General features: G+C 65.1%; 49 protein-coding genes, 1 tRNA gene and 1 pseudogene (2 of these 51 only partly in view). 31 read left to right on the top strand and 20 right to left on the bottom strand.

Annotated features, from left to right (window positions below; all coding sequences use genetic code 11):
* From ACVIGB_RS25165 to ACVIGB_RS25140, 6 genes are all read left to right on the top strand, one after another.
* On the top strand, positions 1–350 hold the 3' end of the coding sequence (locus ACVIGB_RS25165; protein WP_456720617.1) for a metal ABC transporter substrate-binding protein. 523 nt of this gene lie to the left of the window's left edge; 350 of the gene's 873 nt are visible here — the last part of the coding sequence; its start codon lies beyond the left edge, outside the window; its stop codon occupies positions 348–350.
* A 53-nt stretch (positions 351–403) separates the two neighbouring features.
* Positions 404–1441 carry a CobW family GTP-binding protein gene (locus tag ACVIGB_RS25160; RefSeq protein WP_456720618.1) on the top strand — a complete coding sequence of 346 codons (1038 nt, stop codon included), beginning with the start codon at positions 404–406 and terminating at the stop codon, positions 1439–1441.
* The gene (locus ACVIGB_RS25155) at positions 1441–2460 is read left to right on the top strand and encodes a WD40 repeat domain-containing protein (protein WP_456720619.1); all 1020 of its coding nucleotides are present in this window, start codon (positions 1441–1443) and stop codon (positions 2458–2460) included. Before ACVIGB_RS25160 ends, ACVIGB_RS25155 begins: the two co-directional genes overlap by 1 nt.
* A 44-nt stretch (positions 2461–2504) precedes the next feature.
* Entirely contained in the window at positions 2505–3221 is a 717-nt protein-coding gene (locus tag ACVIGB_RS25150; protein WP_176529087.1) for an MgtC/SapB family protein, read from the top strand.
* 80 nt (positions 3222–3301) lie between these two features.
* Positions 3302–3631 carry a hypothetical protein gene (locus ACVIGB_RS25145; protein WP_456720620.1) on the top strand — a complete coding sequence of 110 codons (330 nt, stop codon included), beginning with the start codon at positions 3302–3304 and terminating at the stop codon, positions 3629–3631.
* 119 nt (positions 3632–3750) lie between these two features.
* Positions 3751–4491: an acetoacetate decarboxylase gene (locus ACVIGB_RS25140; RefSeq protein WP_171948001.1), complete on the top strand. Its 741-nt coding sequence runs from the start codon at positions 3751–3753 to the stop codon at positions 4489–4491.
* Between the two features lie 209 nt (positions 4492–4700).
* On the opposite strand, the gene ACVIGB_RS25135 is transcribed toward ACVIGB_RS25140, so the two are convergent.
* The 6 genes from ACVIGB_RS25135 to ACVIGB_RS25110 form a co-directional block, all read right to left on the bottom strand.
* Positions 4701–6143, bottom strand: coding sequence for a homospermidine synthase (locus tag ACVIGB_RS25135; protein ID WP_456720621.1), 1443 nt, complete (start codon positions 6141–6143; stop codon positions 4701–4703).
* A gap of 40 nt (positions 6144–6183) precedes the next feature.
* Entirely contained in the window at positions 6184–6573 is a 390-nt protein-coding gene (locus ACVIGB_RS25130; RefSeq protein WP_092123747.1) for a RidA family protein, read from the bottom strand.
* 104 nt (positions 6574–6677) lie between these two features.
* A complete protein-coding gene (locus ACVIGB_RS25125; RefSeq protein WP_456720622.1) occupies positions 6678–6845 on the bottom strand; it encodes a hypothetical protein in 168 nt (55 codons plus the stop codon).
* A gap of 10 nt (positions 6846–6855) precedes the next feature.
* Positions 6856–7461 carry a GNAT family N-acetyltransferase gene (locus tag ACVIGB_RS25120; protein WP_456720623.1) on the bottom strand — a complete coding sequence of 202 codons (606 nt, stop codon included), beginning with the start codon at positions 7459–7461 and terminating at the stop codon, positions 6856–6858.
* Positions 7462–7590: 129 nt separating this feature from the next.
* Entirely contained in the window at positions 7591–8733 is a 1143-nt protein-coding gene (locus tag ACVIGB_RS25115) for a type III PLP-dependent enzyme (RefSeq protein ID WP_092123751.1), read from the bottom strand.
* A 663-nt stretch (positions 8734–9396) separates the two neighbouring features.
* A complete protein-coding gene (locus tag ACVIGB_RS25110) occupies positions 9397–9657 on the bottom strand; it encodes a hypothetical protein (RefSeq protein WP_376711762.1) in 261 nt (86 codons plus the stop codon).
* A 130-nt stretch (positions 9658–9787) separates the two neighbouring features.
* Here ACVIGB_RS25110 and ACVIGB_RS25105 point away from each other — a divergent pair, with 130 nt between their 5' ends.
* The 3 genes from ACVIGB_RS25105 to ACVIGB_RS25095 are packed head-to-tail and all read left to right on the top strand — an operon-like array spanning position 9788 to position 13628.
* Positions 9788–11863, top strand: a complete 2076-nt coding sequence (locus ACVIGB_RS25105; protein WP_456720624.1) for a M3 family metallopeptidase — start codon at positions 9788–9790, stop codon at positions 11861–11863.
* Between the two features lie 11 nt (positions 11864–11874).
* On the top strand, positions 11875–12510 hold the full coding sequence (locus ACVIGB_RS25100; RefSeq protein ID WP_456725081.1) for a DUF1007 family protein: 636 nt from the start codon (positions 11875–11877) through the stop codon (positions 12508–12510).
* Positions 12507–13628, top strand: a complete 1122-nt coding sequence (locus ACVIGB_RS25095; protein ID WP_456720625.1) for a nickel/cobalt transporter — start codon at positions 12507–12509, stop codon at positions 13626–13628. The genes ACVIGB_RS25100 and ACVIGB_RS25095 overlap by 4 nt, the downstream gene beginning before the upstream one ends.
* Before the next feature lie 177 nt (positions 13629–13805).
* On the opposite strand, the gene ACVIGB_RS25090 is transcribed toward ACVIGB_RS25095, so the two are convergent.
* Complete coding sequence (locus tag ACVIGB_RS25090) at positions 13806–14204, bottom strand: MAPEG family protein (RefSeq protein ID WP_456720626.1); 399 nt, start codon at positions 14202–14204, stop codon at positions 13806–13808.
* A 115-nt stretch (positions 14205–14319) separates the two neighbouring features.
* Between ACVIGB_RS25090 and hemH the strand changes: the two genes are divergently transcribed.
* From hemH to ACVIGB_RS25075, 3 genes are all read left to right on the top strand, one after another.
* On the top strand, positions 14320–15357 hold the full coding sequence (hemH, locus tag ACVIGB_RS25085; protein WP_456720627.1) for a ferrochelatase: 1038 nt from the start codon (positions 14320–14322) through the stop codon (positions 15355–15357).
* Between the two features lie 239 nt (positions 15358–15596).
* Positions 15597–16598 (top strand): SPFH domain-containing protein, encoded by a 1002-nt coding sequence (locus tag ACVIGB_RS25080; RefSeq protein ID WP_420968769.1) that lies wholly within the window; start codon positions 15597–15599, stop codon positions 16596–16598.
* A gap of 41 nt (positions 16599–16639) precedes the next feature.
* On the top strand, positions 16640–17086 hold the full coding sequence (locus ACVIGB_RS25075) for an NfeD family protein (protein ID WP_456720628.1): 447 nt from the start codon (positions 16640–16642) through the stop codon (positions 17084–17086).
* A 212-nt stretch (positions 17087–17298) separates the two neighbouring features.
* On the opposite strand, the gene ACVIGB_RS25070 is transcribed toward ACVIGB_RS25075, so the two are convergent.
* On the bottom strand, positions 17299–17634 hold the full coding sequence (locus ACVIGB_RS25070; RefSeq protein ID WP_092123764.1) for a winged helix-turn-helix transcriptional regulator: 336 nt from the start codon (positions 17632–17634) through the stop codon (positions 17299–17301).
* Between the two features lie 89 nt (positions 17635–17723).
* On the opposite strand from ACVIGB_RS25070, the gene ACVIGB_RS25065 reads away from it, so the two are divergent.
* Complete coding sequence (locus ACVIGB_RS25065; RefSeq protein WP_456720629.1) at positions 17724–18263, top strand: carboxymuconolactone decarboxylase family protein; 540 nt, start codon at positions 17724–17726, stop codon at positions 18261–18263.
* Positions 18264–18365: 102 nt separating this feature from the next.
* Here ACVIGB_RS25065 and ACVIGB_RS25060 read toward each other — a convergent pair whose 3' ends face one another.
* Positions 18366–19376 carry a KpsF/GutQ family sugar-phosphate isomerase gene (locus tag ACVIGB_RS25060; protein ID WP_456720630.1) on the bottom strand — a complete coding sequence of 337 codons (1011 nt, stop codon included), beginning with the start codon at positions 19374–19376 and terminating at the stop codon, positions 18366–18368.
* A gap of 147 nt (positions 19377–19523) precedes the next feature.
* On the opposite strand from ACVIGB_RS25060, the gene ACVIGB_RS25055 reads away from it, so the two are divergent.
* Both ACVIGB_RS25055 and ACVIGB_RS25050 read left to right on the top strand, forming a co-directional pair.
* Entirely contained in the window at positions 19524–21314 is a 1791-nt protein-coding gene (locus tag ACVIGB_RS25055; RefSeq protein WP_456720631.1) for an outer membrane beta-barrel protein, read from the top strand.
* Between the two features lie 114 nt (positions 21315–21428).
* Positions 21429–21839, top strand: coding sequence for a hypothetical protein (locus ACVIGB_RS25050; protein WP_456720632.1), 411 nt, complete (start codon positions 21429–21431; stop codon positions 21837–21839).
* A gap of 430 nt (positions 21840–22269) precedes the next feature.
* Here the strand turns inward: ACVIGB_RS25050 and ACVIGB_RS25045 are convergent, their stop codons facing one another.
* Positions 22270–23727: a glutamate synthase subunit beta gene (locus tag ACVIGB_RS25045; RefSeq protein WP_456720633.1), complete on the bottom strand. Its 1458-nt coding sequence runs from the start codon at positions 23725–23727 to the stop codon at positions 22270–22272.
* Between the two features lie 138 nt (positions 23728–23865).
* Positions 23866–28629 carry a glutamate synthase large subunit gene (gene gltB, locus ACVIGB_RS25040; RefSeq protein ID WP_456749227.1) on the bottom strand — a complete coding sequence of 1588 codons (4764 nt, stop codon included), beginning with the start codon at positions 28627–28629 and terminating at the stop codon, positions 23866–23868.
* Positions 28630–29099: 470 nt separating this feature from the next.
* Between gltB and ACVIGB_RS25035 the strand changes: the two genes are divergently transcribed.
* Positions 29100–29903 (top strand): hypothetical protein, encoded by an 804-nt coding sequence (locus ACVIGB_RS25035; RefSeq protein WP_092123780.1) that lies wholly within the window; start codon positions 29100–29102, stop codon positions 29901–29903.
* A 211-nt stretch (positions 29904–30114) separates the two neighbouring features.
* On the opposite strand, the gene ACVIGB_RS25030 is transcribed toward ACVIGB_RS25035, so the two are convergent.
* The gene (locus ACVIGB_RS25030; protein ID WP_171948005.1) at positions 30115–30591 is read right to left on the bottom strand and encodes an Hsp20 family protein; all 477 of its coding nucleotides are present in this window, start codon (positions 30589–30591) and stop codon (positions 30115–30117) included.
* A gap of 220 nt (positions 30592–30811) precedes the next feature.
* Between ACVIGB_RS25030 and ACVIGB_RS25025 the strand changes: the two genes are divergently transcribed.
* Positions 30812–31759 (top strand): alpha/beta fold hydrolase, encoded by a 948-nt coding sequence (locus ACVIGB_RS25025; RefSeq protein WP_456720634.1) that lies wholly within the window; start codon positions 30812–30814, stop codon positions 31757–31759.
* Between the two features lie 63 nt (positions 31760–31822).
* Here ACVIGB_RS25025 and ACVIGB_RS25020 read toward each other — a convergent pair whose 3' ends face one another.
* Positions 31823–32482 (bottom strand): hypothetical protein, encoded by a 660-nt coding sequence (locus ACVIGB_RS25020; protein WP_456720635.1) that lies wholly within the window; start codon positions 32480–32482, stop codon positions 31823–31825.
* 60 nt (positions 32483–32542) lie between these two features.
* Positions 32543–34342, bottom strand: coding sequence for an adenylate/guanylate cyclase domain-containing protein (locus ACVIGB_RS25015; protein ID WP_171948006.1), 1800 nt, complete (start codon positions 34340–34342; stop codon positions 32543–32545).
* Positions 34343–34582: 240 nt separating this feature from the next.
* Between ACVIGB_RS25015 and ACVIGB_RS25010 the strand changes: the two genes are divergently transcribed.
* Positions 34583–35218: a LysE family translocator gene (locus ACVIGB_RS25010; RefSeq protein WP_456720636.1), complete on the top strand. Its 636-nt coding sequence runs from the start codon at positions 34583–34585 to the stop codon at positions 35216–35218.
* Positions 35219–35277: 59 nt separating this feature from the next.
* On the opposite strand, the gene ACVIGB_RS25005 is transcribed toward ACVIGB_RS25010, so the two are convergent.
* Positions 35278–36030, bottom strand: a complete 753-nt coding sequence (locus ACVIGB_RS25005; protein WP_212313876.1) for a sulfite exporter TauE/SafE family protein — start codon at positions 36028–36030, stop codon at positions 35278–35280.
* A 91-nt stretch (positions 36031–36121) separates the two neighbouring features.
* On the opposite strand from ACVIGB_RS25005, the gene ACVIGB_RS25000 reads away from it, so the two are divergent.
* Positions 36122–37015 (top strand): LysR family transcriptional regulator, encoded by an 894-nt coding sequence (locus ACVIGB_RS25000; protein WP_176529113.1) that lies wholly within the window; start codon positions 36122–36124, stop codon positions 37013–37015.
* Between the two features lie 19 nt (positions 37016–37034).
* A complete protein-coding gene (locus ACVIGB_RS24995) occupies positions 37035–37682 on the top strand; it encodes a glutathione S-transferase family protein (RefSeq protein WP_456720637.1) in 648 nt (215 codons plus the stop codon).
* A gap of 2 nt (positions 37683–37684) precedes the next feature.
* On the opposite strand, the gene ACVIGB_RS24990 is transcribed toward ACVIGB_RS24995, so the two are convergent.
* The 3 genes from ACVIGB_RS24990 to ACVIGB_RS24980 form a co-directional block, all read right to left on the bottom strand.
* On the bottom strand, positions 37685–38653 hold the full coding sequence (locus ACVIGB_RS24990) for a tripartite tricarboxylate transporter substrate binding protein (protein ID WP_456720638.1): 969 nt from the start codon (positions 38651–38653) through the stop codon (positions 37685–37687).
* An 86-nt stretch (positions 38654–38739) separates the two neighbouring features.
* Positions 38740–39519, bottom strand: coding sequence for a histidinol-phosphatase (gene hisN, locus ACVIGB_RS24985; protein WP_420968790.1), 780 nt, complete (start codon positions 39517–39519; stop codon positions 38740–38742).
* A gap of 568 nt (positions 39520–40087) precedes the next feature.
* Positions 40088–40975 (bottom strand): N-formylglutamate amidohydrolase, encoded by an 888-nt coding sequence (locus ACVIGB_RS24980; protein WP_092126695.1) that lies wholly within the window; start codon positions 40973–40975, stop codon positions 40088–40090.
* 305 nt (positions 40976–41280) lie between these two features.
* On the opposite strand from ACVIGB_RS24980, the gene cpdR reads away from it, so the two are divergent.
* Positions 41281–41640 (top strand): cell cycle two-component system response regulator CpdR, encoded by a 360-nt coding sequence (gene cpdR / locus ACVIGB_RS24975; protein ID WP_092123795.1) that lies wholly within the window; start codon positions 41281–41283, stop codon positions 41638–41640.
* Positions 41641–41719: 79 nt separating this feature from the next.
* A tRNA-Val gene (locus ACVIGB_RS24970) sits at positions 41720–41794 on the top strand.
* A gap of 390 nt (positions 41795–42184) precedes the next feature.
* Here the strand turns inward: ACVIGB_RS24970 and ACVIGB_RS24965 are convergent.
* The gene (locus ACVIGB_RS24965; RefSeq protein WP_143046826.1) at positions 42185–43021 is read right to left on the bottom strand and encodes a hypothetical protein; all 837 of its coding nucleotides are present in this window, start codon (positions 43019–43021) and stop codon (positions 42185–42187) included.
* On the bottom strand, positions 43018–44592 hold the full coding sequence (locus ACVIGB_RS24960; RefSeq protein WP_456720639.1) for a putative bifunctional diguanylate cyclase/phosphodiesterase: 1575 nt from the start codon (positions 44590–44592) through the stop codon (positions 43018–43020). Before ACVIGB_RS24960 ends, ACVIGB_RS24965 begins: the two co-directional genes overlap by 4 nt.
* 408 nt (positions 44593–45000) lie before the next feature.
* Here ACVIGB_RS24960 and ACVIGB_RS24955 point away from each other — a divergent pair, with 408 nt between their 5' ends.
* The 9 genes and pseudogenes from ACVIGB_RS24955 to ACVIGB_RS24915 form a co-directional block, all read left to right on the top strand.
* Positions 45001–45435, top strand: a complete 435-nt coding sequence (locus tag ACVIGB_RS24955; protein WP_456720640.1) for a hypothetical protein — start codon at positions 45001–45003, stop codon at positions 45433–45435.
* A gap of 758 nt (positions 45436–46193) precedes the next feature.
* A complete protein-coding gene (locus ACVIGB_RS24950) occupies positions 46194–47246 on the top strand; it encodes a helix-turn-helix domain-containing protein (RefSeq protein ID WP_456720641.1) in 1053 nt (350 codons plus the stop codon).
* A 248-nt stretch (positions 47247–47494) separates the two neighbouring features.
* Positions 47495–49366, top strand: a pseudogene (locus ACVIGB_RS24945) (YadA family autotransporter adhesin); the annotation flags it as partial.
* A 232-nt stretch (positions 49367–49598) separates the two neighbouring features.
* The gene (locus ACVIGB_RS24940) at positions 49599–52775 is read left to right on the top strand and encodes a YadA-like family protein (protein ID WP_456749226.1); all 3177 of its coding nucleotides are present in this window, start codon (positions 49599–49601) and stop codon (positions 52773–52775) included.
* Positions 52772–53350, top strand: a complete 579-nt coding sequence (locus tag ACVIGB_RS24935; protein ID WP_456720643.1) for an invasion associated locus B family protein — start codon at positions 52772–52774, stop codon at positions 53348–53350. Before ACVIGB_RS24940 ends, ACVIGB_RS24935 begins: the two co-directional genes overlap by 4 nt.
* A gap of 115 nt (positions 53351–53465) precedes the next feature.
* The gene (locus ACVIGB_RS24930; RefSeq protein WP_456720644.1) at positions 53466–54215 is read left to right on the top strand and encodes a hypothetical protein; all 750 of its coding nucleotides are present in this window, start codon (positions 53466–53468) and stop codon (positions 54213–54215) included.
* A 278-nt stretch (positions 54216–54493) separates the two neighbouring features.
* Positions 54494–55366 carry a helix-turn-helix domain-containing protein gene (locus ACVIGB_RS24925; protein WP_456720645.1) on the top strand — a complete coding sequence of 291 codons (873 nt, stop codon included), beginning with the start codon at positions 54494–54496 and terminating at the stop codon, positions 55364–55366.
* Positions 55367–55486: 120 nt separating this feature from the next.
* On the top strand, positions 55487–56683 hold the full coding sequence (locus ACVIGB_RS24920) for a CaiB/BaiF CoA transferase family protein (protein ID WP_456720646.1): 1197 nt from the start codon (positions 55487–55489) through the stop codon (positions 56681–56683).
* Positions 56684–56747: 64 nt separating this feature from the next.
* Positions 56748–57077 carry the 5' end (the start) of an SDR family NAD(P)-dependent oxidoreductase gene (locus ACVIGB_RS24915; protein WP_456720647.1) on the top strand. 414 nt of this gene lie beyond the right edge of the window, so 330 of the gene's 744 nt are visible here — the first part of the coding sequence; its start codon is at positions 56748–56750; its stop codon lies beyond the right edge, outside the window.

Below are 57077 nucleotides of genomic sequence, written 5' to 3'. Positions count from 1 at the left end.
TACCGGACGCGCGGCGCAAGGTGATCTCGACCCACGACGCCTTCGGCTATTTCGCCGACGCCTACGGAATTACGTTTTTCTCGCCGCTCAGCGTCTCGACCGATTCCGAGCCCAGCGCACGCGATATCGCCGCCATCATCGCCCAGATCAAGGTCGCGAAAATTCCGGCAGTTTTTCTCGAAAATATCAGCGATCCGCGCCTGATCGAGCGGATCGCGGCCGAGACCGGCGCCAGGGTCGGCGGGACCCTGTATTCGGACAGTTTGACGGGCGAAAAGGGCCAAGCACCCACTTACATTGATATGGTCAGGCACAATATAAAGGCCCTGACCAGCGCGCTCGCCAACTAGGGCAGGGGCCCCCTTGCCGGGATTGAGCGCGGCCCAAGTTCCTCGGAGTTGTTATGGCTGAAGCTTCGCAAAAAATTCCAGTGACCGTGCTGACGGGCTATCTCGGCGCCGGCAAGACCACGCTGTTGAACCGCATCCTGTCGGAAAACCACGGCAAGAAATACGCCGTCATCGTCAACGAATTCGGCGAGATCGGCATCGACAACGACCTCATCATCGGCGCCGATGAGGAAGTCTTCGAGATGAACAATGGCTGCGTCTGCTGCACGGTGCGCGGCGACCTCGTCCGCATCATGGATGGGTTGATGAAGCGCAAGGGCAAGTTCGACGCCATCATCGTCGAGACCACGGGCCTTGCCGATCCGGCGCCGGTCGCGCAGACCTTCTTCGTCGACGAGGACGTGCAGAAGAACGCCCGGCTCGACGCCGTCGTGACTGTCGCCGACGCCAAATGGCTGAGCGATCGCCTCAAGGACGCGCCGGAAGCCAAGAACCAGATCGCGTTCGCCGACGTCATCGTGCTGAACAAGACCGACCTGGTCTCGAAGGCTGAGCTCGCCGAGGTCGAAGCCCGCATCCGCGGCATCAATCCGTACGCAAAACTGCATCGCACCGAGCGTTGCCAGGTCGGGATCGCCGACGTGCTGGAGCGCGGCGCGTTCGACCTCGACCGCATCCTGGAGATCGAGCCCGATTTCCTCGAGGCCGGCGACGGTCACGATCATCACCACGGTCATGACCATGATCACCATCACCACGATCACGGCCATGGGCTGAAGCACTATCACGACGAGGACATGCAATCGCTGTCGCTGCGTTCGGAGAAGCCGCTCGATCCGACCAAGTTCATGCCCTGGCTGCAGAACCTCGTCGCCACCGAGGGGCAGAAGATCCTGCGCTCGAAGGGTATCCTCGCCTTCACCGGCGATGACGACCGCTACGTGTTCCAGGGTGTCCACATGATGCTGGAGGGCGACCACCAGCGGAAGTGGAAGGACGGCGAGAAGCGCGAAAGCCGCGTCGTGTTCATCGGTCGCGAATTGCCCGAGCAGGCGATCCGCGACGGCTTCGAGCAGTGCATCACCACGTGATGAAAGAGTTCGACCCGGGCGAGGCCCCATCTTCCATCGTTTCGATCACCGACCGCGTCAAGCCGCTTCCGCTCGGCGCGGCGGTCGGTTCGGTGCACTTCCTCGGCGACCGCGCGTTCTTCGTCGGCGCCGAGGAGAGCGTCGCGATCGCGACCGCCGACGGCGAGATCACGCGGACAGAGACGCATTTCGGCGCCATCCTGTGCGCGGCCTCCGACGGCAAGCGGCTTGTCACCGGCGGTGACGACGGCAAGCTGATCGCAATCGACGCCAAGGGCGAGACCTCGACCATTGCGACCGACGCCAAGCGGCGCTGGATCGACAACGTCGCGCTGCACAGCGACGGCACGGTGGCGTGGTCGGCGGGCAAGACCGCGTTCGTGCGCAATCCCAAGGGCGAAGAGAAAACCTTCGAAGTGCCGTCGACCGTCGGCGGACTGGCGTTCGCGCCGAAGGGCCTGCGGCTTGCGATCGCGCATTACAACGGCGTGACCTTGTGGTTTCCCAACATGGCGGCCAATCCGGAATTCCTGGAATGGGCCGGCTCGCACCTCGCGGTCTCTTTCAGCCCGGACAACAAGTTTCTTGTCACGGCGATGCACGAGGCCGCGATGCATGGCTGGCGGCTTGCCGACAACCGGCACATGCGGATGAGCGGCTATCCCGGCCGCGTGCGCTCGATGTCGTGGAGCGCCGGCGGCAAGGGGCTCGCGACTTCGGGCGCCGATACCGTGATCGTCTGGCCGTTCACCAGCAAGGACGGCCCGATGGGCAAGGAGCCGGCGATGCTGGCGCCGATGCCGGCGCGGGTCGCGGTGGTCGCCTGCCATCCGAAGAACGACATCATGGCGGTCGGCTATGCCGACGGTACCGTGCTGATGGTCCGGCTCGAGGACGGCGCCGAGATCCTGGTGCGCCGGAACGCCGGTACCGCGGTGTCGGCGCTGGGGTGGAATGCCAAGGGCACGCTGCTCGCCTACGGCACGGAAGATGGTGACGCGGGCATCCTGGAAATGTAAGAGATCGCTGCATCGTTCTCGGGCGAGGAAGAATCGGCAGCGTTATGCGATTTCTCACCACATTCCAGCTCGCCGACTTCATCGACACGCTGGTCAGCCTGACGTCAGCTTTTGTGCTCGGTACCCTGATCGGCGCCGAGCGGCAGTACCGGCAGCGCACCGCGGGGCTGCGCACCAATGTGCTGGTCGCGGTCGGCGCGGCCGCCTTCGTCGACCTCGCGATGCATCTGGCCGGCGCCGACGGCGCGGTGCGGGTGATCGCCTATGTGGTGTCGGGGATCGGCTTCCTCGGCGCCGGCGTCATCATGAAGCAGGGCATGGACGTGCGCGGCCTCAACACCGCGGCGACGCTGTGGGCCTCGGCCGCGGTTGGCTCCTGCGCCGGCGCCGACCTGGTGGCGCAGGCGGCGGCGTTGACGGTGTTCGTGATCGCCGGCAACACGCTGCTGCGCCCGCTGGTCAACGCCATCAACCGCATCCCGCTGAACGAGAAGGCCTCGGAGGCGACCTACTACTTCAAGCTCGCGGTGACTCCGGAGGCATTGCCCGACATGCGCGACCGCCTGGTCGAGAAGCTCGAGGCCGCGAACTATCCGGTCGCCGATGTCAACGTGGTCGAGGCCGGCGACGACTTCCTGGAGATCGTGGCGACGTTGGTCTCGACCGCGGTCGACCCTAACGAGCTGAATGCCGTGGTGGTCGACCTGCAGCATCAGCCCGGCGTGCGGCACGTGACCTGGGAAATCAGCACCACGGATTGAGGCGAGGTTCCCGCAGGCTCTGCTCAGGAACCATGCGGTGGCCGGATCGTTGACCTTGCTGACAATCGCGGGTGAACGAGATGGCTGCGGATCGGACCAGGCTGCGGAACGACGTGCTGATCGCCTCCGCGCTGGTGGTGGCAGGCGTTGCGATCGCGGTGCTGTCGCTGCACGCGATCAACGCAGCCCCGCGAGAGATGGCGCAGGCGACCCAGCCGCTGCAGGCAACGCCGTCACCCGAGCCGGAGAAGACAGCGCCACCCGCTGAATCAAAACCCGGCGGCGAGCGGCCCACCACGCCGGCGCCGGAGCCGGCGCGTCCCGAGGCTGAGGCGCAGAAGGCCGGCGCCAGGCCGGCGCTGCCGCCGGCGCCTGCCGAGAAGATCGCCCCACCGATCGAGAAGAAATAACTGCGGTCGGCCGACGCATTGTGACGCGCATTTGACTGATGCTGCCGATTATACGGTCTCGCTTCCGCCGCCCGCGCCCGCCATAATCTGTCGTCTTGCAACGACAGATGGGGCCTTTCATGAAGATCGAGGACGTCCGGCGCACCGCCTATTCGATGCCGCTCACCAACCCGTCGTTTCCGCCGGGGCCGTACCGGTTCTTCGACCGCGAATATTTCATCATCACCTACAAGACCGACCCGGAAGCACTCGCGGCCGTGGTGCCGGAGCCGCTCGAGGTTGCCGAGCCTGTCGTGAAGTATGAATTCATCCGCATGCCCGACTCGACCGGCTTCGGCGACTACACCGAGACCGGACAGGTGATCCCGGTCCGCTTCAAGGGTGAGCTCGGGGCCTATACCCACGCGATGTATCTCGACGACGAGGCTCCGATCGCCGGCGGCCGCGAGCTGTGGGGATTTCCGAAGAAGCTGGCGCGGCCCAAGATCGCGGTCGAGAGCGACGTGCTGGTCGGCTCGCTGCATTATGGCTCGGTGCTCTGCGCCTCCGCCACGATGGGCTACAAGTACCACAAGGTCGATCACGACACGGTCTTGAACGCGATGAAGGCGCCGAACTTCATCCTGAAGATCATTCCGCATGTCGACGGCACGCCGCGGATCTGCGAGCTGGTGCGCTTCCATCTCGACGACATCACCTTGAAGGAGGCCTGGACAGGGCCCTCCGCGCTCGGTCTGTTTCCGCACGCGCTGTGCGACGTCGCCCGCCTGCCGGTCCGCGAGGTGGTCTCGGCGCTGCACTACAAGGCGGACCTGACGCTCGGCCTCGGCTCGGTCGCGTTCGACTACATGGCGAAGTGAGCCGCTGTCATTCCGGGGCGCGCCAACGGGTCGCACGAACGCGCGCCCGATGACAGGCTCCGCGCGAGCCCGGAATCCATCGAGCTACCTGCTCCGTTGCGAAATGGATTCCCGGCCTGGCCCTTCGGGCCATCCCGGAATGACGAGAGCCAGCCCATCTCGCCGGCTACTGTGCATGGGGTTGTTTTCGAGATTTGCCGGAAGGCCTCTCAGCGCACCAGGACGTTCTTGAACTGCCAGGGATCGCTGGTGTCGATATCTTCCGGGAACAGTCCCGGACGATCCGTCAGCGGGGTCCAGTCGGTGTAGAAACCCTTCACCGGGCCAAGATACGGCAGCTGGATTTCCAGCAGACGATCGAAGTCCATCTCGTCGGCCTCGACGATGCCCTCGTTCGGGTTCTCCAGCGCCCACACCATGCCGCCGAGCACGGCGGAGGTCACCTGCAGGCCGGTCGCGTTCTGGTAGGGCGCCAGCTTGCGGGTCTCTTCGATGGAGAGCTGCGAGCCGTACCAGTAGGCATTGTTGTCGTGGCCGAACAGCAGCACGCCGAGTTCGTCGATGCCGTCGACAATTTCGTTCTCATCGAGGATGTGGTGCTTCTCCTGCATCTTCGCTGCGCGGCCGAACATTTCGTGCAGCGACAGCACGGCATCGTCGGCCGGATGATAGGCATAGTGGCAGGTCGGCCGATAGATCGCCTTGCCCGAGGCGTCATGCACCGTGAAGTAGTCGGCGATCGAGATCGACTCGTTGTGGGTGACGAGGAAGCCATACTGCGCGCCGCGGGTCGGGCACCAGGTGCGCACGCGCGTATTGGCGCCGGGCTGCATCAGATAGATGGCCGCGCCGCAGCCGGCTTCGTGGGTATGCGCATTCTCGGGCATCCATTTTTCATGGGTGCCCCAACCGAGTTCGGACGGCTGCACGCCTTCCGACAGGAAACCTTCCACCGACCAGGTGTTGACGAAGACATCCGGCTCCTTCGGCGACTTGGAGCGCTGGGTGTCGCGTTCGGCGATATGGATGCCCTTGATGCCGGCCTGCCGCATCAAGTCAGCCCATTCGGCCTTGGTCTTCGGCCTCGGGGCATTGAGCTTCAGATCGGCGGCGACGTTGAGCAGCGCCTGCTTGACGAAAAACGAGACCATGCCGGGATTGGCGCCACAGCAGGAGACGGCCGTGGTCGACCCCGCGGGACGCGCCTTCTTGGCGGCCAGCGTCACTTCGCGCAGCGCGTAGTTGGAGCGCGCTTCCGGGCCCTTCGACGAATCGAAATAGAAGCCGAGCCAGGGCTCGTTGACGGTGTCGATGTAGAGAGCGCCAAGCTCGTGGCAGAGCTCCATGATGTCGGTCGAGCCGGTATCGACCGAGAGATTGACGCAAAAGCCCTGGCCGCCGCCTTCAGTGAGCAGCGGGGTCAGCAAGTCGCGGTAGTTGTCCTTGGTTACGGCCTGCTGGATGAATTTGACATTCTGCTTCTCGCAATGGGCCTTGCGGCCCTCATCCTTGGGATCGATCACGGTGACGCGCGACTTGTCGTAATCGAGATGCCGCTCGATCATCGGCAACGTGCCTTTGCCGATCGAGCCGAAGCCGATCATGACAATGGGGCCGGTGATTTTCGCGTAGATCTGCGAGGAGGGGCTCATCATTTTCTCCAGGAGAGTGCCAAGCGGCGGGTAGAGTGGATCAGGGGTTGCGTCGCTTTGCGGTAACTTCGATCTCGACCTTCATCTCGGGCTTGTAGAGCCCCGCGACGATCAGCATCGTTGCGGCCGGGCGGATGTCGCCGAGAACCTCGCCGCAGACCGCGAAATGGGCATCCACGTCACTGATGTCAGTGAGGTAGTAGGTCGCGCGGACGATGTCGGCCATCGCAAAGCCGCCCTCTTTCAGGGCAGCCTCGATGGTCTTGAAGCAGTTCCGTGACTGGCGCGTGACATCATCAGGCATGGTCATGGTGGTGTAGTCGTAGCCGGTGGTTCCGGCGACGAAGGCGAAGTCGCCGTCGATCACGGCACGGCTGTAGCCCGCGGTCTTCTCGAACGGCGAGCCGGTGGAAATCAGGCGACGGGACATGTCGGACCTCGACGGAAGAAGGTTCTGCGCGGGGTTTACGGGCATTTTTGGCGCCCGCGCAACCCCCAGATTCTGACCTGGGATTCTGGACCTTGCGGCCGGCGCTAGTGGGACTGCTGCGTGGTATCCGGCGGCGACGGCGGCGTGCCGGTCCAGCACCGGATCAGGATGTCCCGGACGATCATAACCGAGATCAGGACCAGCATGACCGTGGTGACGAGGCCGCGCCAACGCGGGCGCGCGCCATCGATTGCGGGAAGGTTCTCTGCCATGGCGCCTGCCTTACGCCGCGTGCGGCACGGCGAGCGGTGCCTTCCGGTTGCGGGTTGCCTTGCTCTTGGGCAGCGGTGCGCCGGTCGGCGTGATCATGCCCCAGGCGCCGTCCAGCGCGCCCTCGACGAGCTCGAGGCCGAGCAGCCGGTCGCGCTCGAATGCGCCGGGCAGCGACAATTCGCCGGTCCCGGCGGCGGTGAAGCCGTAGCGGGCGTAATAGGGCGCATCGCCAAGCAGGATCACCGCGCCGTGGCCACGGGCCTTCGCCACGGCCAGCGCGCGCTGCATCAGCGCGGCGCCGACGCCGAGGCCGCGGCAGTCGTCATCGACTGCCAGCGGCCCCAGCATCAGCGCGCTGCGGCCCCCCGCGCTGACGTGCCACAACCGCACGGTTCCAACCAACCGGCCGTCCTGGCGCACGGCCGCAAGGCTCAGGCCTTGGGCGGGCGCGCGTCCGTCGCGCAGGCGCTGGCAAGTGCGGGCATGGCGGTTCTCGCCAAAGCAGGCATCCAGCAGCGCTTCGCGCGCGACGACGTCCGAGGCACGCTCCGCGCGGATCGCGAACGGGGCGGCTTTTCGGATGAGGGCAACGGGGGTGTTCCGTTTTGCAGTCATGGCACGTCAGTCCCCGCTTGCAACGGCATGTCGCACGCCGCGCAAGCGTCGTTCAGAAAAATCAAAAATGATCGGGAAGGAGCCGGCGGGGCCGGCTACCGGTTTATCAGGCCTCGAAAAGGAGGCGGCCTAGATGTGGTAGGTCTTCAGCGGCGGAATGCCGTTGAACGCCACCGACGAGTAGGTCGACGTATAGGCGCCGGTGCCTTCGATCAGCAGCTTGTCGCCGATCTCGAGCGTTACCGGGAGCGGATACGGCAGCTTCTCGTACAGCACGTCGGCAGAGTCGCAAGTCGGGCCCGCGAGCACGCACGGCGTCATGTCCGCGCCGTCATGCGGCGTGCGGATGGCGTAGCGGATCGACTCGTCCATCGTCTCGGCGAGACCGCCGAACTTGCCGATGTCGAGATAGACCCAGCGCACCTCGTCCTCGTCGCTCTTCTTCGAGATCAGAACGACTTCGGTCTCGATGATGCCCGCATTGCCGACCATGCCGCGGCCCGGCTCGATGATCGTCTCCGGGATCTGGTTGCCGAAATGCTTGCGCAGCGCGCGGAAGATCGACCGGCCATACTGCAGGACCGGCGGAACGTCCTTGAGATACTTGGTCGGGAAGCCACCGCCCATGTTGACCATGGTGAGGTTGATGCCGCGCTCGGCGCAGTCACGGAACACGGTCGAGGCCATCGCGAGCGCGCGGTCCCACGCCTTCACCTTGCGCTGCTGCGAGCCGACATGGAACGAGATGCCGCACGGCTCCAGACCAAGGCGCTTGGCGAGGTCGAGCACGTCGACCGCCATCTCCGGATCGCAGCCAAACTTGCGCGACAGCGGCCACTCGGCGCCGGCGCAATCATAGAGGATGCGGCAGAACACCTTCGCGCCGGGAGCGGCGCGGGAGATCTTCTCGACCTCGGCGGCGCAGTCGACGGCGAACAGGCGAATGCCGAGCGCGAAGGCACGCGCGATGTCGCGCTCCTTCTTGATCGTGTTGCCATAGGAGATGCGGTCCGGCGTCGCACCGGCGGCCAGCGCCATCTCGATTTCCGCAACGGTCGCGGTGTCGAAGCAGGAGCCGAGCGAGGCGAGCAGCGCCAGCACTTCGGGCGCCGGGTTGGCCTTCACCGCGTAGAACACGCGGCTGTCCGGCAGCACCTTCGCGAAGGTCTGGTAATTGTCGCGCACGACCTCGAGGTCGACGACGAGGCACGGCTCGGTGTCGAGACCATCCTGGCGGCGGTTGCGCAGGAATTCCTGAATACGTTCAGTCATGGCACTCTCCAACGGCCCCAGCGACGGGATCCGCATCAACGTGACGTCGGATAAGAGTGCTCTGGCTGCATTGCGCGATGGAGGCGCAACGAAAGCCAAAAGACTCAAACCAGACTGTGCTGCCGTGGATTGGTTGGGAGAGTTTCCCGCCCGCACACCTGGCAATGAAGGACAAGCCTTTTCAGTAGCCCGCGCCGGCGTTGGACTGCCGGTAGAGACCAAAAAAGCCCGATCCGTCGTTGCTTTAAGTCGCGTCCCCCGTTGAGAGCGGGGTGCGCCGGTTCGCCTCCGGCTGCCAGTCACGGTTGCAAAGAGTGGTGAGACCTTCAACGGCATCCCTGGAGAGGGAGGCTGGCCGCCTCGCGTCCTGACGGACGTAAGCGACCCTCGGTTCTTCCACCCCTTGGCGGCTGTCCGGCCTCTTGTCCGGATACCTACCGACTGACACACGACCACAGGCACGTGCGAAATTGGGCAAGGCAGGAAATAAGTCTTTTGAATTCGCTTCGCAAGAATTTTTTTGCGATAGCGACAAATTTCCCTAACGCGTGCTTGCGATGGCGCGCCGAGCAGGCGTTGAAGATGAACAGCTGTTAAGAATGACTAACGAAGCGTGTGTGCGTTTAAGCCCTGTGCCGCAGCGCTTTCTTGAATCGCTTCAGCTCACGCGCGACGCGTGAACGGCTCGACGCGTTGAGCTGCGCGGATGAAGGCGATCATGATCAGGACGCCGATGCCGAACAGCACGGCCTGCAGGATGTGCGCGCCGAAATCACCGAGCCCGAGCGCGATCGCGAGCGCCCAGCCGCCGGCGAAGGCCGCGCCGAACACTTCCGCGCCGATCAGGATCGCCGCCGAAATCACGGTGATGACGCTCGGCCAGAGGATCCGGCTGGTGCCTGCGGTGGAGGGCTGCATGGTCATGGAATAGGTCCTGTTCAGGGGGCGCAATCTCTCCGAAAAGTGCCCATGTATCAAGCGCAAAAGGCCCAAAAATGCCGTAACGCGTGATATAGATTGGGCCGCATTTTCAAGGCGGAAAACGGGATATTCGATGTCAGAAACCAGCGCAGACGCTCACGCCAACCCCCTCTTGAAGGCATGGCAGACGCCGCTCGAGACGCCGCCCTTCGCCGAGATCAAGCCGGAGCATTTCCTCCCTGCCTTCGAGCAGGCCTTCGCCGACCATTCGGCCGAAGTGGCTGCGATTACCCATGATCCGGCGCTGCCGGACTTCGACAACACCATCACGGCGCTGGAGCGCTCCGGCAAGCTGCTGTCGAAGGTCTCGGCGGTGTTCTACGACCTGGTCTCGGCCCATTCGAGCCCGGCGATCCTGGAGATCGACAAGGAGGTGTCGCCCCGGATGGCGCGGCACTGGAATCCGATCATGATGAACGCTGTGCTGTTTGGCCGCATCGCCATGCTGCACGAGAAGCGCGCCTCGCTCGGCCTGACCGGCGAGCAGATGCGGCTCCTGGAGCGCACCTACACCCGCTTCCACCGCTCCGGCGCCGGGCTCGACGACGCCGCCAAGGCCCGCATGGCCGCGATCAACGAGCGTCTCGCCCAGCTCGGCACCTCGTTCAGCCACCATCTGCTCGGCGACGAGCAGGAGTGGTCCATGGAGCTCGGCGAGGGCGACCGCGCCGGCCTCTCCGACACATATGTGGCGGCCGCCAAGGCTGCGGCGGAAGAGCGCGGCAAGCCCGGCAAGGCGATCGTGACGCTGTCACGCTCTTCGGTCGAGCCGTTCCTGCAGAGCTCGTCGCGGCGCGACCTGCGCGAGAAGGTCTACAAGGCCTTCACGGCCCGCGGCGACAATGGCAACGCCAACGACAACAACGCGACCATCGTGGAGATCCTCAGCCTCCGTGAGGAGACGGCGAAGATCCTGGGCTTCCCGACCTACGCCGCCTACCGCCTCGAGGATTCCATGGCCAAGACGCCGGAGGCGGTGCGCGGCCTCCTGGAGCGGGTCTGGAAACCGGCGCGGGCGCGGGCACTCGCCGACCGCGATGCGCTGCAGGCGCTGATCACTGAAGAGGGCGGCAATTTCACCCTGGCGGCCTGGGACTGGCGCTACTACGCCGAGAAGCTGCGCCAGCGCCGCGCCAATTTCGACGATTCCGCGATCAAGCCCTATCTGGTGCTCGACCACATGATCGAGGCCGCCTTCGACTGCGCCACCCGCCTGTTCGGCGTCACCTTCGCCGAGCGCAAGGACGTGCCGGTCTGGCACCCGGACGTGCGGGTGTGGGAGGTCAAGGGCCGCGACGGCCAGCACAAGGCGCTGTTCTATGGCGACTACTTCGCGCGGCCCTCCAAGCGGTCCGGCGCCTGGATGACCTCGCTGCGCGACCAGCAGAAGCTCGACGGCGACGTCGCGCCGCTGGTCATCAATGTCTGCAACTTCGCCAAGGGCGCCGACGGTGCGCCGTCGCTGCTGTCGCCGGACGATGCGCGGACCCTGTTCCACGAGTTCGGCCACGGCCTGCACGGCATGCTCTCCGACGTGACCTATCCGTCGCTGTCGGGCACCAGCGTGTTCACCGACTTCGTCGAGCTGCCCTCGCAGCTCTACGAGCACTGGCAGGAGCGGCCCGAGGTGCTGCAGCGCTTCGCCCGCCACTACCAGACCGGCGAGGCGCTGCCGGACGACCTGCTCAAGCGCTTCCTCGCGGCGCGGAAGTTCAACCAGGGCTTTGCCACCGTGGAGTTCGTCTCCTCGGCCCTGGTCGACCTCGAATTCCACACCCAGCCGGCGGCGGCGAGCCGCGACGTCCGCGCCTTCGAGCAGAAGGAGTTGGAGAAGATCGGCATGCCCGCCGAGATCTCGCTGCGGCACCGGCCGACCCAGTTCGGCCACATCTTCTCCGGCGACCACTATGCGTCCGGCTACTACAGCTACATGTGGTCGGAGGTGATGGACGCCGACGCCTTCGGCGCCTTCGAGGAGGCCGGCGACATCTTCGATCCCGCGACCGCCAAGCGGCTGCATGACGACATCTATTCGTCGGGCGGCTCGCGCGATCCGGAGGAGGCCTATGTCGCCTTCCGTGGCCGCGAGCCCGAGCCGGACGCGCTGCTGCGCCGTCGCGGCCTGCTCGAGACGCCTGAGGCGGCCTGAAGGTGCCGTCTCTGAACCGCCTGATCGCCGGGCTCGTGCTCGCGGTGTCCGTCGTGCTCGGCACGGCGGCCGCCGAGGCCCATCCGCATGTCTGGATCGTGGCCAAAAGCGAGCTGATCTACGCGCCTGACGGCACCATCACCGCCGTCCGCCACGCCTGGACCTTCGACGACATGTTCTCGACCTATGCGCTGCAGGGCATCGAGACCAAGGTGAAGGGCGCTTACAGCCGCGAGGAGCTGGCGCCGCTGGCGCAGACCAATGTCGAGTCGCTGAAGGAATACGCCTACTTCACCTTCGCCAAGGGCGACGGCAAGAAGCAGAAGTTCACCGAGCCGGTCGACTACTTCCTCGAATACAAGGACTCGGCGCTGACGCTGCACTTCACCCTGCCGGTGAAGACGCCGTTCAAGGCGAGGCAGCTGTCGCTCGAAGTGTTCGACCCGACCTACTTCATCGACTTCCAGTTCGCTGAGAAGGAGCCGATCAAGCTGGTCGGGGCCGCTGTAGACTGCAAGATGCAGTTCGAGCGGCCGAACGATGGCACCGCCGCCGCGCAGAAGCTCGGCGAGCAGAACTTTCTCGACGGAAGTGCCGGCAATTTCGCGATGATGTTCGCCAACAAGATTACGGTGGAGTGCCCATGACGCCGATCGCCTCCCGCGTGATGCGCGGCCTCGCCGTGTCCGCTGCCGTGCTGGCGGCATTCGCGGTGCTGGATGGCGCGGTTCACGCGCTGCTGGCGCAGAATCCGTTCGGCGCGCCGCGCGCGGCGGAGCCGCAGGGCGGGATCGTCGGCTGGCTCTTGGCAAAGCAGTCGGAGTTCTACCGCGAGATCTCGGCGACCATCCGCGCCGCGAAATCCGACGGCTCTGCGGTCTGGACGCTGCTCGCGATCTCCTTTGCCTACGGGATCTTCCATGCCGCCGGCCCCGGCCACGGCAAGGCGGTGATCTCGTCCTACATGGTCGCCAATCGCGAGACCGCGCGGCGCGGCATCGTGCTGTCGTTCGCCTCGGCGCTGATGCAGTCGCTGGTCGCCGTTCTCATCGTCTGCGTCTGCGCCTGGCTGCTCAACGCGACGGCGAAGACCATGTGCGGGGCGGAGAAGGCGATCGAGATCGCGAGCTACGCGCTGATCGCGGCGTTCGGCGCCCGGCTGGTCTGGGTCAAGGGCGGCGGCTTCCTCCGCGCGCTCCAGCTGCCGCGGCCGGCGCTGGCGATGGCCGGCGCGCATCAGCACGATCACGACCACCATGAGCACGATCACCACGACCATGGCCATGAGCACCATCATCGTCACGCGCATGACGATCATGGCCATCATCATGATCACGGCCACGATCACGGGCATGACGCGCAGCACGTCCATGACGAGCATTGCGGCCATTCGCACGGACCGACGCCGGCTGAACTCGCCGGTCCCGGCGGCTGGCGGCGTGGCCTTGGTGCGATCCTCACGGTCGGGATCCGGCCGTGCTCGGGTGCGATCCTGGTGCTGGTGTTCGCGCTGGCGCAGGGCCTGTTCTGGGCCGGCGTTGCCGCGACCTTCGTGATGGGGCTCGGCACCGCCATCACGGTGGCGGCGATCGCGCTGGTCGCAGTGTCGGCGCGCGGCGTGGCGGAGCGTCTGAGCGGCGCGCGCGACGGCGGCGGCATGGTGATCATGCGCGGCCTGGAGTTCGCTGCCGCAGCGCTCGTGCTGCTGTTCGGGCTCGGGCTGCTGTTCGGCTATGTCGCGGCCGAGCGGGCGACGTGTCTTTGAAGTCCTTGGTCCGCGCCGTCCCGTGATCCGTCATCCCCGCGCAAAGCTTCGCCTTTGTCGCTGGAGGAGCGCGTAGCGCGTCTCGAAGGATCGACGGCCACCATCCGGGCCGTGCATCCTTTGAGACGCCTGCAAGCGCGGGCTCCTCAGGATGACGGGTAACAAGGCTCCGGGGACTCAATTCGTCAGATATCCCCTTATCGCCGGCAGGAAGAAGATCGCGATGTTGATCGCAAAGCCGATGCTCCAGAGGATCGAGCGCAGCGTCGGGCGGTTGCCGATATAGGTGAAGACGTAGGCGATCCGCACGATCAGGAACAGCACCGCCAGCTCGTCGATCAGCCGCAGCGGGCCGACGCGGAATTCGGCAAGCAGCACGGCGAAGGCGAAGAACGGGAAGGCCTCGATGCCGTTCTGGTGGGCGCCGAGCGCCCGCGAGCGGATCGGGTCGTGGTAGAAATCCGGATCGCGCGGTTTTGAATTGTCAAAACCGCTTATGCCGGCCCATTTCACCGATACGATCGTCAGCAGCGAGAGCAGCAGCGTCCCGAAGACGCACCATTCGGCGATCGTCATGGTTCCTCCCCATTCACGGACCGGAACGTAGCCAACCCGCACTCGGCTTGACAAGGTTGGAGCAACGCGCGAAGCCCAAAGCCCCCAAGCGAAGGACCTTAGGCGCAACGCCATCATGAGCACGGTGATCCCCTTCGAGAGCGCGAAGCCAGCCGCGGCGCCGAAGCCGGAACGCGTCGGCGTGCTCCTGGTCAATCTCGGTACGCCGGATACGGCGGATGCCGCCGGCGTTCGGGTCTATCTGAGGGAATTCCTGTCCGATCCGCGGGTGATCGAGGACCAGGGGCTGCTCTGGAAGCTGATCCTCAATTGCATCATCCTGCGCGTCCGTCCGGCTCGCAAGGCGCGCGACTATCTGAAGATCTGGAACACCGAGAAGAACGAATCGCCGCTGAAGACCATCACGCGCTCGCAGGCCGACAAGCTGGCGGAGGCGATCGCCGATCACGATCACGTCGTTGTCGACTGGGCGATGCGCTACGGCAATCCGTCGATCAAGCAACGCATCGAGGCTCTTGCGGCGCAAGGCTGCGGCCGGCTGCTGCTGGTGCCGCTCTATCCGCAATATTCCGCAGCGACGTCGGCGACGGTCTGCGACGAGGCGTTTCGCGTGCTGGCCGGCATGCGCGCGCAGCCGATCCTGCGGGTGACGCCGCCCTATTACGATGATCCTGACTACATCGAGGCGCTCGCGGTCTCGATCAACGACCATCTCGCGACGCTGCCGTTCCAGCCCGAGATCATCCTCGCATCGTTCCACGGCATGCCGAAGGAATACGTCGACAAGGGCGATCCCTATCAGGCGCAGTGCATTGCCACCACCAACGCGCTGCGCAAGCGGCTCGGGCTCGATGCCGGCAGGCTGATCCTCACCTTCCAGTCGCGCTTCGGCAATGCCGAGTGGCTGCAGCCCTATACCGACAAGACAGTTGAGAAGCTGGCCAAGGACGGCGTGCGACGAATTGCCGTGGTCACGCCCGGCTTCTCCGCCGACTGCCTGGAGACGCTGGAGGAGATCGCGCAGGAGAACGCCGAGATATTCCGGCACAATGGCGGCGAGCAGTTCGCAGCCATCCCCTGCCTCAACGACAGCGATGGCGGCATGGACGTGATCCGCCAGCTCGTGCTGCGCGAGCTCCAGGGCTGGATCTAGCAAGGCTTGATCCGAGCGGGCTGGATCTGATTGTTAACGATCCGTGACACCGGACACCGCGCTTCGTTCAGCCTTGCTGCATCTCGTGTTCAGCTTGCGTGCATCTGGCAGTCCGACAACCGCTTCCTATGTGCTAGAGAGAACAACAGCCGGCTGAACCGGCGGAGCGGTCCTGCCGACCAATGCACGACCGTGCCTGGCGACGGTCTCGCGGGTCTCGCGGTGCCTTGGAGGACTTTATGACTGGCTTCGACATTTTCGCGATCGCGCTTGTTCTTCTCGTCATCGTCACGCTGTTCGCCGGGATCAAGACCGTCCCGCAGGGGTATGACTGGACCATCGAGCGGTTCGGCAAATACACCCGCACGCTGTCGCCAGGCCTCAATCTGATCGTGCCGTATTTCGATCGCATCGGGCGCAAGATGAACATGATGGAGCAGGTGATCAACATCCCCGAGCAGGAGGTGATCACCAAGGACAACGCCACCGTGACGGTAGACGGCGTCGCGTTCTTCCAGGTGTTCGATGCCGCGAAGGCGAGCTACGAGGTCGCCAATCTCAACCAGGCGATTATCGTGCTGACCATGACCAACATCCGTTCGGTGATGGGCTCGATGGACCTCGACCAGGTGCTGTCGCATCGCGACGAGATCAACGAGCGGCTGCTGCGCGTGGTCGACGCCGCGGTGTCGCCCTGGGGCCTGAAGGTCAATCGAATCGAGATCAAGGACATCGTGCCGCCGGCCGACCTCGTCGAGGCGATGGGCCGGCAGATGAAGGCCGAGCGCGTCAAGCGCGCCGACATTTTGCAGGCGGAAGGCCAGCGGCAGTCCGAGATCCTGCGCGCCGAGGGTGCCAAGCAGGGCCAGATCCTGCAGGCCGAAGGCCGCAAAGAGGCTGCGTTCCGCGACGCCGAGGCGCGCGAGCGCTCCGCCGAAGCCGAGGCGAGAGCCACCCAGATGGTCAGCGATGCCATCGCCAAGGGCGACGTCGCCGCGCTGAACTATTTCATCGCCGACAAATACATCAAGGCGTTCGGACAATTGGCTGATTCGCCGAACCAGAAAGTGCTGATGCTGCCGATCGAGGCGACCAGCATCCTCGGCTCGCTCGCCGGCATTGGCGAGATCGCCAAGGCCACCTTCGGCGAGAGTGCCGCATCCGCCGCTGCCGCCGCACGGCGCGGCTCGGTGCCTCCGGCCGGTCCGACGCCGCCACCGCCGGTGCCGCCGCAGCGGTAAAGGTGTGACGGCATCGCGCCTGCAATGTGAGAGGTCGTGTCATGGCCGAGATGTTTTCGACACTGGGTACCTGGAACTGGCTGATCTTCGGCTTCATCCTGATGGCGCTGGAGCTCGCAGCGCCAGGCGTCTTCCTGTTCTGGCTCGGGCTCGCGGCGCTGCTGGTCGGGCTGCTGTCGTTCATCTTCACGCCGTCCTGGCAGACGCAGCTCCTGATGTTCGCGGTGTTCGCCGCGCTGGCGGTGCCGGCGTGGCGGCATTTTGCCAAAGGCGCGACCGAGGCGAGCAAGACCAATCCATTCCTCAACCGCCGCAACGAAGCCCTGGTCGGCCGCGAATTCACGCTGGAGAAGCCGATCGTCGATGGCTCGGGCACGGTGCGGATCGACGACACGGTCTGGCGCGTCGCCGGCCCCGATGCGCCGGCCGGCAGCCGGGTGAAGGTGGTCCGCGCCGACGGCGCGAGCCTGACGGTGGCGGCGGTCTAAGGCGCGACGATTTCTTAGTTGAGTCAGGCCGGACCGGAGACTCGTTTCGCCTCTCCCGCTTGCGGGGGAGGCCGACGCGCGTAGCGCGGCGGGTGGGGGCTCTCTCCACGATGGGATTCGCGGTGATACCCCCACCCCAGCCCCTCCCCCGCAAGCGGGAGAGGGAGCGCAGCGTCTTCGCGGTTGCCAGTTCCACCTAACTTCATCACGGCTTAGCTGCCGCCCTGCTTGCTCCAGCGTTCTGCGAATCGCTGGAGCGGCGTGAAGGTCGCAAACAGCTCCCGGCCGAGCGCGGTGAGGCCGTAACCATCATCCGTCAGCTCGACGAACCCGGCCTCGCGCAGCTCGGTCAACCGCGTCTGCAGGATCGTCGGTGAGGCCTCGTCGCAGGCGGTGCGCAACGCGCGCGAGGTCAGTGCGCCCTCGCGCAGCTCCCAGACGATGCGCAAGGTCCAGCGCCGCCCCAAGAGATCGAGCAGCGCCATGATCGGGCGGCCGGTCCGTGAGCCGCGGACGCCGGATTTCGTGGCTGGAACCTGCTTCGCCATGTCGCGAACCCCTCTTGAATCTCGCTTGCGTCGGTCGCTACAGATATTGTAGCGTACAGCTACAGTAAATGTAGCAGCGAGATCAACCCATGTCACGTATCGTGCCGCTCGATCCGCCTTACGCAGCGGACGTTCAACAGCATTTCGACCGCATCATGCGCGGCAAGCCGCCGCTGGTGCTGTTCCGCATGATGGCGGGCCACCCGCGCGCCTGGGAGAAGTTTCGCGGCGGCAGCCTGCTGGACCGCGGGCCGCTGCCGTTGCGGGAGCGCGAGATCGTGATCGACCGCACCTGCGCGCTCAATGCCTGCGAGTATGAATGGGGCGTGCATGTCACGGCGTTCGGCGCCGCCGCCGGGCTGTCGGAGCAGCAGGTCCACGCCACCGTGCGTGGTGCGGCCGATGCCGACTGCTGGTCGCCGGCCGAACAAGCGATGATCGCCGCAGTCGATGCGCTGCATGCGCGGGCGACGCTGGATGACGCGGAGTTCGCGGCGCTGTCGACGCATTATGATGAAGATCAGGTGCTGGAGATCATCCTGCTGTGCGGCTTCTACCGCACGGTCTCCTACCTCGCCAACGCGCTGGCCCTGCCGCTGGAGGCGACCGCGGCAAGATTTCCGAGCTAACCGCCGTCATTCGAGGAGCGAAGCGACGAAGCAATCCATGCCTCCGCAAGCGGAGAGATGGATTGCTTCGCTTCGCTCGCAATGACGGAAGGAAGCGTGGCCTTACGCCACTCCCGCGCGCAGCAGATCGTGCAGATGGATGATGCCGACCGGCTTCTTTGCATCGGTCACGATCAGCGTCGTGATCTTCGAGGCGTTGAGCAGCTCCAGCGCTTCGCCGGCCAGCGTATCGCGGCTGATCGTCTTCGGGGTCTTGGTCATCACCTCGTCGACCGACAGCGTCAAAAGGTCGAGGCGCGTCAGCTGCCGGCGCAAATCGCCGTCGGTGACGATGCCGGCGAGATGGCCGTGGCGGTCGACGATGCCGACGCAGCCAAAGCCCTTCGAGGTCATCTCGACCAGCGCGTCCGACATCTTGGTGCCGAGCGGCTTCAGCGGCAGCGCGTCGCCGCTGTGCATCAGGTCGCGGGCAAATTTCAGGAGCGCGCCGAGCTTGCCGCCCGGATGCAGCACGCTGAAATCGGTCGAGGTGAAGCCGCGGCCTTCGAGCAGCGCGATCGCCAGCGCATCGCCGAGCGCCAGCATCATCAGCGAGGACGTGGTCGGCGCCAGATTATGCGGGCAGGCCTCGCGCGCCTTCGGCAGCGTCAGCTGCACGTCGGCGGCCTTGCTCAGCGTCGAGTCCTTGTCGGCGGTCATCGCGATCAACGGGATGCCGAAGCGCGCGGCATAGGCGATCAGATTGCGCATCTCCGGCTGCTCGCCGGACCATGACAGCGCCAGGATCGCGTCGTCGGCGGTGATCATGCCGAGGTCGCCGTGGCTGGCTTCGGCAGTGTGCACGAAGAACGCCGGCGTGCCGGTCGAGGCGAAGGTCGCGGCGATCTTGCGGCCGATATGGCCCGACTTGCCGAGCCCGGTGACGATCAGCCGCCCCTTGGCCTTGCGGATCAGCTCGGCCGCCGCCGTGAACGCCGCGCCGAGGTCGGACTTGAGCGCCGCGGAGAGCGCAGCGACGCCGCTTGCTTCGGCATCGAGGGTGCGGAGCGCCGACTGAACGGCGCCGTCATCGGGGCCGGATGATTTGGTCATCAGCGGTTTCGGTTTGGCCATTTCGGATTCCAGGGAAGGGGTTTTGCACCCGGGCGTCTCCCTTAGCACGTTCGATTCCGCGATGCGACGCGCGGCGGCGGATCCTCAACGGCTCATTAACCATAATTGTTTTAACTCCATTAACGACGTTTTTCGCCGCCCGGCGAGATGCGTACGTCAAGTGCATGGATTCGTTGGAGTATTCCCATCGTGTGGCGGCGGCCAGCAAGCGGCCCAAATCGGCGCGGATGCTGCATTCGCGTGGTTTTGCCATGCCTTTTGCTGACCCTTGCGCTGACCGCGACGACCGGGCTCGCCAACGCCCAGACCGTGACGCCCGATCTGTTCAGCCCGAACCGGCAGAGCCAGGTCATCACCCAGGATTCGCCGCTGCGCCGGACCACCGCCGATGCCATGGATCCGCTCAACGGCTTGAGGCTGCCCGACGCCGATCCTGGCCGGCGTGCCTCGTCGTCGTCGACATCAACCTCGGAACGCGTCGGACAGGTCCCGACCTACGGTCTCCCTGCCGCCAACGGCGCCGCGACATCAGGCTATGACTCGCTCAATCGGAAGCGGCTGAAGCCGAAATATTATCCGGGCCAGGCCAAGCCGAAGCCGCCGCCGGGACCCGGCTCGCCGGTGCCCACGCCACAGCCGTTGACCGCGGCGGGGCAATTGCGGCTGTCGATCCCGCCGTCGGAGGCCGCCAACAAGCCGCCGCTGCCGGCCGCGATGGCCGGCACCATCGTCGGCCAGCCGCCGCGCAGGCGGCTCAAGATCGACGACGATCCGTTCGGCGCGGTCGGCGACTACGCCGGCTCGTTCATGGTCAAGACCGCGGTCGAGGCGATGGCCGGCTACGACACCAATCCGGGCCGCTTGAATTCGCCGCAAGGCAAGGCGTTCTACATGGTCGCGCCGGAATTCCTCGCGGTGTCGGACTGGGAGCGCCACGCCGTCGTCGCCGATCTGCGCGGCTCGTTCACAGGCTACGGCTCGCAGCTGACGCCGATCGACGGCACGCCGCTGTCGGCGCCGCTCGATATCGACCGCCCGAGCTTCACCGGCCATATCGACGGCCGTCTCGACGTCTCCAGAGACACGCATCTCTTGGCGCAGGCCCGCATGCTGGTCTCGACCGACAATCCCGGCAGCCCGAACGTGCAGGCCGGCCTCGCCAAATATCCGATCTACAGCACGGTGGGCGGCACCTTCGGCATCGACCAGCATTTCAACCGCATGCAGGTCTCGCTCGGTGCCACCGTCGACCGCACCGATTACCAGTGGTCGAAGCTGACCGACGGCACCTCGTCGTCGAACGACGACCGCAACTTCACGCAATATGGCGGCATCGGCCGCGTCAGCTATGAGCTCAACCCGGCCATAAAGCCCTTCATCGAGGTGCAGGGCGACAGCCGCGTCCACGATCTCTATCTCGACCGCGCCGGTTATGCGCGCGATTCATCGGGCGGCTACGCCAAGGCCGGCACCTCGTTCGAGTTCACGCGGCTGCTGTTCGGCGAAATCTCGATCGGCTACGCGATGCGCGATTACGCCGATACGCGGCTCAACCGGCTCGAGGGGCTGCTCACGACGGCGTCGCTGACCTGGACCGCGACGCCGCTGACCACGGCGAAATTCTATTCCGACACCCAGCTCGGCGAGACCACGCTGCCCGGCACCTCCGGCGTGCTGTCGCGCACCTACACCGTCGAGGTCGACCACGACTTCCGCCGCTGGCTGACCGCGATCGGCAAGTTCACCTACGGCACGCTTGAGTACCAGGGCGACAATCGCAACGACACCATCTACTCGGTGTCCGCCGACCTGATCTACAAGATGACCCGCAGCCTCTGGATCAAGGGCACGGTCCGCCGCGACTGGCTGGATTCGAACCTGGCCGGACAGAGCTCTGCATCGACGGTGGTGATGCTGGGCGTGCGGGTGCAGAACTAGAAAGGGGCTCCTCAATTTCTAGATGCGCGGCCTTTTTCTGGTATCTACTAATGCGATATGCAACCTTGTCGATAGCTCGGCCGAAATTGTAATCCTCAAGAGTTTTTAGCCTCCATGCCCAAGCTGCCCGACAAGCACCGCTTGCTTTTTACCAAGAGTACAATGGATGCCATCGGCAAGATGGGTTATGGCATCCACCTATCCTCTCAATCAGGGTTTACCCTTGATCAGCTAATCGAGAACGCCTGCAGGGACAGGTTCCACTTAGCGCAGGGATTCTTGAAGGCGGCACGTTCGGTCCTGATACAGCCAAACCAGAATTGTCGCATTGGCTTGGCTCGCGCTTACTACGCAATGTATCACGCTGCACGGTCGGTTGTCTTCTTCGTGCACAAGGGCGATGACCATGAGTCTCACCAAGATGTGCCAAAGCATCTTCCCAAAGACTTTGTTGACCGAGCTCATTGGGAGAATGAAATCAAGACTGCTAGGCTTGAGAGAAATCGAGCCGACTATGATCCCTAATCCATCTAATCAATTCGAGCGTCTCAGACGAACGATTGGCGGGGCACAGGTCCGAGGTCTACATGCTAGATCTTAGTCAGTTCGCAAGTAGCCGCTTTAAGCGCAACATTCGAGTTCTCGACTTTGTGAATAATCATTTAGTCTTGAAGAGCACAGGTGCCGGCTCAGACGTGCGGCCGGGTGATACGCCAAACAAGCTGCTCGGAATTTTGCGTCGAGGACCAGCTTTTGACCTTTCGAACTTCACGCTGTTCGTAACATAGGACTCCAAAACGAGCAGTCGAACGGCGAGTTTGACATCAGAAGTGCGCTTGTGGCGCAAAAGGCAGGTGGACTTCGGTGCTCGCAAGCTACCCTGGTAAAATCGCCCGCTTTCGCGGGCGATGACAGTTCAGTGTGTGGCTGTGGTCCGGCGTGACGGCCGAGGTGCTTATCCCGGCAGGTCGGTCTTGCCCATCAGGAAGCTGTCGATCGAGCGCGCGCACTGGCGGCCTTCGCGGATCGCCCAGACTACGAGCGACTGGCCGCGGCGCATGTCGCCGGCGGAGAAGATCTTCGCGCGCGAGGTCTGATAGTCCTGCAGGGAGGCGCGCACATTGCCGCGCTGGTCGAGCTCGATGCCCAGCGTCTTGAGCAGACCCTCGTGCACCGGATGGACGAAGCCCATCGCCAGCAGCACCAGCTCGGCGTCGAGCGTGAACTCGGTGCCGGGCAGCCGCTTGAACTTGTCGTCGACCTTGACGCAATGCAGCTTGGTGACCTTGCCGTCCTTGCCCTCGAACTTCGTCGTCAGCACGGCGTATTCGCGCACCGCGCCCTCGGCCTGGCTCGACGAGGTCCGCATCTTCAGCGGCCAGTTCGGCCAGGTCACGCCCTTGTTCTCGTGCTCGGGCGGCGCCGGCATGATCTCGAGCTGGGTCACGGACTTCGCGCCTTGCCGGAACGAGGTGCCGATGCAGTCCGATCCGGTGTCGCCGCCGCCGATCACGACGACATGCTTGCCGCCGGCCAGGATGTCGGCGGCGCCGTTCGGCGGCTCGCCGGAGACGCGGCGATTCTGCTGCGGCAGGAAGTCCATCGCGAAGTGGATGCCGGCGAGGTCGCGGCCCGGGATCGGCAGATCGCGCGGGGCTTCCGCGCCGCCGGTCAACGCCACGGCGTCATACTGCTTGGCGAGTTCCTGCGGGTCGATCGCGCCGGGTGTCGAGCCGCCCACGGCCTTGCCGTAGTGGAAGGTGACGCCCTCGGCTTCCATCTGCGCCACGCGGCGGTCGATGATGTTCTTCTCCATCTTGAAGTCGGGAATGCCATAGCGCAGCAGGCCGCCGGCCTTGGCGAACTTCTCGTAGACATGCACCTCGTGGCCGGCGCGCGCGAGCTGCTGCGCGGCGGCGAGGCCAGCGGGGCCGGAGCCGATCACGGCGACCTTCTTGCCGGTCTTGGCGGCCGCGATCTCCGGCCTCAGCCAGCCATTGTCCCAGGCGCGGTCGACGATCGCGCATTCGATGGTCTTGATGGTGACCGGGTTGTCGTCGATGTTGAGCGTGCAGGACGCCTCGCACGGCGCCGGGCAGATCCGGCCGGTGAACTCGGGGAAATTGTTGGTCGAGTGCAGGTTGCGCGAGGCCTCTTCCCAGTTGCCCTGATAGACGAGGTCGTTGAAATCGGGGATCTGGTTGTTGACCGGGCAGCCCGGCGTGCCCGGCGCGGTCGAGCCAGTGCCGTGGCAATAGGGGATGCCGCAATTCATGCAGCGCGCGGCCTGGTCGCGCGTGTCCTTCTCGCTCAGCGGAATGACGAACTCGTTGAAGTTCTTGAGCCGATCGGCGACCGGCTCGTACTTGCGGTCATGCCGCTCGATCTCGAGAAAACCTGTGATCTTACCCATTGAAACCCGATGCCCCTGCATCTCAGTTGTCCGTCATTCCGGGCTGCGCCGCGAGGCGCAGACCCGGAGGTCTCGAAGTGGTCTGGCGAGATTCCGGGCTCGCGCCAATGGCGCGCCCCGGAATGACGCCCGGTGATATTACGCGCCGATCGCGATCTTCGGCTCGGCGTCGGCGTTGGCCTTCATTTCCTTCAGCGCGCGGCGGTACTCCACCGGCATCACCTTGCGGAATTTCGGCAGCCAGCTCTTCCAGTCGGCGAGTATTTCGGCCGCCTTCTTCGAAGAGGTCAGCTTGGCGTGACGCGTGATCAGGACATGCAGCCGCTCCACGTCGGAGTCGAGCAGGTTCTGGAACACGTCGACCCGGCCATGCGCCTCGAGATCGCCGGAGTGGTGGTAGGTGTCGGCGTTGATCATCTCCTCCGACAGCACCGGCTCCAGCTCGACCATCGAAAGATTGCAGAGCTTGTTGAAGTCGCCGCTCTCGTCCAGCACATAGGCGATGCCGCCCGACATGCCGGCCGCGAAGTTGCGTCCGGTCTTGCCGAGCACCACCACGATGCCGCCGGTCATGTATTCGCAGCAGTGATCGCCGGCGCCTTCGACGACCGCGACCGCGCCGGAGTTACGCACCGCGAAGCGCTCGCCGGCGATGCCGCGGAAGTAGCACTCGCCTGCGATCGCGCCGTACATCACGGTGTTGCCGACGATGATCGATTCCTCCGGCACGATGCCGGAGTTCTTCGGCGGCTTGACGATGATGCAGCCGCCCGAGAGGCCCTTGCCGACATAGTCGTTGCCTTCACCCTCGAGCTCGAAGGTGACGCCCTTGGCGAGCCAGGCGCCGAACGCCTGTCCCGCGGTGCCCTTCAGGCCGACATGGATGGTGTCGAGCGGCAGGCCGGCATGGCCGTAGATCTTGGCCACCGCGCCCGACAGCATCGCGCCGGCGGAACGGTCGGTGTTGTTGATCTCTTCCTCGATCTTGACCGGCGCACCGCGATCGAGCGCGGCCTGCGCCTGCTCGATCAGCCGGCGGTCGAGCACGGCGTCCAGATGGTGGTTCTGGCTCTCCGAGTGAAAGATCGTCTGGCCCTTCTCCTCCTTTTGCCGCACGAACAGCTTGGAGAAATCGAGGCCCTTGGCCTTCCAGTGCGAGACCAGCGCGGTCTGGTCCAGCATCTGGACCTGGCCGACCATCTCGTCGAACGTCTTGTAGCCGAGCTGCGCCATGATCTCGCGCACTTCCTCGGCGACGAAGAAGAAGTAGTTGATGACGTGCTCGGGCTGGCCGGTGAAGCGCTTGCGCAACACCGGATCCTGGGTTGCGACGCCGACCGGGCAGGTGTTGAGGTGGCACTTGCGCATCATGATGCAGCCCGCCGCGATCAACGGCGCGGTGGCGAAGCCGAACTCGTCGGCGCCGAGCAGCGCGCCGATCACGACGTCACGGCCGGTGCGGAAGCCGCCGTCGACCTGGACCGCGATACGGCTGCGCAGCCGCTGGCGCACCAGCGTCTGATGGGTTTCCGCAAGGCCGATCTCCCACGGCGAGCCGGCATGCTTGATCGAGGTCAGGGGCGAGGCACCGGTGCCGCCCTCGAAGCCCGCGATGGTGACATGGTCGGCGCGCGCCTTGGCGACGCCGGCCGCAACCGTGCCGACGCCGACCTCGGACACCAGCTTGACCGAGACCTGGCCGTCGGGATTGACGTTCTTGAGGTCGTAGATCAGTTGGGCGAGATCTTCGATCGAGTAGATGTCGTGATGCGGCGGCGGCGAGATCAGGCCGACGCCCGGCGTCGAATGCCGCACGCGCGCGATCGTCGCGTCGACCTTGTGGCCGGGCAGCTGGCCGCCTTCGCCGGGCTTGGCGCCCTGCGCCATCTTGATCTGCATCATGTCGGAGTTGACGAGGTATTCCGTCGTCACGCCGAACCGGCCCGAGGCGACCTGCTTGATCGCCGAGCGCATTGAATCGCCGTTGGGCATCGGCTTGAAGCGGTCGGATTCCTCGCCGCCTTCGCCGGTGTTCGACTTGCCGCCGATCCGGTTCATCGCGATCGCGAGCGTGGTGTGCGCCTCGCGCGAGATCGAGCCGAACGACATCGCGCCGGTCGAGAACCGCTTGACGATGTCCTTGGCCGGCTCGACGTCCTCGAGCTTGACCGGCTTGCGCTTGTCGTCCTCGGCGCTCTTGATTCGGAACAGGCCGCGCAGCGTCAACAGACGCTCGGACTGCTCGTTGAGGATCTTGGCGAACGCCCGGTAGCGCTCCAGCGAGTTGCCGCGCACGGCATGCTGCAGCGTCGAGACCGATTCCGCGGTCCAGGCATGGTCCTCGCCACGGGTGCGGTAGGCATATTCGCCGCCGACATCGAGCGCGCTCTTGTAGATCTGGCCGTCACCGAACGCATCGGTGTGGCGCCGCACGGTCTCCTCGGCGATCTCGCCGAGGCCGACGCCCTCGATCCTTGTGTGGGTGCCGGCGAAATACTTGGCGACGAAGTCCGCCTTGAGGCCGACCGCGTCGAAGATCTGCGCGCCGCAATAGGACTGGTAGGTCGAGATGCCCATCTTGGACATCACCTTGAGCAGGCCCTTGCCGATCGACTTGATGTAGCGCTTGACGATCTCGTAGTCGTCGAGCGCGCCAGGCAGGCGGTCCTTCATCGCGAGGATGGTTTCGAACGCGAGATAAGGGTTGATCGCTTCGGCGCCGTAGCCGGCGAGGCAGGCGAAGTGATGCACTTCGCGCGGCTCACCGGATTCCACGACGAGGCCGACCGAGGTGCGCAGGCCGGTGCGGATCAGATGATGATGCACGGCGGCGCAGGCCAACAGCGACGGGATCGGAATCCGGTCGGTGCCGGTCATGCGGTCCGACAGGATGATGATGTTGATGCCCTCGCGCACCGCGCCCTCGGCGCGCGCGCAGAGCTCGTCGAGCACCTGCTCCATGCCCGCTGCGCCGAAGCCGGCGTGGAAGGTGGTGTCGAGCGTGCGCGACTTGAAGTGGGTCTCGGGAACGTCGGAGATCGAGCGGATCTTCTCGAGATCGGCATCGGTCAGGATCGGCTGCCGCACTTCGAGGCGCTGGGTCGAGGCGACGCCCTGCAGGTCGAACAGGTTCGGCCGCGGCCCGATGATCGAGACGAGGCTCATCACGATCTCTTCGCGGATCGGGTCGATCGGCGGGTTCGTGACCTGCGCGAAGTTCTGCTTGAAGTAGGTGAACAGCTGCTTCGGCTTGTCTGACAGCGCCGAGATCGGCGTGTCGTTGCCCATCGAGCCGGCAGCCTCCTCGCCGGTGGCCGCCATCGGCGTCATCAGGATCGTGATGTCTTCCTGGCTGTAGCCGAACGCCTGCTGCCGATCGAGCAGCGGCAGGTTGGAGCGCACGCCCTTGGCCGGCGCATCCGGCAGCTCCTCGAGCTGGATCTGGGTGCGGTGCAGCCAGTCATTGTAGGGATGGCTCTTCGCGAGGTCGGCCTTGATCTCGTCGTCGGGAATCAGGCGGCCCTGCTCGAGGTCGACGAGCAGCATCTTGCCGGGCTGCAGCCGCCACTTGGTGACGATCTGGTCCTCCGGAATCTTCAGCACGCCCATCTCGGACGCCATCACGATGCGGTCGTCCTTGGTGACGAGATAGCGCGCCGGGCGCAGGCCGTTGCGGTCCAGCGTCGCGCCGATCTTGCGGCCGTCGGTGAAGGCGATCGCGGCCGGGCCGTCCCACGGCTCCATCAGCGCGGCATGATATTCGTAGAAGGCGCGGCGCTGCTCATCCATCAGGGGATTGCCGGCCCACGCTTCCGGAATCATCATCATCACGGCATGCGGCAGCGAGTAGCCGCCCTGCACCAGGAATTCGAGCGCGTTGTCGAAGCAGGCGGTGTCGCTCTGGCCTTCATAGGAGATCGGCCACAGGCGGCTGATGTCCTTGCCGTAGAGCTCCGAATGCACGGAAGCCTGCCGCGCCGCCATCCAGTTGACGTTGCCGCGCAGCGTGTTGATTTCGCCGTTATGGGCGATCATCCGGTAGGGATGCGCCAGCGACCAGGTCGGGAAGGTGTTGGTCGAGAAGCGCTGATGCACCAGCGCCAGCGCGCTGTCGAAATCCGCTTCATGCAGGTCGGGATAGTACTTGCCGAGCTGGTCGGCGAGGAACATGCCCTTGTAGATCACGGTGCGGCACGACAGCGAGCACGGGTAATAGCCCGCCATGCCGCGGTCGCGGCGCTGATAGATCGCCTGCGAGATCGACTTGCGCAGGATATAGAGCCGGCGCTCGAAATCGTCCTCGGTCTTGACCGCATTGTTGCGTCCGATGAAGACCTGCATGTGATAGGGCTCGGTCGGCTTTACCGTGACGCCGAGCGACGAGTTGTCCGACGGCACGTCGCGCCAGCCGAGCAGCTTGAAGCCCTCGTTCTTGATCTCGTCGGCGATGATGCTCTTGATCACGTTCCGCCACGCGGCATCGCGCGGCATGAACAGCGCGCCGATGGCGTATTCGCCGGGCTTCGGCAGCTTGAAGCCGAGCTCGGAGGTCTTGCGCGCGAAGAAGGCGTGCGGGATCTGCACCAGGATGCCGGCGCCGTCACCGGCGCGCGGGTCGGCGCCGACGGCGCCGCGATGCTCGAGGTTGCACAGGATGCTCAGCGCGTCGGAGACGATCTGATGCGACTTCTGGCCCTTGATGTTGGCGATGAAGCCGACGCCGCAGGAATCCTTTTCCAGACTCAGGTCGTACAGGCCTTCGGCCTGCGGGCGCCAGGTGTGAAGCTCGGGGGTGTGTGGTCCATAGGACGCATCATGCGCGGCATCGGCGGCTCTCGAGTCCGCGGTCGCCGACAGCATGCCTGTCACGATGGTTTCGCGCTCGAATTCCGACCCGCTCATGTGTCCTCTCCCTTTCGTAAGGGGCCTCACCGTATTTGGCGCACCTTGGACGTTGCGGCACCCACCGGGCCACCGCTCGTCCGCCGCGAGCCGCATTTTCCTAGATTCAGGCGACGGGCGTTTCAACGTCCCCTGGGGGACGGCCCTGCCTGCAGCATTCTCGGAGCCCGGGGCGCCAAGGTTTCGTTGCAATCCCTATGCCGGAATGGCCTCGAAATTGAGACAGCTTTGCTGTCCTAACCTCGACCTTGCCAAATTTTTGTCTATCACACAAGCGCGAGGAAGTCCTTGCCCGCATGCTTGGATCGGACAGCTCGGCGGGCCCGCCGCGCCCCTGATTCGAAGCAAACACGCCGTGATCTGGCCCAAGGAGGGACCAAGGACCGCCGGAATTCAAACCGAAATTTTGCCCGGCAAGCCGGCAAGAGAGCGGGAAGCTCCTCAAGGCGGGCCAGACAGGAGTTACGGCGATGAAGTTGTTCACAGGTTCGATTGCAGCCGCCGCGCTCGCGCTCAGCGCAGCCTCGGCCCAGGCGCAGCTGGTGACATCCGCCCGGATTGGAAGCCCGGCTCTCGTCAGGGTATCCGACATGGACGGGCCCTACGCCGCGATGCCCGAGGTTCCGCCGCCGCCGCGCTTTGGCCGCGTCCCGAGCCTGTTGCCGCCCGTCGAGGTCTACACCGTGCTGCGCGAGAACGGTTATCTGCCGCTCGGCGCGCCCCAGCAGCGCGGCTTCGTCTACACGATCTCGGTGATCGACCAGGGCGGCGACGACGGCCGGCTGGTGATCGACGCCCGCGACGGGCACATCGTCCGCTTCACGCCGGCCTACCGGCTCGGCGACAATTACGAGGAGGAGATGAGCGCGACCTACGGCCCGGTCGGCCCGATGCCGCGGCCAATCCAGGCCCGGGTGCCGCGGCCGCCGCTCCCGATCCCGCATGTCGCGAGCCGCGTGCCGGTGCCGAAGCGGAGCCCGCTCGCGGCTAGGTCAACGCCAGGTCCGGCGCCGGCGTCTGCCCCGGCGGCGGCCCAGCCTCCCGCGCCGGCGGCTCAGGCCGCCGTCGCCCCGACCACTGCGCCGAGCCCGGCAGCTGCACCCGCGCCGGCCGAGCCGGCCGCGGCCGCACCGAAGCCGGCCGAAGCCCAGGCGGCCGCACCGCAGGCCGTTCAGCAAGCCGAAGCTCCGACCGTCGGTCAGGCCGCTCCACCGCCGCCGGCGCCCGCGATCCTGCCGACCCAGGCGATGCCGAAGGTGCAGGGGCTGGAGTGACCAGCGTCGCTGCGTAGCCCGGATGGAGCCAACGGGTCGCGCGAACGCGCGCCCGATGACAAGCTCCGCGTAATCCGGGACGGTCGCGCCAGGACAAAGGTCCCCGGATTCGCTGCGCTCCATCCGGGCTACGACGCCAACAACAAAAACGCCCCGGTTTCCCGGGGCGTTTTCGCGTTCAGCCAATATCTGCTGACGCGGGATATGTCGCTTAGGCCGCGACCTTGCTGGCCGAGCCGTCAACCACCTGCGGGGCCTTCTCGCCGCCGCCGATCGGAATGCTGCGGGGCTTCTTGGCCTCGGGAATCTCGCGGACGAGATCGACGTGGAGCAGGCCGTTCTCGAGCGAAGCGTTCTTCACCTGCACGAAGTCGGCAAGCTGGAAGACGCGCTCGAAGGCGCGGGAGGCGATGCCGCGATAGAGCACTTCGGCGCTGTTGCCGGAGTTCTCGTTGGCGGTTTTCTCGCCCTTGATCGTCAGCGTGTTCTCTTTCGCGACGATCGAAAGCTCGGCCTGCGAGAAGCCGGAGACCGCAACGCTGATCCGGTAAGCATTCTCGCCGGTGCGCTCGATGTTGTAGGGGGGATAGCCGGGGCTGCCGTCCGAGGTCACCTGATCGAGCAGGCTGAAGAGGCGGTCGAAGCCGACGGTGGAACGATAGAACGGAGTCAGGTCGTAGCTACGCATAGGGTAGTCCTCCAATGAGCGACTGTTTCAGTTACCCGCCCGCCATCGGGCCGGGCTTAGATGTGTGCAGCCTGATGTTCCGGTTCCGAAACACTGGTAGCGGCCTGCACTGAGGTGATATGGGAGGGGTCACGTCGCGTTCAAGAGGCGGAAACCGCGTCGCTTTTTTCTGCGCCGGCGTCCTTGATCTCCACCCTGTCCCTCCACTCCGGTCTCCTGCATGACGCTCGTCTCGATCCCCGCCAACCCGGTTCCGGACGACGTTGTCAGTGGCACCATCAAGACGCCCGACGGGGCCGAGCTGCGCTTCGCGCGCTGGGCGCCGCCGCCCGGCCGCAAGGGCACGGTCTGCGTGTTCGGCGGGCGCGGCGAGATGATCGAGAAATATTTCGAGACCGTGCGCGACCTGCGCGACCGCGGTTTCGCGGTGGCGATGATCGACTGGCGCGGGCAAGGCCATTCGTCGCGGCGGTTGCGCGATCCGCGCAAGGGTTACGTGCGCGACTTCGCCGACTACGAGGTCGACGTCGAGACCTTCGTGCAGCAGGTGGTGCTGCCGGATTGTCCGCCGCCCTATTTCGCGCTGGCGCATTCGATGGGCGGCGCTGTCATGCTGAGGATCGCGCATGCCGGCAAGCGCTGGTTCGACCGCATGGTGCTGTCGGCGCCGATGATCGACCTGCCGCGCCGGCGCGTGTCGTTGTTTCCGAGCGCGCTGCTCCGGATCATGCGGCTGGCCGGGCAGGGTGGCCGTTACGTTCCGGGCGGCGGCGACGAGCTGGTCGGCCTCGCGCCCTTCATTGGTAATCCCGTGACCAGCGACCCGGTGCGCCACGCCCGCAACGCGGCGATCCTGGAAGAAGACCCGACGCTCGGCATCGCGGCGCCGACGATCGCCTGGGCCGACACCGCGTTCACCGCGATGCGCACCTTCCGCGGCATGTCGTATCCGACCGAAATCCGCCAGCCGATCCTGATGCTGGCGGCGAGCAATGACGAGGTGGTGTCGACGGCGGCGATCGAGGAGTTCGCCTACCATCTGCGCGCCGGCTCGCATCTCGTGATCGCCGGCTCCAAGCACGAGATCCTGCAGGAGCAGGATCGCTACCGCGCGCAATTCTGGGCGGCATTCGACGCCTTCGTGCCCGGCACGCCGCTGTTCAAGTGAACGATAGCGTTTTCGAGCGAAGTGGATACCGGTTCGCGTGAAGAAAACGCGTCAAAAAGAAATCTAGCCCTGCAGCAGCGCGACGATCCGGTCGGGAAAGCGCTTTTCCACGAACAAGGTCCTGACCTCGGCGACGCTGAGATAGCGGTCCTTGCCTTCGCCCTTGCCCATGATGTCGAGCAGCACCGGCCACTCGCCGAGCATCAGCAGCGGATAGTAGCAGTGCAGGATCGCGTAGGACGCCGGATGCTCGTCCTTGGCGCGCTGGAAGTTTGCCGCCATGAAGTTCTTGATCTCGGAGGCCGACAGCCCGCGTTCGACGCTGCCGTCGGGCGCCCTGTGGTCCGTGCCGAAGGTCGCGAGCCGCGCGATCTCGTCCTCATGCACGACGGCATGCTGGTCGAGGATGCGCGAGCCGGCGCCGTGCTTGTCGAGCGGGCCATTGCGCAACTCGTCGAGGATCGCGCCCTGCAACAGGCTGCGAATCTGGCTGAAGGGGCCGATGCCGTTGGCCATCTGCGCGACCATGAAGATCTTGGCGCCGGCGCTGAGCGCCGGAAGGCCGGTCTTGCCGGTGGCGCGGTCGATGGTTTCGGTCAGCTTCGGCAGCGGCACGATATGGCCGCCGACATAGTCGCCGGCGACCAGCGCACGCAGGAACGGGCAGGGATTGTCAGGGGAAACCTGCGGGGCGGGTGCCGCGCTTGCAGCCGTATCGGACATCAAACCACATCCTGAAAAGCTTCAGCTTAAAAAGCATCCATTACCGGTGGATGAATTCGCTCAGGAATCAGCGGCGAATTTCGAGTTGGATGCAACCAGAGCGAGTTTGCCGAACGGGAGGCCGGCTTTCAAGAGGCCATCGCGATAGAGCGCGATGTCGGCCGGGTTCTTCCAGTGGAAATTGCGCAAATGACGTTCGACCGTGAGGTCGGGATGGCTGGCGAGCAGCGCCTCGGCCGCCTGCGCGGCTTCGTCGGCGCGGCCGAGCTGGGCGAGCGCGGCGCTGCGCACCGCCAGACACTGCAGATGGTTCGGGTTGAGATACAGCCCCTCGCGCGACCATGACAGCGAGGCGTCATATTGCCCGAGCAGATAATGGCTGAACGCGTTCAGCGCGGCCCATTGGTAGCGCGGGTCGCTGTTACCGCGCTGAACCGCCGTCGAGAACAGATCGACCGCCTTGCGATGATCGCCGATCACCATGTGGCAGATTCCAAGGACGCCGCGGGCGCCCATGTCGTAGGGATTGAGCTCGATCGCCCGCTTGATGGCGTCCATCGCGGCTTCGTAGTGGCCCTGCATCGCATGCAGATAGGCCAGCAGCGAAAATGCGAACGAGGAGCGCGGGTCGAGCCGGACGCTGCTTTCGGCCAGGCTGACCGACGAGGCCCACAATTCGCGCGTGCTCGGAATCCAGCCGAACTGGATACTCTGGATCTGGATCAGCGCGAGATAGGCGCGCGCGATCGACAGCGCGGGGTCGAGCTCGATCGCCTCCTTGAACAGCGCGATCGCAGTTTCGCAGTCCTCCTTGGTCTGGTGATAGTAGTGCGACAGACCCTTCAGGAAGCGATCCCACGCGGTCAGTTCGGCGTTCGGCGAGCGCGCCGGTGCCGAGGCCTCGGCGCGGTAGATCTCCTGGGCCACCGCGGCGGAAAGGTTGGCGGTGATCTCGTCCTGCATCGCGAACAGGTCGCCCATGTCGCGGTCGTAGCGGCCGGTCCACAGCTGCTCGCCCTTCTCGGGCGCGATCAACTCGGCGGAGACGCGGATCTTGTTGCCGGCGCGGCGCACCGAGCCCTGGATCAGATAGCTCGCGTCGATTTCGCGCGCGATCAGGCGGGTCGAGACGTTCTTGCCCTTGTAGGCGAAGGTCGAGTTGCGGCTCAGCACGCGGTAGAAGGATTGCAGCGACAGCGCGTGGATCAGATCCTCGGTCAGGCCGTCGGAGAAATATTCGTCGGCGCCGCCGCTCAGATTGTCGAACGGCAGCACACCGACGATCGCGGTCCGATATTGCCCCGGCAGATGGGGGCCGTCATCCGGCGTCTTCTCCTGGAGATCGGATCCGGCCGGCGCCCAGGTCCAGACATGGACCGGCTCGGCGATGTTCTTGAAGCGGTGCGGGCCGGCATCGACCAGGGTTACGGCAAGCCGCCGCCCTGACTCGGTGCGGGCCTTGTCCGACACTGCGATGCCACCCGGCACGGCGACCGTCTCGAGACGGACCGCGATGTTGACGTCGTCGCCGAACACTTCGTCCTCGTCGGCCATGACGTCGCCCATGTGGACGCCCATCCTGAAGTGCATGGCGCGGTCGGCCGGCAGATGTTCGTTGCGCTCGGCCATCAGGGTCTGCATCGCGACGGCAGCCTCGATCGCGCCGATGATGCTCGGAAATTCCAGCAGGAAGCCGTCGCCGGTGTTTTTGACGATTCGGCCGCCATGGTTGAGGATGATCGGGTAGATCGCGCTGCGATGCGCCTTGAACGAGGCATGCGTCCCCGCCTCGTCGACACCCATCATGCGGGAATAGCCGGCGATATCAGCGCAAAGAATGGCAGCGAGCCTTCTTTCCATGTCTCCTGTGCCCTGGAATTGGCCACTTAGCCGAGGTGACCGAATCCGATACTTACAAGACAGGCCGGGTCCGGCGGAAGCTCGGTTTACGGGCACCTATAATGCATAGTAGCAGGAATTGGCATGCGACCAACGGATCGTACAGTCCGTTTCTCTACTGAATTCGTGTGTCGCTGGGATGGCGCAGGTTGGCTGACCGTCCTTTCGGGTTCGTTACTTACATAGGTTAATGTGGCCGAGATGCTGGGAATTCACGAGCTTTGGCTGTTTGTCCTGTCCGGGCTGCTGCTCAACGTCACGCCGGGGCCGGATACCGCTTATATCATAGGGCGCACGATTCAGCACGGATGGCGCGGCGGAGCCGCTGCGGCGATCGGTATCAGCTGCGGCTGCCTGGTTCACGTGCTGGGCGCGGCGATCGGGCTGTCGGCGCTGCTGATGGCGTCGTCGACCGCGTTCCTGGCCGTCAAGCTGATCGGCGCGGCCTATCTGGTGCTGACCGGCCTGCAGATGCTGCTGTCGCGCGCCAAGCCGATCGCGGAGATCGCCGGGCAGGGCGGCGAGACTTCGATCTCGCGTGTGTTCTGGCAGGGGGCGCTGACCAACATCCTCAACCCCAAGGTGGCGCTGTTCTTCCTGGCATTCCTGCCGCAATTCGTGGCAGCGGACTCGCCGCACAAGACGCTCGCCTTCCTGGTGCTCGGGCTGATCTTCATCACCGGCGGCACGCTGTGGTGCCTTGGCCTCGCAGCCTTTGCGGCGCGGGCTGCCGGCCACATCCGGCAATCGGCCGGCGTGATCGCCTGGATCAACCGCTCGCTCGGCGCGCTCTTCATCTATCTCGGCGTCCGCGTTGCCATGCTGGAGGCGCGCTAGCCGTCACTTGAGCATGATCTTATCGGAAAACCGCTTCGCACTTTTTCCGGATCATGCTCTCAGCCGTGGATCTTGAGCAGCGCGCTGCCGGCCAGATAGATGCCGAGCAGGATCATCGAGATCAGGAACCAGCGGCGGAACACGTCCGGCTGCATCCGTGTGCGGACGGCCTGGCCGATGAACATGCCGGTGAACGACGCCACCATCGCCACCGCGCCTGGCAGCGCGGTGGCCGCGGTCAGCAGGCCCGAGGCCGTGAGATTGAAGGCGAGTGCGATGGTCGCGGTGGTGAAGAAGACGCCGAGCGCCTGCACCAGTTCGTCCTTGTCCATGCCGATCGCCTGCATGAACGGCATCGAGGGAATGACCTGGACGCCGGTTGCCGCCGAGATCAGCCCGGTGATGACGCCGACGATGCCGCCGACCCATTTCTCGTGGCGTCGCGCGACCTTGAAGTTGAACCTGCTCAGGCCGACGATCGCGTAGATCACCAGCAGCGCGCCGAGCACCACGGTGCCGTAGGCAGCGTAAGGACCGGTCAATAGCCCGGCATTGATCCAGATTCCGACCACGGTGCCGAGCATCAGCGGCCACAGCCGCTTGAGGATGTCGCGCAGATAGGGGCCGACGAAGGTCTGCCAGATATTGGTGACGATCGCCGGCACGATCACGATCGCAATCGCCTGACCCGGTGCCATCGTGGTTGCGAGCAGTCCCATCGCGACCGTCGGCAGACCGAGGCCGAGCGTACCCTTGACGAAGCCGGCGAGCAGGAAGGCGAAAGCGATGAAGATCAGGAGATGGTCGACCATGACTGCACATTGACCGATCGCGCCGATCGGCACAATCTGGAGGTTACGGAGTTAGCCTTCGGGGTGTCCGAAGGGCGGGGCGGGAAACGTCATGCGGTTCGACCTGATCGACTTGCAATTGTTCATCGCGGTTTCGGATGCACGCAGCATCACCCAGGGCGCGGCGCGAGCAAACCTTGCGCTAGCCTCGGCCAGCGAGCGGATCAAGGGGCTCGAGGAGGCGCTCGGCGTCGCGCTGCTCAAGCGCGGCCGCCGCGGCGTCGAACTGACGGCGGCGGGCGAAAGCCTGCTCGGTCACGCGCGGATCGTGATGCATAATGTCGAGGCCCTGCAGAGTGATCTCGCCGCCTATGCCAGCGGCGTCCGCGCCAACGTGCTGCTGCTCGCCAACACCTCGGGTCTGTCCGAGCATCTGCCGCGGGCGCTGGCGGCGTTCCTGCACGAACATCCCGATATCAGCGTCGACGTCGAGGAGCGCGAGAGCACCGATATCGCGACCGCGATCGCCAGCGGCGCCGCCGATCTCGGCTTCGCCGCCGAACACGCGCTGCCCGACAGCGTCGAGCGTTTCCTGTTCAGCGAGGACCGCCTGATGCTGGTGGCGTCGCGCCGCAGTGATCTCGGCGGCCGCCGCCAGATCGACTTCCAGGAGGTGGTCGGCCGCGATTTCGTCGGTCTCACGGCAACGTCCGCGCTGCAGGTCCATATTTCGCGGCACGCAGCAAAACTTGGTGCGCGGCTGCGCTTCCGCGCCCGCCTGCGCGGCTTCGACGCCATCTGCCAGATGGTCGCCGCCGATGTCGGCATCGCGGTGATCCCGGAAACCGCAGCGCGGCGCTGTGCAGCGGCGATGCCGATCACAACGATAAGGATCCGTGACGCCTGGGCCAACCGCCGGCTGACGATCTGCGCGCGCAGCTTCAAGGCATTGCCGCGCGCAGCCAAGCAGCTGGTGGAATATCTGCGGGCCGAAGCGCAGCGCTGACGGAAGCGAGGAACGTGCAATGCTCAGGGTCTGGGGACGGCGCAGTTCGTTCAACGTGCAGAAGGTGATGTGGCTGATCGGCGAGCTCGATCTGGCGCATGAGCACATCGATGCCGGCGGCGCATTCGGCGGGCTCGATGCGCCGGCGTTCCTCGCGATGAACCCGCATGGCCGCGTGCCCGTCGTCAGGGATGGCGACGCGACGGTCTGGGAATCCCACGCCATCCTGCGTTACCTCGCCGCGTGCCATGGCAACGGCCGTTTCTGGTCCGACGATCCAATTGTCCGGGCGCGGGTCGATGGCTGGATGGATTGGTCGCAAACCGCGCTGCAGCCGGATTTTCTCGGCGGCGTGTTCTGGGGATTTTTCCGCACACCCGAGAGCCAGCGCGACTGGTCAGCGATCCACAAGGCGCTCGCCCGCTGCGAGCAGCATTTTGCCAAGCTCGAACGCCTGCTCGAAGCCACGCCGTTCCTGCTCGGCGAGACGCTGTCGCTCGCGGATATCACCGCAGGAACTTCGCTCTATCGCTATTTCGGGCTCGAGATCGCCCGCTCGCCGCTGCCGGCGGTCGAGCGTTGGTATCAGCTGCTGCAGCAGCGCCCGCCGTTTCGTAAGCACGTCATGATTCCGTTCGAAGAGTTGCGCGGCCGGCTCGACTATTGATCTTACTTCGCCGTCACCACGCCGGCGTCCTCGATCACCTTCGCCCATTTCTTGATGTCGGCGGCGATGAAGTCGCGGAAATGCTCCGGCGTGTCGCCGACCAGCGTCAGGCCCTGCTCGGCGAGTTTTGCTTTGACCGTCGGATCAGCCATCGCTTCGGTGGCGATCCGATTCAGCCTGGTGACGATCGCCGGCGGCGTTCCGGCGGGCGCGACCATGCCGTACCAGTTCTCGATGATCAGGTCAGGCATGCCGGCCTCTGTCGTGGTCGGCACGTCGGGCGCGGTCGGGGCGCGCTCGCGGCCGCCGAGTGCGATTGGCCGCAGCGAGCCCGCCTTGATCTGCGGCAGGATCACCGGCAGGTCGAGGAAGGTCATCTGCACCTGCTGACCCAACAGATCGTTCACCGCCGGCGCCGCGCCGCGATAGGGCACGTGGACGATGTCGATCTTTGCCGTCAGCTTGAACAATTCGCAGGCCAGATGCGGCAGGCTGCCGGGGCCGGAGGAGGCGAAGTTGAGCTTGCCCGGCTGCGCCTTGGCGAGCGCGACCAGCTCGCTCATGTTCCTTGCCGGTACGTCGGTCGCGACAACCAGCATCTCCGGCACGGTCGCGACCAGTGTCACCGGTGCGAGATCCTTCAGCGTGTCGTAGGCGACCTTTTCCATGCTCGGGCTGATCGCCAGCGCGCCGGCGCTCGCGATCGCAACCGTGTAGCCGTCGGGGGCGGCCTTCGCGACCGCATCGGTGCCGAGCACGCCGCCCTGGCCGGCGCGGTTGTCGACGATGATCGGCTGCTTCACCAGTTCCGAGATCTTCTGCCCGATCACCCGTGCGATGATGTCGTTCGGCCCGCCGGGCGGGAACGGCACGATCAGCCGGATCGGCTTGGCCGGGAACTGCTGGGTGCTGGCGGTGACGGGCGCGAGAAGCAGGAGAATGGCTGCCAGCAGCCTGCCGCACATCGTCATGTCGCCCGTCCCTGACTTTTCTCGTTGCCGTCAGGATGGGCGCAGATCAATCGCCGGGCAATTCAAGAAATCAGGCGGAGCAAGGATCAGGCGTTGAGCAGCTTCATCGCGGCTTCGTGCACGCGCGGGTCACCGGCTGCGATGATGCGGCCGCCGCCTTGCGCCGGCTTGCCGTCCCAGGTGGTGACGACGCCGCCGGCGCCGGTGACGATCGGGATCAGGCCGGCAATGTCGTAGGGTTTCAGCTCGGTCTCGACCACGAGGTCGAGATGGCCGGCCGCGAGCATGCAATAGGAGTAGCAGTCGCCGCCGTAGCGCGACAGGCGCGCCGCGTGCTCGACGCGGCCGAAGCGGGCGCGGTCATCCGGATTCATCAGCAGCGGGCTCGTGGTGAAGACGGTGGCCTCCTTCAGCGAGGCGCAGCGCCGCACCGAGAGCCGCCGCGCGCCCGACGGCCCGGCGTAATTCGCCGAGCCGTTGTCGCCGGAGAAGCGCTCGCCGATATAGGGCTGGTGCATCATGCCGAATACCGGCGTACCTTTGTGCAGCAGCGCGATCAGCGTGCCCCAGATCGGAAAGCCGGCGATGAACGACTTGGTGCCGTCGATCGGGTCGAGCACCCAGACATAGTCGGCATCCTGGCGCTCGTTGCCGAACTCCTCGCCGACGATCCCGTGCTGGGGGAAGTTCGCCTTGATCAGCCGCCGCATCACGGCTTCGGCGGCCCGGTCCGCCTCGGTGACCGGATCGAAATCGTTCGAGCTCTTGTTGTCGACCGAGAGCGAGGTGCGGAAGAAAGGCAGGATGGTTTCGCCGGATGCGGTCGCGAGGCGGCCGATGAAGGCGGTAAAGTCGATGACCGTCACGGCATGTCCCTGATATGCGCAAACGACGCGATAGATACCGGATGTGCTCTTGCCTAGCTCAATCCCAGGCGGCGCGCACGATTAACGGAGTGTTATCCCAGCCTGATGACCCGGTTCCGGACTTTCGATTTGGCTTCGATTCGAAAGTCTCCCTGTCTTCGGGGCGGATCACGAAGTTGCGAGTTCTGGTATACAAGCTATGCGCTGAACGCTGTCCGATCGTGATTTCTCGTGTAAGATATTGATATTCAATATCTTAATTCGGACCGCTGGTCGTGTTGCAGTTTCGCCAGACTTACCAACATTACAGAAGAAATGTTTCGAAAGTTCTTGCGTTTTGTGCAGCGCGGTCGCATATTGTTGCGGTGCGGTAGCGCCTCGCGCTATCGCTGCCCTCCTTGGGCGTTTCCTCCCTAGACTTGGGCCGCTTGTTCATTCAAGCGGCCCTTTTTTCTTTGGGCCGTCATTTCCGCGAGTGAACTGAGAGTCCAATTCGGCGCATGGCGTGTCGCCAACTTGAATTCTGGGTTCATGACTTCATCGGCACCACGGGTGGCCGACGAACGATTTACTCCGCTGCCGCCTGGAACGGGCCGAGATCCCCGAACGGAATTTTCGCGAGCGCATCCGCGAGCGACGCAAAGTCGGCCGCCACCTGGGCGAAGCGCGGTCCGCGCTCGCGTTGGCGCTCATCCATATAGACCGCGCGGTTGAGCTCGATCTGCACGGTGTGCAGGCCGCTCGCCGGGTTGCCGTAATGCTCGGTGATGAAGCCGCCGGCATAGGGCTTGTTGCGGCCGACCGAATAGCCGAGCGAGCTCATCATCTCCTCGACCAGGTCGGGCAGCAGCGGCGCGCAGCTCGTGCCGTAGCGGTCGCCGATCACGACGTCGGGCCGGCGCGGCTCGTCGCGCGATACCCCGACCGACGGCATCGAATGGCAATCGACCAAAATCACGGCACCGAACGCCTGGTGCGCCTTGTTGATCAGCCGGCGCAGTGCGCGGTGATAGGGCTTGTAGAGCACCTCGATCCGCCGCAGCGCCTCGTCGACATCGAGCCGCTCGCGGTAGATCTCCTGCCCGTCGCCGACCACGCGCGGGATGGTGCCGAGGCCGCCGGCCACCCGCATCGAGCGCGTGTTGGCAAAGCTCGGCAGCCGCCCGGTGAACATGCGCGGGTCGAGCTCATAGGGCTCGCGGTTCACGTCGACATAGGAGCGCGGGAAGTTGACCCGGATGATCGGAAAGCCGCGATCGCTCAATCCGGCGATCAATTCGTCCATGAAGGAGTCTTCGGAGCGGCGCAGCGACGCCACGTCGATTCGCGACGCCTCGAGGAACTCGGCCGGATAGACCGAGCCCGAATGCGGGGAATTGAAGATGATCGGCGCGCGCCAGGCCTGCGGCTCAACGATCTCGAACGGGGGCGACAACTCGCCAGCAAATTCGGTCATTCCCTTGGCGCCGTCCCTTGCGTCCGCCTCGCCCCGCAAGAACTGATTCTGCCGGCAAAGCGGAGATTTATGGGCGGGCATTGTCGGTAATCGCGATCATTCTGCCAAGTGAAAAGAGTGTGGCGCGGGCTGGAACGCGTCTTAAAGGCGGGAAATGCCGCACAAGGTTGATTCGATGCGTGGTTCGGTCCACAAATGGCTGGCGCGCATTTGCCGCTGGCTTGACGCAAATTTCACCCGAAATTTACCGTCTGTCGGGCTTACTGTTCGGACTGCTCCTCAAGCCGGATTCGACGATCCCTGCCATGCCGAAAATTCTTCTCGCCGAAGACGACACCGATATGCGCCGCTTTCTGGTCAAGGCGCTGGAAAACGCGGGTTTCAAGGTCTCGCCGCACGACAACGGCATGTCGGCCTATCAGCGGCTGCGTGAGGAGCCGTTCGAAATGCTGCTCACCGACATCGTGATGCCCGAGATGGACGGCATCGAGCTGGCGCGCCGTGCCTCGGAACTCGATCCCGATATCAAGATCATGTTCATCACCGGCTTTGCCGCGGTGGCCCTCAATTCCGATTCGGAGGCGCCGAAAAACGCCAAGGTGCTGTCCAAACCCGTGCACCTCCGGGAATTGGTTAGCGAAGTGAATAAGTTGCTGGCGGCCTGATTCGCCAAAAAACCTTCACTTTGTATCCTTGCCTGCCCCGCCGGTGTCCGTTATAGGGACCCGATCCAAACACGGCTTTGGGTGCGTAGCTCAGCGGGAGAGCACTACCTTGACATGGTAGGGGTCACAGGTTCGATCCCTGTCGCACCCACCATCCTTCGCTCGCGAAGCGAGAGAAGGATGCCGCGCCGAAGCCCAACGGGCGAAGGCGGGCCTTTGGCCGCGAGCTACGGCTCGGCAAGCCACGCTTCGCCATGACGGCGGGCTTCTTTCAACCTGTCAAACAAGCTCATTCAGTGTCATCACCCGCGCATGCGGGTGATCCTGTATTCCAGAGACACCGGTGTTTGAGCCGAGAGGCCGCGGCTTCTCCCGGCGTCGTCCCTGCCTAGTGCGCAATTGCGCACGGGAGCAGGGAGCCATACTCCGCGGCGGATATTGTGAACGGGACTCGTCGTTCCGGCATCGCCCACCAACAACCATTCGTGGTTATGGGTCCCTGCTTGCGCAGGGACGACATCGAGATTGTTGGCGCGGTGATGATTCAGTGCTGCAGGTTCCTGCCGCTCCAGGGGGAGGGCCGCGCCGGCGCGGCCGCGGCGCCGACCAGCGGACGCCGATTCCAGTCCAGCACGGAGTCGCTGTGCAACTGCTCGACGACCCAGAGGAAATAAACCGAGGCGGGAATGCCGATCAGGTCGAACACGAGCATCGATCCGCTGCCGTGAGTCGTCGCGTCAATGAGATGGATCAGCGCGCAGGAGAAGAAGACGCCCGCCAATGCGGCCCCCGACAGCGACCACACACCGGTCGCCAGATAGCGGCGCACCTGATGGTCAGCCAGATACCAGCCGACCAGGCCGTAGGTCACGGTGACGAACACATTGGCGTAGAACGTCGCGGAGGCGACGTCGATCCAGGTGCTCGGCATCGTCGCGCGCGCGGCAAGCTCGGCCGACGTGCAAAGGAACGGGATGTTTGCGCCGGGCTGGGCCATCGCCCAGGCCGCCAGCCAGCCTGCCGTGACGGCGAAGCCGCCGACCAGCAACATCGCGCGATGCGGCGAAAGGGCGATCAATCGCTCGCCCTGGCCACCCAATAACGTCTCGAACCGCAGGAACACAAATGTCAAACCTGCCGGCAGCCCGAGCAGGGTGACGGCGAGCATCGACCAGGACACGCTTTCACCCTGCAGCACCTGGAAGCCGTGCACCAGATGATGCGGGCCGCAGCTCGCCGCCATCATCGAAAATCCGATGCCGAAGCGGGACCAGCCGCGGTAACGATGCAGGCTGACCGTCTCCCAGGCCGACAACAGCCCAAGGCCCGCGTAAGCCAGTCCGATCGCCAGATTGCTGAGACCGATGACGAGATACATCATCGCGAGACCGTCGCCTTGGTACCCATGGGAGCCCCGATGTGATCAAGGAATTCGTCGATGAAATAATGATGGCCGCGCCGCACCGGTCCTTCCACGGGCTGCGCGGCGTGCAGCGCGCGTCCCGAACTCGGATGCCAGAGTGCCCTGGTCAGCATCGGCGCGATCTGTTCGGCGGCAACCGGCCGCGAAAAGAAATAGCCCTGGGCAACGTCGCAACCCATGCGGAGCAACATTGCGGCCTGCTCACTTCGTTCGACACCCTCGGCGATGGTGTGTTTGCCCATCGCGTAGGCCAGGCTCAGGATCGACGATACGATCGCCGTATCGCCGGGCTCGCTGCTGAGACCGTCGATGAAGCTGCGGTCGATCTTCAGGACTTCGGCCGGCATGTCGCGCAGGCGCGACAGCGATGAGTGCTCGGTGCCGAAATCGTCGATCGCGACGAACACGCCGAGCTGCCGGATCTGATCGAGCACCTGAACGACCTCCTCCGGGGCGCTCATCATGACGCTTTCGGTGATTTCGAGACACAGGGCGGTCGGATCGACATTGGTGCTGGCGAGAACCTGGCAAAGCTCCTGGATGAAGGTCGGCTCCGCGATCTCGCGGGGCGACACGTTCACGGTCATGGCCAGCGGGCAGCCCGGCATCAGCCTCGTCCACTCGGCGAGCTGGCGACAGGATTCCTGCAGCACCTGCCGTCCGATCTTGACGATGAGCCCGCATTCCTCGGCGACAGGGATGAAGTCGGCGGGCGAGATGATGCCACGGTCGGGATGCCGCCAGCGCACCAGCGCCTCGACGCCGACGACGCGTCCATCCTTCAGGCGGACCTGCGGCTGATACTCCACGAACAGCTGCGATTCCCGCAGCGCCGCCCGCAAATCGGATTCGATTTGAACACGCTTCTCGGCGCGGGCATGCAGCTCGTCGTTGAACTCTGCCAATCGGGCACGACCACGGACCTTTGCCGCATAGAGGGCGGTGTCCGCCTCGCGCAGCAATTGTTCGGCGCCCTTGGTGCCGGGCTTGCAGTGTGCGAGCCCCACGCTTGCCGATACCACGACTTCCTTGCCGGAGAGCAGGATCGGCTCCGCCAGCGCTGCAAGGATCCGCCTGCCGAGTTCCGCTCCGGAGGAGTCCGAGGCGCGCGGATGAAGAACGACCATCTCGTCGCCGCCGAATCGGCTCGCCGTATCTTCCGGCCCGAGACAGCCAAGGATGCGCCGGGCCATTTCGGACAGCACCTCGTCGCCGCTGCTATGGCCGAGTGAATCGTTGACGAGCTTGAAGTTGTCGAGATCGACGAACAGAACCGCGATCCGTGCGCCGTCATCGGCCTCGCGCGCCAGTTCAAGATCCAGCCGCTCGAGCAGCAGGCTGCGCGTCGGAAGTCCGGTCAGCTGGTCATGAGCGGCCGTGTGCATCAGGCGTGCAATGACGCCGCGCAGGCGCTCGACCTCCGGGTTTGTTCCAACCGATGGAACGGCGGGATCACGCTCAACGCCCGAATGCTGTTCCCTGATCGCGGCCCCGAGCCGTATTGAAATATTCGGCCGCAGTCCAACCATCTGCCGATCCCCACTATCACTATAATATCCGGTGACGGTAGGCAGTTTGGAGTTTGCAAAAGGTTGCGTGAAGGCTGCCCGCGACTTTTGCGCGATAACGATTTGCAAGATGGTTACAAATCTACGACAGGCGCGCGGCCCATTTGTTGCGACTTTCGTCGAGGCCAAATTGCCGCCGTGCCGACGCATGGCCATTCGGAACGGGCGCCGGGGCGCGGCACGCCTCCCCGGTGAGAGCCCCTGTGCTGCCGGGCGCCATCGAAGGCGGCTTGGACGGTGGACTCGTGCGGTTGGGCAAATCGGTGATCGGCATCTCGACGATCACGGCGCCCCGGGCAATAAAGGGCGCGGAGCACAGGTTGCACAGGGCTCCTGGCGCGATCAAGGAAGGTCGAAGGAGGCATCGCAGTGCTCGATCATATCCTGAAGTTCATGACGCTCGGGACCATCATCGTCGGCATCACCGCGATCTACACGGCGCTGCACACCAACAACCGGCGTCTGGGAGCCGACATCTTCCTGAGATATTCCGAGCGCATATCCGATCTGCGGCGTCGCCTGCCAACGGCGGCGTTCCATGACGAGGGCGTCGGCGGCGCCATTGAGATGACGCCGGACGAGCGTCGAATTGTGCATGAAGTCATCTTCTCGATCTTTGAGCTCTACGAGCTCAAGGTGCATGGCTTCGTTCCGCCGGGAATCTGGAAGATCAGGGAGCCCGACATCGAACGGGTGCTCTCGCTGCCGGTGTTCCAGCAGGAGTTGGCGGTCGTGCACGGCAGGTTCGCGAAGCATCCGCGCTTTGCAGCATGGCTCGATCGGATCGGGCAAGGCAAGGCATAGCCGGGCGGCGCCCGATCGAGGACCGCATGCTCCGTTGCTGGTGTTGCAGGTGCCGGCGATCAGGTTCGCCCCGCCGGCATAGCGAGCGTGTTCACCGACGAATATGATGAGCCATTGTTACTTTCGTCATCTCGACGTTCATATGAAAATGCCGCAGCGTGCCACAACATGCGCGCCTCGTGCGGCGCGCGTGTTCCGTTCCGATCGATCGCATTCACGTCGCACGTGGTTGGAATGCCGCATGATTAGGCAAGCGTCTTCAGGCGCGGTCGACGCGAATCCCGTGCGCGGGATTCGCGATGTGTCATGTACCGTGCTTAAGTTGTCACGTTCTCGCGACATTCATTTCGTCTCAGCGCGAAGATCGAAAAAATTTTCTGAAGACTCGGCGATGATGCGTTGCCCGATCGCATCGCACGAACGCAATTTTCTATTTTTGCACGGCGCGCGTTGTCGCGCCTCTGGTTCTCGCACAGATTGTTCTCTAGATCACTCAGGCCGAGTCGGTGACGGAGCTTCCGGGCCGGAATCCGGCAACGACCCGACAATGATGAATGCCATGTGTGAGCACGACTGCCGCAGGACCCGTCGGCCCTATCAGGAGCGGCCGGTGTAAGCGGGTGATGTCCGCATCCAAAAATGCTGCTTCCTTGTCCGCCAGAAATTCGCCTGCCCGCCAGAGGCCGGCGACGCAACCTTGGGAATGCGCCCCCGTTGAGACGACGTTCGTCGTTTGCGACAACGGGGCACGGAATGACATGCCAGAAGACGATAATGCGCCGGCGAGCGCCGCCAAGTTCCTCGAACAAGTTCCCCTGCCACGCGAGCCCCGGAACATCAGGGACATAATCCCGTCGGTACCACGGTTCTTCACGACACGGCTCTATCCGCCGTCGGAGCAGTTCGAGGTCTGGAAGACGCGCATGGCCTCGCTGGTCGATGTGGCGCCGTCGGAAGGCCATAGCCCTGCGCAGGGATTCGAGGTGGAGTATCTGACCTGCAACATGGCCGACGTCATCTTCACGTCAGGACGCGTTGCCGCTCAAACATTCGCGCGTGCCGTCGAGCCGTCACAAGGCGCGCCGGTCGATATCTGGTGGCTGTTCCGGGTGCGCTCCGGCGAGGCCCGCTTCGAAACCGCAGAGCGGCGCGTTCACGCCGGGCCAGGCGCGATGTTCCTGATCTCGCTCGACGACGATTTCCGCGGCAGCATCACCGACTATGATGGCCTGGTGCTGGCTTTGCCGCGCCGGTCATTCGCGGATGTGGCCGATCAGCTTAACGACGCCTGCAACATTCTCCTCTCGGGCAATCTGATCGAACTGCTGTCCGACTATCTCGACAGACTCGAAACGCGCCTGGTCCTGATGTCGCCGGAGGAACTGCGGCAGGCAGGGCGAGCGACCGCGCAGATGATCGCCGCATGCATTCAGCTCTCCTCGGACCGGCTGGAGCAGGCGCGCGGCGCAATCGAATCGGTGCTGTTCGAGCGTGCACGTCTCTATATAGAGACGCATCTCGGCGACTTCGATCTGACGCCGGATCGCATTGCGCAGCAATTGCGGATCTCGCGCTCTGCCCTCTACCGTGCATTCGAGAGCGTCGGCGGCGTCGCCGGATATATCCTGCGCAAGCGGCTGCGCGCAGCACATGCCGAACTGGTCGCATCCACCGACAGGCAGGTGCAGGAGATCGCCTATCGTCACGGCTTCAAGCTGGCGTCGGATTTCACGCGCGCGTTTCGCCGCGAATTCGGCGTCAGTCCGCGCGAGATGCGTGAACGCATGCGCCGCAGGTCAACTGCCGGTTGAGGATTTGCGGATTACCCCACGGTGCATCGAGCAAATCATTCAACTTGTGAGACGATCTGCGCGCTATTTGGACGGGCTGCTGAGTGACGTTGTCAAATATGTGTCTATCATTTTTGATATGACGACTCGGGGCACATTGATGGGGCAGTCGAGCGAGCGCTGGGTGGCAAGATGCGCTCGTTGAGTTCGACACATCGTTGGCCAGGACCGGAAGGCCGGCGCAGGTTGCGCGGTCCTCATATCTCCACATGTGGTCCCAAGGGACACGCGTGTCGGCACAGTCCGTGGCATGGCTCCCCCGACGTCTGGACCAGATGTCACAAAGGGGGCGCACCATGGTTGTCGCACGCAACTCATCCGAATCGCTGAAGCGTCAGGGCCGCACCGGCTTCGTCCGGAGCTGGGTCGCATCGGGCGATGCGGGCAGCTATTCGCTGCGGCGTCGGCTGATCGCGGTGCTGCGGCAGGCGCACCGGACACTGGGCGTGAAGCGCGATCGGCTGGGGCTAGGTGCGCTCGGCGCCGGCGGAGCGGTCGGCGCGCTGCTCGTCGTCATGGGGCTCATGATCCCGCAGGCGGCGTTCGCGCAGGTTGCCATCGGCAATGGTGTTTTGAGCAACCCCGCTAACTGCACCAATCCCACCGCTGCAACGGCAGGCAGCACGGCTCTTGGTTGCGGCGCCCACGCTGCCGGCACTACGGCAACCGCCATTGGCGCTAACACGAATGCGAATGGCCAGAACTCCCTGGCGATCGGCGATTCGAACAGCGCGACCGGCGATGGTTCGATCATCGTGGGCTATTCCAACTCTGTGAACGGCCTCAATGCGATCGGTATGGGTGTGTTTGCGAATGCGACCGGCACCAACGCTCTCGCGATAGGTGGGAACGCGCATTCCACCGGGGACGGATCCTCTTCCTTCGGCGTCAACACCACTGCAAATGGCGTGGGTGCGTTGGCGCTGGGCTCGACGGCGAGCGCAACCGGTGGCGCGTCGATAGCCATTGGATTGTCCTCCGCAGCCTCATCTCCAAACGGGTCGGGCACGGCCATCGGGGTCAGCTCCAAGGCAAACGCCGGAGTTGGCGGCGGGTCTCCGATCGCCATCGGCACGAATGCCAATGCCAGCGGGACCGCGCCTGCCGGCTTCACGTTCGAGGCTGTTGCGCTTGGCACCGGTTCCACCGCAACGGGGGCGTGGTCGACCAGTGTCGGCCCAAGCGCTTCAGCGACGGGGACTGGCTCCAGCGCTTTCGGCACGTCGGCCACGGCGTCGGCAAACCAGGCGACCGCAGTTGGTAACGGGGCGACCGCTTCCGCGGTAGGGACCGCAGCCGTGGGATACCTCGCCAATGCCAGCGGCTCCAACGCCGCCGCCTTTGGCATCCAGTCGGCCGCGTCGGGCATCAGTTCGTTGGCCGCCGGCAACCTCGCCAAGGCGACCGCCGATTTCAGCGTTGCCTTGGGCAATCAGGCCCAGGCGCTGAGCACCGGGGGCTCGGTCGCAATTGGATCGGGCGCAATCGTCAACAGTGCAGCGACGGGCGGCATCGCACTCGGCAACAATGCGGCATCCGCCGGCATCAGTTCGATCGCGACCGGCGTTGGGGCCAGTGCCGCCGGAACAAGTTCGCTGGCGATCGGCACTGCCTCAAATGCGAGTGGCGCTGCCAGCACCGCGGTTGGCAACACAGCCATTGCCAGCGGCCAAAACTCCTCCTCATTCGGGTCTGGAGCGAGCGCGGCAGGAGACAATTCTCTCGCGGCCGGCGTCAGCGCCAGCGCCAGCGGAATCACCAGTACCGCACTCGGCATCGACGCCAAGGCGTCGGCTACAAGCGCCATCGCTATCGGCAACAATGCCGCGGCCAGTTCCGCCAACGCGGTGGCCTTGGGCACCAACGCGGTGGCGACCGGCGGCCAGGCGGTCTCGATCGGCGCGAACAACACCGCCTTTGGCAACGGCGCGGTGGCGATCGGCGATCCCAGCTATGCGAGCGGCACCGGCGCCTTCACCGGCGGCGCGAACAACATCGCCAACAGCGACGGTACGGCCAGCGCCACCGCCGCCAACCAGGCCAACGGCGCAGTCGCGATCGGCAACAACAACAAGGCGATCGGGCAGGGCTCCGTGGCGCTCGGCAACGGCTCCACCGCGGGCGCCGCCGGTCTTGTCGGCAACATCGCACTGGGCAACGGCGCAACCGCGGCGGCAAAATCCGGCGATGTCGCACTCGGCTCCGGCAGCGTCACGGCTGCCGCGGTCGGCACGCCAAGTGCGGTGATCAACGGCACCACCTACACCTTCCAGGGCACGACTCCGGCCTCGACGGTCAGCGTCGGCGCACCCGGTGCCGAGCGCACCCATCACGAATGTCGCCGCGGGGCGGATCAGCGGATCCTCGACCGACGCGATCAACGGTTCGCAGCTCTTTGCCACCAACCAGGCTGTCGACACCATTGGCACCACCGTCAACAACATCAACAATGGCGGCGGCATCAAGTATTTCCATGCCAATTCGACGCTGGCCGATTCGTCTGCCGCGGGTACGAATTCGGTTGCGATCGGCCCGGTGTCGACCGCCACCGGCGCCGGCTCGGTGTCGATCGGCAATGGCGCGACCGCCGCGAATGCCAACGATATCGCGCTCGGCTCGGGCAGCCAGACCACCACGGCGGTCGGTACCCCGAATACGGTGATCAACGGCACGACCTACAGTTTCGCCGGCACGACGCCGCTCTCGACCGTCAGTGTCGGTGCGGTCGGCGCCGAGCGCACCATCACCAATGTCGCCGCCGGGCGGCTCAACAACGGGTCGACGGATGCGGTCAACGGGTCGCAGCTGTTTGCGACCAACCAGGCGGTCGACGGCCTCGCCACCACCGTCAACAACATCAACAGCGGCGGCGGCATCAAGTACTTCCATGCCAATTCGACATTGGCCGATTCGTCTCCGGTTGGGATAAATTCGGTCGCGATCGGGCCGGTGTCGACCGCGACCGGCAGCGGCTCGGTGTCGATCGGCAACGGCGCGAACGCCGCGAATGCCAACGACGTCGCGCTCGGCTCGGGCAGCCAGACCACCACGGCGGTCAACACGCCGAACACGGTGATCAACGGCACCACCTACAGCTTCGCCGGCACGACGGCGACCTCGACCGTCAGCGTCGGTGCGGTCGGTGCCGAGCGCACCATCACCAATGTCGCGGCCGGGCGGCTCAACAACGGGTCGACGGATGCGGTCAACGGGTCGCAGCTGTTTGCGACCAACCAGGCTGTCGACGGCCTCGCCACCACCGTCAACAACATCAACACTGGCGGCGGCATCAAGTATTTCCACGCCAATTCGACGCTGGCGGATTCCTCCGCCGTGGGCACCAACTCCGTTGCGATCGGGCCGGTGTCGACCGCGACCGGCAGCGGCTCGGTGTCGATCGGCAACGGCGCGACGGCGGCCAACGCCAACGACATCGCGCTCGGCTCCGGCAGCCAGACCACCACGGCGGTCGGCACGTCAGGCATCACCATCGGCACCACCGCCTACAGCTTCGCCGGCACGAATCCGCTCTCGACGGTCAGCGTCGGCACGGTCGGCAGCGAACGCACCATCACCAATGTCGCGGCGGGACGGATCAGCAACGGCTCGACCGATGCGATCAACGGTTCGCAGCTGTTTGCCGCCACTTCGGCGATCGACAGCCTGTCGACCGTCGTCAGCAACGGCCTGACACATTATTATAGCGTCAACGACGGTGGCACCCAGCTGGCGAACTACACCAACAACGGTGCGACCGGTGCGAATTCGATGGCCGCCGGCATCGCCGCGTCGGCAACCGCCGCCAATTCCACCGCGCTCGGCTTCAACACCCAGGCGACGGTTGCCGATGGCGTTGCGATCGGCTCGGGTTCGGTATCCAGCCGCGCGCTCGCGCCGGCTTTCGGCACGATCGGCGGCACCATCATTCCCTACAACACCACTGATCTCGCGCTGCTCGGCGCGGTGTCGGTCGGCAATGCGACGAGCTATCGCCAGATCACCAACGTCGCCGACGGCACCCAGTCGAGCGACGCCGTCACCGTGCGGCAGCTGACCGGCGCGCTGCAATCGTTCGCGACCACGACGACGAAATACTTCCACGCCAATTCGACGCTCGCCGACTCGCTCGCGGTCGGTAACAATTCCGTCGCGGTGGGGCCGCAGACCGTGGTCAATGGCGACAACGGCATCGGCATGGGGTTTGGCGCAACCGTGCAGCAGACCGCGCCCGGCGGCATCGCGATCGGCCAGAATTCGGTATCCAACTTCGCCGACTCGATCGCGTTCGGAACCAATGCGCAGGCCAGCGGCATCCAGTCGGTGTCGATCGGCGCCGGAGCCCAGACCACCAACCCGACCAGCGTTGCGCTCGGCCCGAATGCCAAGGCGACGGCGCAGGCCGGCGACGTCGCGCTCGGTGCCAATTCGACCACCTCGACGGTGGTCAAGACCACCAGCACCACGATCGGTGGCACCACCTACGCCTTCGCCGGCACGGCGCCGACCTCGACCGTCAGCGTCGGCAGCGCCGGGGCGGAACGCACCGTCACCAACGTCGCCGCGGGACAGATCAGCGCGACCTCGACGGACGCGATCAACGGCTCGCAGCTCTGGGCCACCAACACCTCGCTCGACGCTCTCTATACGACGGTCAACAACATCTCGACCGGCAGCGGCGGCATCAAGTATTTCCACGCCAACTCCACCGCGGCGGATTCGTCCGCCACCGGCGCGGAGAGTGTCGCGATCGGACCGCAATCGGTCGCAAGCGGCGCGAACGCAGTGTCGATGGGCAACGGCTCGGCCGCATCGGGCGCCAACTCGGTCGCGATCGGCGCCGGCGCCAAGGCGACTTCGGCCAATTCGCTGGCGCTCGGCGCGAACTCGACCACCACGGCCAATCTGAGCGATGCGGCCTATACGCCCGTCGTCGGCAAGAGCGTCGCGGGGGTTGCGACCGGCGAAGTGTCGGTCGGCTCGTCCGGGGCCGAACGCCGCGTCACCAATGTTGCCGCCGGCTCGGCTGCGACTGATGCGGTCAATGTCAGCCAGCTCCAGGCGGTTTCCAGCGGCTCGATCCGCTACGACACCGATGCCTCAGGGAACGCCACCAACAAGGTGACGCTGAATAGCGGTAGCAGCGGGCCGGTCACCATCAGCAACGTGGCGGCGGGTGTCGCCGGCACCGACGCGGTCAACGTCAACCAGCTCAACAGTGCGTTCCAGCAGCTGAACGGCCAGATCGGCGAGGTGCGGCAGGACGCCTGGCGTGCGGCCGCGATCGGCATGGCCGCCGCATCGTTGCGCTATGACGACCGGCCCGGCAAGATCAGCGCATCGGCCGGCGGCGGCGTCTGGCGCAGCCAGGGCGCGCTCGCCTTCGGCATCGGCTACACCAGCGAAAACGGCCGGTTGCGCACCAACGCGGCGGCGACCACCGCCGGCAGCGAGTGGGGCGTCAGCGCCGGCGTGAGCCTGACGCTCAATTGACCCTGACGTCGACGAGGCGGCTGGCGTGTCTGGCTTTGGCGATCTGGCTCGGCGCGGCGGCCGGCGCAAGCGCGCAGGGCGCGCCGCCACCCACCTATGCCGTAAAGCCGTCGGACGTCGTGGTGCCGGAAGGCGAGACGCTCGGCGAGTTCAGGCGAATGATCCAGCCGTTCAAGAACTGGACCTTGATCTGCGACGAGAGCCTGAAATCGAAGCGCCGCGTCTGCAACGTCACGCAATCGATCGTCAACGCACAGGGCGCGGTCGCCTTCAACTGGTCGCTGATTGCGACCGCCGACGGCAAGCCGCTGATGGCGATGCGGATTCCCGCAGCCGCCGGCGTCGGCGCGCAGATCGAGCTCGCGATGGGCGATAGTCCGGACCGCATCGTCGCGCAGACCGATCGCTGCGACGCCAGTTTCTGCTTTGCCACGATCGCGATCGGCAATGTGCTGAGGCGGCACATCCGCGCGGCAACGCCGTGCCTGGTGTCCTATCCGCTGCCGCAAGGCGGCCCGGTCGTGCTGGAGGCGCCGCTGGACGGACTGTCCGGTGTGCTGGCGAAACTGAAATGACCCAACAGCGTTTTCGAGCGAAGTGGATGCCGGTTCGCGCGAGGAAAACGCGTCAAAACCAAAATCCAGAGCCCCGTTCCGATTCAATCGGAACGGAAGAGGCTCCCGGAGAGGCATGCGGACCCGGCATTCGGAGATCCGCATCGAGCTGCAGGACGAGAAGATGAAAACGCCGATGCGACTGAAGACCCCCATCCTGATTTCCGCGGCGGTCGTCGTGGCGGCGCTCAGTGCGGCCGGCGTCGTGGGATATGCCCAGCAGCCTATTCAGGCGCAGCCGATGCCGCTGCAGCAAGGGACATCAGCGCCGGCCAAGAAGCCTGCGGCCGCTGCGAAGCCGCAGCCGCACAAACAGCGTCCGCTGGAGGCGCAGACGCCATCGGCGGCCGCGGCATCCGTTCCGCCGCAGCAGGCGGGGCAGCAGCCGACGGTGTTCGACGAGCATGCGCGGCAGGGTAACGTCGTGACCTGCGCCAATCTGTTCGGGACGCTCGGCCGCGGTCTCGCGACCAACTCCAACTACACCGCGCAGTCGCAGTGGGACGCCAAGGCCGGAAATTCGCATTCGGTGCAGTCGCTGGTCGCGCTCGCGCCAAATCAGGCGCCCCAGGGCAGCGCTGCCCAGCGCGCCGCCGGCATCGTGTTCGCCGCGCCGGTCGGGTCGTCCTGCGAAGGCAATCTGGTGCGGGTGACGCCGAGCGCGGAAAGCTGCCCGACAGTTGCTGCGGAGCTCGCCAAGCTCAACGGGCAGAACGGCACGCTCGGTGATCTCGCGACGATCGCGCTGCCGAACGGCGCGCAGGTGGTGCTGATTCCGTTCGGCAACGCCTGCGTCGCGGTGACCGCGCTCCGGGTCGCCGGATAACGCGGCCGCTCGGCGCGCAGCGCCGGGCGCCTGCCTCCTCGCATCCACCTCTCCACTTCAAAGCGCTTGTCTCTTCTGCAAGGCACTTGGCAATCGCGGCGCCGATCCCCCGCGAGCCACCGAACATGAGGGGGCACGCGGTCTCTCGCGTGCGCTGGCCTCCAAACCTGCCCGCTAACATCTTGGCGATCAGCCATCAAAGGGCTGGATTTCCGGCTCCGGATCGTCAATTCTGATTTGGAACTTACCATCCGTGCCAAACGCGGAGGAGATGTCCCATGGAGGAAGCGCGTCCGGAGCGGTTTGTCCGCAAGGTCGGCGGTGAGCTGGTGTCGTCCGTCATCGCGCGGTCAGAGCCGATCAGGGTCGAGCTGCTCAGCCGGACCTCGCGGCCCCGCATGAACTGGCACTTCCGCCAGCCCGAACTGACGTTGTTCTGGTTCCGCAACGGCTGCTCGCGGTTGCAGGCCACAATCAACGGCCGTCCGGTCGAATATGAATTCTCCAGGGCGGCCAACCTCGCGCTGTTTCCCGCCGGTACGGAGATCGAGGGGGAGTGGTCGGTCGGGCCGGCGTTCGACTATGTGGTCGTCTTCCTCGACCCAAAATTCGTGCAGAGCCGTCTCAATGGCTTGATCGAAACGCCCGCGATTGCGTTCGGCCATGACCAGCTCTGTCGTGGTCTCTCCGAACTCTGCCAGGAAGCGACCACGCCGGACAATCTGTTCGATCTGTTCGCCGAGGGCTGGGCCAGCCAGGCGCTGGCCCATATGGCGCGGCTGTCGCGCGGCGCGGAACCGGCGAAGGCGCCGAGCCGCGGCGGACTGCCGGCGCTCAAGCTGCGGAGGATCGAGGAATTCGTCCGGGCCAATCTTGGCGAGACGATCTCGTTGTCGGCACTGTCAGATGTTGCCGGCCTGAGCAAGCGGCATTTCCTGCGCGCGTTCCAGGAGAGCATGGGCACCAGCCCGCATCGCTATGTGCTCGGCCTGCGCATCGAGGTGGCCAAGCGCCGCCTCAGCGACACCGATGAGAGCCTGACCAGCATCGCGCTGGCGTCGGGATTCAGCCACGCCCAGCATTTCTCGTCGACGTTCAGGCAAGTCACGGGTGTCAGTCCGTCGGTATTCCGGCAGCAGGGCCGGGCGTGAGTTTCGGCGCTTTTTTGCAAGTCGAGGCGCTTTCCAGCAAGCGCCGGCGCACGGTCCATCGTATGCCGACGTTGCGCTCAGGGTTCGGTCGCGTCCGCGCATTGGAGAAGGAAGCAAAGCATGCCAGGGCCATTGGCGGGAGTTCGCGTACTTGATCTGACCGGTGTCGTTTCGGGCCCGTTCGCGACGATGTTTCTGGCCGATCAGGGTGCGGATGTCCTGAAGGTCGAACCGATCGGCGGCGACATCACCCGCCGCAGCCGGGCCAATGTCGACAAGACCGGCGAGTTCTCGGCGCTGTTCATCTCGTCGAACCGCGGCAAGCGTTCGCTCGCGATCGACATGAAGACCGATGCCGGCCGGGACGTGCTGGGCAAGCTGGTCCTGCAGTCCGACGTGCTGGTGCAGAATTTCCGGCCTGGCACGATGGAACGTCTCGGGCTCGGTCCGGACGAGGTGCGCAAGAAGAACCCGCGGCTGATCTATGTCTCGATCAGCGGCGTCGGCGAAGACGGGCCTTACGCCAAGAAGCGCGTCTACGATCCGATCGTGCAGGCCCTGTCGGGCTTCTGCGATATCCAGGCGCAGCCGGTGACCAACCGTCCGCAGATGATCCGGACTATCGTGGCCGACAAGACGACGGCGGTCTATGTCGCGCAGGCGATCACGGCGGCGCTCTACGCGCGGGAAAAATCCGGCAGCGGCCAGCATATCCAGGTGGCGATGCTCGACGCGATGATCGCCTATCTCTGGCCGGAAGGCATGATGCAATACACCGTGGTCGGCCGCGAGGAGGCGACGGCGGATCCGAACGATCGTCCCGATCTCGTGTTTCAGACCTCGGACGGATATCTCACTTGCGGCACCATCTCCGATTCCGAATGGCAGGGCTTCTGCAAGGCGACCGGTGATCCGGAGCTGGCCAACGATGCGCGCTTCGCCACGCCGGCTTCGCGCTCGGTCAACGCAACGGCGCGCATCAACAAGATGCAGGACTATATCGGCAGGCACACCACCGCCGAATGGCTCGCGCGGCTTGATGCGGCCGACGTGCCCTGTGCGCCGATCCTCCGGCGCGGCGAAATCATCGCCAACGAGCAGGTGGTCGCGCGCGGGCTGATCGCCGAGCTCGAGCAGCCCGGGGTCGGTACGGTGCGGCAGCCGAAGCCCGCGGCGCGTTTCGACGTGGATGCGGCCGCGATCGGCGGTCCTGCGCCGCGCATCGGACAGCATACGAGGCAGGTGCTGTCCGACCTCGGCTACGGCGATGCTGCCATCGAACAGATGATCGCGCAGAAGGCCGTGCGCGCGGTCTGAGCGACCGCGCCGCGCAAGGTCACCATTGCTGAACCGAACAACCGCCGTCGGTGGGAGATGTCCTATGGCCGAGACGAACAAGACTGCCTTATTGGTTGGCGCGGGCGATGCGATCGGCGCCGCGGTGGCGAGGCGCTTCGCCGCCGGCGGTTACACCGTCTGCATCGCGCGGCGCGATGCGGCGAAATCGAGCGCCCTGGTGGAGGAGCTGACCGGCGCCGGAAGCCGGGTGCATGCGCTCAGTGTCGACGCGCGGCGCGAGACCGAGGTGCAGGAACTTTGCGAGCGGGTCGAGCGCGAGATCGGGCCGATCGAGGTCTGCCTGTTCAACGCCGGCTCGAACGTCAAGAAGGAGCTGCACGAGACCAGCGAAAAGCTGTTCTTCAAGGCCTGG

Source organism: Bradyrhizobium sp. USDA 4341 (genome assembly GCF_054063755.1).
The sequence above is the reverse complement of the archived record's forward strand: the minus strand, read 5'-3'. Positions and strand labels throughout refer to the sequence as shown.

Excerpts from the sequence above, each read along its gene's own strand:
- ACVIGB_RS25160 (WP_456720618.1), top strand. The coding sequence starts at position 404 with ATGGCTGAAGCTTCGCAAAAAATTCCAGTGACCGTGCTGACGGGCTAT.
- ACVIGB_RS25155 (WP_456720619.1), top strand. The coding sequence starts at position 1,441 with ATGAAAGAGTTCGACCCGGGCGAGGCCCCATCTTCCATCGTTTCGATC.
- ACVIGB_RS25150 (WP_176529087.1), top strand. The coding sequence starts at position 2,505 with ATGCGATTTCTCACCACATTCCAGCTCGCCGACTTCATCGACACGCTG.
- ACVIGB_RS25145 (WP_456720620.1), top strand. The coding sequence starts at position 3,302 with ATGGCTGCGGATCGGACCAGGCTGCGGAACGACGTGCTGATCGCCTCC.
- ACVIGB_RS25140 (WP_171948001.1), top strand. The coding sequence starts at position 3,751 with ATGAAGATCGAGGACGTCCGGCGCACCGCCTATTCGATGCCGCTCACC.
- ACVIGB_RS25135 (WP_456720621.1), bottom strand. The coding sequence starts at position 6,143 with ATGAGCCCCTCCTCGCAGATCTACGCGAAAATCACCGGCCCCATTGTC.
- ACVIGB_RS25130 (WP_092123747.1), bottom strand. The coding sequence starts at position 6,573 with ATGTCCCGTCGCCTGATTTCCACCGGCTCGCCGTTCGAGAAGACCGCG.
- ACVIGB_RS25125 (WP_456720622.1), bottom strand. The coding sequence starts at position 6,845 with ATGGCAGAGAACCTTCCCGCAATCGATGGCGCGCGCCCGCGTTGGCGC.
- ACVIGB_RS25120 (WP_456720623.1), bottom strand. The coding sequence starts at position 7,461 with ATGACTGCAAAACGGAACACCCCCGTTGCCCTCATCCGAAAAGCCGCC.
- ACVIGB_RS25115 (WP_092123751.1), bottom strand. The coding sequence starts at position 8,733 with ATGACTGAACGTATTCAGGAATTCCTGCGCAACCGCCGCCAGGATGGT.
- ACVIGB_RS25110 (WP_376711762.1), bottom strand. The coding sequence starts at position 9,657 with ATGACCATGCAGCCCTCCACCGCAGGCACCAGCCGGATCCTCTGGCCG.
- ACVIGB_RS25105 (WP_456720624.1), top strand. The coding sequence starts at position 9,788 with ATGTCAGAAACCAGCGCAGACGCTCACGCCAACCCCCTCTTGAAGGCA.
- ACVIGB_RS25095 (WP_456720625.1), top strand. The coding sequence starts at position 12,507 with ATGACGCCGATCGCCTCCCGCGTGATGCGCGGCCTCGCCGTGTCCGCT.
- ACVIGB_RS25090 (WP_456720626.1), bottom strand. The coding sequence starts at position 14,204 with ATGACGATCGCCGAATGGTGCGTCTTCGGGACGCTGCTGCTCTCGCTG.
- hemH (WP_456720627.1), top strand. The coding sequence starts at position 14,320 with ATGAGCACGGTGATCCCCTTCGAGAGCGCGAAGCCAGCCGCGGCGCCG.
- ACVIGB_RS25080 (WP_420968769.1), top strand. The coding sequence starts at position 15,597 with ATGACTGGCTTCGACATTTTCGCGATCGCGCTTGTTCTTCTCGTCATC.
- ACVIGB_RS25075 (WP_456720628.1), top strand. The coding sequence starts at position 16,640 with ATGGCCGAGATGTTTTCGACACTGGGTACCTGGAACTGGCTGATCTTC.
- ACVIGB_RS25070 (WP_092123764.1), bottom strand. The coding sequence starts at position 17,634 with ATGGCGAAGCAGGTTCCAGCCACGAAATCCGGCGTCCGCGGCTCACGG.
- ACVIGB_RS25065 (WP_456720629.1), top strand. The coding sequence starts at position 17,724 with ATGTCACGTATCGTGCCGCTCGATCCGCCTTACGCAGCGGACGTTCAA.
- ACVIGB_RS25060 (WP_456720630.1), bottom strand. The coding sequence starts at position 19,376 with ATGGCCAAACCGAAACCGCTGATGACCAAATCATCCGGCCCCGATGAC.
- ACVIGB_RS25055 (WP_456720631.1), top strand. The coding sequence starts at position 19,524 with ATGCGTACGTCAAGTGCATGGATTCGTTGGAGTATTCCCATCGTGTGG.
- ACVIGB_RS25050 (WP_456720632.1), top strand. The coding sequence starts at position 21,429 with ATGCCCAAGCTGCCCGACAAGCACCGCTTGCTTTTTACCAAGAGTACA.
- ACVIGB_RS25045 (WP_456720633.1), bottom strand. The coding sequence starts at position 23,727 with ATGGGTAAGATCACAGGTTTTCTCGAGATCGAGCGGCATGACCGCAAG.
- gltB (WP_456749227.1), bottom strand. The coding sequence starts at position 28,629 with ATGAGCGGGTCGGAATTCGAGCGCGAAACCATCGTGACAGGCATGCTG.
- ACVIGB_RS25035 (WP_092123780.1), top strand. The coding sequence starts at position 29,100 with ATGAAGTTGTTCACAGGTTCGATTGCAGCCGCCGCGCTCGCGCTCAGC.
- ACVIGB_RS25030 (WP_171948005.1), bottom strand. The coding sequence starts at position 30,591 with ATGCGTAGCTACGACCTGACTCCGTTCTATCGTTCCACCGTCGGCTTC.
- ACVIGB_RS25025 (WP_456720634.1), top strand. The coding sequence starts at position 30,812 with ATGACGCTCGTCTCGATCCCCGCCAACCCGGTTCCGGACGACGTTGTC.
- ACVIGB_RS25020 (WP_456720635.1), bottom strand. The coding sequence starts at position 32,482 with ATGTCCGATACGGCTGCAAGCGCGGCACCCGCCCCGCAGGTTTCCCCT.
- ACVIGB_RS25015 (WP_171948006.1), bottom strand. The coding sequence starts at position 34,342 with ATGGAAAGAAGGCTCGCTGCCATTCTTTGCGCTGATATCGCCGGCTAT.
- ACVIGB_RS25010 (WP_456720636.1), top strand. The coding sequence starts at position 34,583 with ATGCTGGGAATTCACGAGCTTTGGCTGTTTGTCCTGTCCGGGCTGCTG.
- ACVIGB_RS25005 (WP_212313876.1), bottom strand. The coding sequence starts at position 36,030 with ATGGTCGACCATCTCCTGATCTTCATCGCTTTCGCCTTCCTGCTCGCC.
- ACVIGB_RS25000 (WP_176529113.1), top strand. The coding sequence starts at position 36,122 with ATGCGGTTCGACCTGATCGACTTGCAATTGTTCATCGCGGTTTCGGAT.
- ACVIGB_RS24995 (WP_456720637.1), top strand. The coding sequence starts at position 37,035 with ATGCTCAGGGTCTGGGGACGGCGCAGTTCGTTCAACGTGCAGAAGGTG.
- ACVIGB_RS24990 (WP_456720638.1), bottom strand. The coding sequence starts at position 38,653 with ATGACGATGTGCGGCAGGCTGCTGGCAGCCATTCTCCTGCTTCTCGCG.
- ACVIGB_RS24980 (WP_092126695.1), bottom strand. The coding sequence starts at position 40,975 with ATGACCGAATTTGCTGGCGAGTTGTCGCCCCCGTTCGAGATCGTTGAG.
- cpdR (WP_092123795.1), top strand. The coding sequence starts at position 41,281 with ATGCCGAAAATTCTTCTCGCCGAAGACGACACCGATATGCGCCGCTTT.
- ACVIGB_RS24965 (WP_143046826.1), bottom strand. The coding sequence starts at position 43,021 with ATGATGTATCTCGTCATCGGTCTCAGCAATCTGGCGATCGGACTGGCT.
- ACVIGB_RS24960 (WP_456720639.1), bottom strand. The coding sequence starts at position 44,592 with ATGGTTGGACTGCGGCCGAATATTTCAATACGGCTCGGGGCCGCGATC.
- ACVIGB_RS24950 (WP_456720641.1), top strand. The coding sequence starts at position 46,194 with ATGCCAGAAGACGATAATGCGCCGGCGAGCGCCGCCAAGTTCCTCGAA.
- ACVIGB_RS24930 (WP_456720644.1), top strand. The coding sequence starts at position 53,466 with ATGCGGACCCGGCATTCGGAGATCCGCATCGAGCTGCAGGACGAGAAG.
- ACVIGB_RS24925 (WP_456720645.1), top strand. The coding sequence starts at position 54,494 with ATGGAGGAAGCGCGTCCGGAGCGGTTTGTCCGCAAGGTCGGCGGTGAG.
- ACVIGB_RS24920 (WP_456720646.1), top strand. The coding sequence starts at position 55,487 with ATGCCAGGGCCATTGGCGGGAGTTCGCGTACTTGATCTGACCGGTGTC.